This window comes from Rhizobium sp. LjRoot98, from assembly GCF_964252935.1.
GTDB lineage: Bacteria > Pseudomonadota > Alphaproteobacteria > Rhizobiales > Rhizobiaceae > Pararhizobium.
The window spans coordinates 170,367-225,872 of sequence record NZ_CAXUPW020000008.1; the positions used below are offsets into that span (position 1 = coordinate 170,367).

At 59.7% G+C, this 55,506-nt stretch carries 52 protein-coding genes and 1 pseudogene (2 of these 53 running past the window's edge); 26 read left to right on the plus strand and 27 right to left on the minus strand.

Annotated features, from left to right (window positions below; translation table 11 throughout):
• Both ACSQ3J_RS22905 and ACSQ3J_RS22910 read left to right on the plus strand, forming a co-directional pair.
• Positions 1 to 430 carry the 3' portion of an IclR family transcriptional regulator gene (locus ACSQ3J_RS22905; RefSeq protein WP_060502292.1) on the plus strand. 356 nt of this gene lie to the left of the window's left edge, so 430 of the gene's 786 nt are visible here — the last part of the coding sequence; its start codon lies off the left edge, out of view; the stop codon is at positions 428 to 430.
• Positions 431 to 525: 95 nt separating this feature from the next.
• Complete coding sequence (locus ACSQ3J_RS22910; RefSeq protein WP_060502291.1) at positions 526 to 1,362, plus strand: amidohydrolase family protein; 837 nt, start codon at positions 526 to 528, stop codon at positions 1,360 to 1,362.
• Positions 1,363 to 1,396: 34 nt separating this feature from the next.
• Here ACSQ3J_RS22910 and ACSQ3J_RS22915 read toward each other — a convergent pair whose 3' ends face one another.
• The 3 genes from ACSQ3J_RS22915 to ACSQ3J_RS22925 are packed head-to-tail and all read right to left on the minus strand — an operon-like array spanning position 1,397 to position 4,242.
• Positions 1,397 to 2,530: an ABC transporter substrate-binding protein gene (locus ACSQ3J_RS22915; RefSeq protein WP_060502290.1), complete on the minus strand. Its 1,134-nt coding sequence runs from the start codon at positions 2,528 to 2,530 to the stop codon at positions 1,397 to 1,399.
• The gene (locus tag ACSQ3J_RS22920) at positions 2,527 to 3,687 is read right to left on the minus strand and encodes a CaiB/BaiF CoA transferase family protein (RefSeq protein WP_060502289.1); all 1,161 of its coding nucleotides are present in this window, start codon (positions 3,685 to 3,687) and stop codon (positions 2,527 to 2,529) included. The genes ACSQ3J_RS22915 and ACSQ3J_RS22920 overlap by 4 nt, the downstream gene beginning before the upstream one ends.
• A complete protein-coding gene (locus ACSQ3J_RS22925; RefSeq protein WP_060502288.1) occupies positions 3,688 to 4,242 on the minus strand; it encodes a MaoC family dehydratase in 555 nt (184 codons plus the stop codon).
• Positions 4,243 to 4,625: 383 nt separating this feature from the next.
• On the opposite strand from ACSQ3J_RS22925, the gene ACSQ3J_RS22930 reads away from it, so the two are divergent.
• Positions 4,626 to 4,955 (plus strand): DUF6074 family protein, encoded by a 330-nt coding sequence (locus ACSQ3J_RS22930; RefSeq protein WP_244481915.1) that lies wholly within the window; start codon positions 4,626 to 4,628, stop codon positions 4,953 to 4,955.
• A 198-nt stretch (positions 4,956 to 5,153) separates the two neighbouring features.
• Here the strand turns inward: ACSQ3J_RS22930 and derI are convergent, their stop codons facing one another.
• The 3 genes from derI to ACSQ3J_RS22945 are packed head-to-tail and all read right to left on the minus strand — an operon-like array spanning position 5,154 to position 7,167.
• Positions 5,154 to 5,591 carry a D-erythrulose-4-phosphate isomerase gene (gene derI, locus ACSQ3J_RS22935; RefSeq protein ID WP_060502287.1) on the minus strand — a complete coding sequence of 146 codons (438 nt, stop codon included), beginning with the start codon at positions 5,589 to 5,591 and terminating at the stop codon, positions 5,154 to 5,156.
• Positions 5,592 to 5,617: 26 nt separating this feature from the next.
• Positions 5,618 to 6,385 carry a triose-phosphate isomerase gene (locus ACSQ3J_RS22940; RefSeq protein ID WP_060502286.1) on the minus strand — a complete coding sequence of 256 codons (768 nt, stop codon included), beginning with the start codon at positions 6,383 to 6,385 and terminating at the stop codon, positions 5,618 to 5,620.
• Positions 6,382 to 7,167: a DeoR/GlpR family DNA-binding transcription regulator gene (locus tag ACSQ3J_RS22945; protein WP_060502285.1), complete on the minus strand. Its 786-nt coding sequence runs from the start codon at positions 7,165 to 7,167 to the stop codon at positions 6,382 to 6,384. The genes ACSQ3J_RS22940 and ACSQ3J_RS22945 overlap by 4 nt, the downstream gene beginning before the upstream one ends.
• 271 nt (positions 7,168 to 7,438) lie before the next feature.
• Between ACSQ3J_RS22945 and pncB the strand changes: the two genes are divergently transcribed.
• Positions 7,439 to 8,743 (plus strand): nicotinate phosphoribosyltransferase, encoded by a 1,305-nt coding sequence (pncB, locus tag ACSQ3J_RS22950; RefSeq protein ID WP_436040408.1) that lies wholly within the window; start codon positions 7,439 to 7,441, stop codon positions 8,741 to 8,743.
• Between the two features lie 107 nt (positions 8,744 to 8,850).
• On the opposite strand, the gene ACSQ3J_RS22955 is transcribed toward pncB, so the two are convergent.
• Complete coding sequence (locus ACSQ3J_RS22955; RefSeq protein ID WP_037110229.1) at positions 8,851 to 9,114, minus strand: hypothetical protein; 264 nt, start codon at positions 9,112 to 9,114, stop codon at positions 8,851 to 8,853.
• A 126-nt stretch (positions 9,115 to 9,240) separates the two neighbouring features.
• On the opposite strand from ACSQ3J_RS22955, the gene ACSQ3J_RS22960 reads away from it, so the two are divergent.
• From ACSQ3J_RS22960 to ACSQ3J_RS22980, 5 genes are all read left to right on the plus strand, one after another.
• On the plus strand, positions 9,241 to 9,930 hold the full coding sequence (locus ACSQ3J_RS22960; RefSeq protein ID WP_060502283.1) for a TetR/AcrR family transcriptional regulator: 690 nt from the start codon (positions 9,241 to 9,243) through the stop codon (positions 9,928 to 9,930).
• 140 nt (positions 9,931 to 10,070) lie between these two features.
• Positions 10,071 to 10,892: an N-formylglutamate amidohydrolase gene (locus tag ACSQ3J_RS22965; RefSeq protein WP_060502439.1), complete on the plus strand. Its 822-nt coding sequence runs from the start codon at positions 10,071 to 10,073 to the stop codon at positions 10,890 to 10,892.
• Complete coding sequence (locus ACSQ3J_RS22970; protein ID WP_060502282.1) at positions 10,889 to 12,787, plus strand: flavohemoglobin expression-modulating QEGLA motif protein; 1,899 nt, start codon at positions 10,889 to 10,891, stop codon at positions 12,785 to 12,787. The genes ACSQ3J_RS22965 and ACSQ3J_RS22970 overlap by 4 nt, the downstream gene beginning before the upstream one ends.
• Positions 12,788 to 12,795: 8 nt before the next feature.
• Positions 12,796 to 13,842: a glutathione synthetase gene (locus ACSQ3J_RS22975; protein WP_060502281.1), complete on the plus strand. Its 1,047-nt coding sequence runs from the start codon at positions 12,796 to 12,798 to the stop codon at positions 13,840 to 13,842.
• Between the two features lie 89 nt (positions 13,843 to 13,931).
• Positions 13,932 to 14,579 carry a spermidine synthase gene (locus ACSQ3J_RS22980; RefSeq protein ID WP_436040436.1) on the plus strand — a complete coding sequence of 216 codons (648 nt, stop codon included), beginning with the start codon at positions 13,932 to 13,934 and terminating at the stop codon, positions 14,577 to 14,579.
• A gap of 12 nt (positions 14,580 to 14,591) precedes the next feature.
• On the opposite strand, the gene ACSQ3J_RS22985 is transcribed toward ACSQ3J_RS22980, so the two are convergent.
• Positions 14,592 to 14,978, minus strand: coding sequence for a hypothetical protein (locus ACSQ3J_RS22985; RefSeq protein WP_060502279.1), 387 nt, complete (start codon positions 14,976 to 14,978; stop codon positions 14,592 to 14,594).
• 323 nt (positions 14,979 to 15,301) lie between these two features.
• Between ACSQ3J_RS22985 and ACSQ3J_RS22990 the strand changes: the two genes are divergently transcribed.
• From ACSQ3J_RS22990 to ACSQ3J_RS23010, 5 genes are all read left to right on the plus strand, one after another.
• The gene (locus ACSQ3J_RS22990; RefSeq protein ID WP_060502278.1) at positions 15,302 to 15,541 is read left to right on the plus strand and encodes a DUF2934 domain-containing protein; all 240 of its coding nucleotides are present in this window, start codon (positions 15,302 to 15,304) and stop codon (positions 15,539 to 15,541) included.
• 90 nt (positions 15,542 to 15,631) lie between these two features.
• Positions 15,632 to 15,769: a hypothetical protein gene (locus ACSQ3J_RS22995; RefSeq protein WP_156393914.1), complete on the plus strand. Its 138-nt coding sequence runs from the start codon at positions 15,632 to 15,634 to the stop codon at positions 15,767 to 15,769.
• Positions 15,770 to 15,801: 32 nt separating this feature from the next.
• A complete protein-coding gene (glgA, locus tag ACSQ3J_RS23000; protein ID WP_060502438.1) occupies positions 15,802 to 17,280 on the plus strand; it encodes a glycogen synthase GlgA in 1,479 nt (492 codons plus the stop codon).
• Between the two features lie 142 nt (positions 17,281 to 17,422).
• Complete coding sequence (locus ACSQ3J_RS23005; RefSeq protein ID WP_082511973.1) at positions 17,423 to 20,650, plus strand: hybrid sensor histidine kinase/response regulator; 3,228 nt, start codon at positions 17,423 to 17,425, stop codon at positions 20,648 to 20,650.
• A gap of 166 nt (positions 20,651 to 20,816) precedes the next feature.
• Positions 20,817 to 22,967: a mechanosensitive ion channel family protein gene (locus tag ACSQ3J_RS23010; RefSeq protein WP_060502277.1), complete on the plus strand. Its 2,151-nt coding sequence runs from the start codon at positions 20,817 to 20,819 to the stop codon at positions 22,965 to 22,967.
• A 216-nt stretch (positions 22,968 to 23,183) separates the two neighbouring features.
• Here ACSQ3J_RS23010 and ACSQ3J_RS23015 read toward each other — a convergent pair whose 3' ends face one another.
• The 3 genes from ACSQ3J_RS23015 to ACSQ3J_RS23025 all read right to left on the minus strand — a co-directional run bounded on the left by ACSQ3J_RS23015 (position 23,184) and on the right by ACSQ3J_RS23025 (position 24,381).
• The gene (locus tag ACSQ3J_RS23015) at positions 23,184 to 23,564 is read right to left on the minus strand and encodes a DUF6481 family protein (RefSeq protein WP_037110249.1); all 381 of its coding nucleotides are present in this window, start codon (positions 23,562 to 23,564) and stop codon (positions 23,184 to 23,186) included.
• A gap of 214 nt (positions 23,565 to 23,778) precedes the next feature.
• On the minus strand, positions 23,779 to 23,994 hold the full coding sequence (locus ACSQ3J_RS23020) for a hypothetical protein (RefSeq protein WP_037110505.1): 216 nt from the start codon (positions 23,992 to 23,994) through the stop codon (positions 23,779 to 23,781).
• Between the two features lie 177 nt (positions 23,995 to 24,171).
• Positions 24,172 to 24,381, minus strand: coding sequence for a cold-shock protein (locus ACSQ3J_RS23025; RefSeq protein WP_037110252.1), 210 nt, complete (start codon positions 24,379 to 24,381; stop codon positions 24,172 to 24,174).
• 410 nt (positions 24,382 to 24,791) lie between these two features.
• Here ACSQ3J_RS23025 and ACSQ3J_RS23030 point away from each other — a divergent pair, with 410 nt between their 5' ends.
• Both ACSQ3J_RS23030 and ACSQ3J_RS23035 read left to right on the plus strand, forming a co-directional pair.
• Positions 24,792 to 25,724: a VOC family protein gene (locus ACSQ3J_RS23030; RefSeq protein ID WP_060502276.1), complete on the plus strand. Its 933-nt coding sequence runs from the start codon at positions 24,792 to 24,794 to the stop codon at positions 25,722 to 25,724.
• Positions 25,725 to 25,736: 12 nt separating this feature from the next.
• On the plus strand, positions 25,737 to 26,336 hold the full coding sequence (locus ACSQ3J_RS23035; RefSeq protein ID WP_060502275.1) for an alpha/beta hydrolase: 600 nt from the start codon (positions 25,737 to 25,739) through the stop codon (positions 26,334 to 26,336).
• Positions 26,337 to 26,548: 212 nt separating this feature from the next.
• Here the strand turns inward: ACSQ3J_RS23035 and ggt are convergent, their stop codons facing one another.
• The 5 genes from ggt to ACSQ3J_RS23060 form a co-directional block, all read right to left on the minus strand.
• Positions 26,549 to 28,294 carry a gamma-glutamyltransferase gene (gene ggt, locus ACSQ3J_RS23040; RefSeq protein WP_060502274.1) on the minus strand — a complete coding sequence of 582 codons (1,746 nt, stop codon included), beginning with the start codon at positions 28,292 to 28,294 and terminating at the stop codon, positions 26,549 to 26,551.
• 108 nt (positions 28,295 to 28,402) lie between these two features.
• Positions 28,403 to 29,782 carry an FAD-binding oxidoreductase gene (locus tag ACSQ3J_RS23045; protein ID WP_060502273.1) on the minus strand — a complete coding sequence of 460 codons (1,380 nt, stop codon included), beginning with the start codon at positions 29,780 to 29,782 and terminating at the stop codon, positions 28,403 to 28,405.
• Positions 29,779 to 30,954 (minus strand): alpha-hydroxy acid oxidase, encoded by a 1,176-nt coding sequence (locus tag ACSQ3J_RS23050; protein ID WP_082511972.1) that lies wholly within the window; start codon positions 30,952 to 30,954, stop codon positions 29,779 to 29,781. The genes ACSQ3J_RS23045 and ACSQ3J_RS23050 overlap by 4 nt, the downstream gene beginning before the upstream one ends.
• Before the next feature lie 275 nt (positions 30,955 to 31,229).
• Positions 31,230 to 32,147 carry a dimethylarginine dimethylaminohydrolase family protein gene (locus ACSQ3J_RS23055; RefSeq protein WP_060502271.1) on the minus strand — a complete coding sequence of 306 codons (918 nt, stop codon included), beginning with the start codon at positions 32,145 to 32,147 and terminating at the stop codon, positions 31,230 to 31,232.
• Between the two features lies 1 nt (position 32,148).
• Positions 32,149 to 33,735: an amidohydrolase gene (locus ACSQ3J_RS23060; RefSeq protein WP_436040417.1), complete on the minus strand. Its 1,587-nt coding sequence runs from the start codon at positions 33,733 to 33,735 to the stop codon at positions 32,149 to 32,151.
• A 159-nt stretch (positions 33,736 to 33,894) separates the two neighbouring features.
• Between ACSQ3J_RS23060 and ACSQ3J_RS23065 the strand changes: the two genes are divergently transcribed.
• The 8 genes and pseudogenes from ACSQ3J_RS23065 (at position 33,895) to ACSQ3J_RS23100 (ending at position 41,422) form a co-directional block, all read left to right on the plus strand.
• Entirely contained in the window at positions 33,895 to 34,791 is an 897-nt protein-coding gene (locus ACSQ3J_RS23065; protein WP_037110273.1) for a LysR substrate-binding domain-containing protein, read from the plus strand.
• 119 nt (positions 34,792 to 34,910) lie between these two features.
• A complete protein-coding gene (locus ACSQ3J_RS23070) occupies positions 34,911 to 35,984 on the plus strand; it encodes an ABC transporter ATP-binding protein (RefSeq protein ID WP_436040419.1) in 1,074 nt (357 codons plus the stop codon).
• Positions 35,985 to 36,051: 67 nt separating this feature from the next.
• Positions 36,052 to 37,131, plus strand: coding sequence for an ABC transporter substrate-binding protein (locus tag ACSQ3J_RS23075; protein ID WP_060502269.1), 1,080 nt, complete (start codon positions 36,052 to 36,054; stop codon positions 37,129 to 37,131).
• Between the two features lie 171 nt (positions 37,132 to 37,302).
• The gene (locus tag ACSQ3J_RS23080; protein WP_060502268.1) at positions 37,303 to 38,130 is read left to right on the plus strand and encodes an ABC transporter permease; all 828 of its coding nucleotides are present in this window, start codon (positions 37,303 to 37,305) and stop codon (positions 38,128 to 38,130) included.
• A gap of 4 nt (positions 38,131 to 38,134) precedes the next feature.
• Positions 38,135 to 38,941, plus strand: coding sequence for an ABC transporter permease (locus tag ACSQ3J_RS23085; protein WP_060502267.1), 807 nt, complete (start codon positions 38,135 to 38,137; stop codon positions 38,939 to 38,941).
• Positions 38,942 to 39,017: 76 nt separating this feature from the next.
• Complete coding sequence (locus ACSQ3J_RS23090; protein WP_436040422.1) at positions 39,018 to 40,631, plus strand: 5-guanidino-2-oxopentanoate decarboxylase; 1,614 nt, start codon at positions 39,018 to 39,020, stop codon at positions 40,629 to 40,631.
• Between the two features lie 157 nt (positions 40,632 to 40,788).
• Positions 40,789 to 41,022: an AbrB/MazE/SpoVT family DNA-binding domain-containing protein gene (locus ACSQ3J_RS23095; RefSeq protein ID WP_113242576.1), complete on the plus strand. Its 234-nt coding sequence runs from the start codon at positions 40,789 to 40,791 to the stop codon at positions 41,020 to 41,022.
• Positions 41,019 to 41,422: pseudogene (locus tag ACSQ3J_RS23100) on the plus strand (type II toxin-antitoxin system VapC family toxin). The gene ACSQ3J_RS23095 and the pseudogene ACSQ3J_RS23100 overlap by 4 nt, the downstream one beginning before the upstream one ends.
• Before the next feature lie 65 nt (positions 41,423 to 41,487).
• Here ACSQ3J_RS23100 and ACSQ3J_RS23105 read toward each other — a convergent pair.
• From ACSQ3J_RS23105 to ACSQ3J_RS23115, 3 genes are all read right to left on the minus strand, one after another.
• A complete protein-coding gene (locus ACSQ3J_RS23105; RefSeq protein WP_060502263.1) occupies positions 41,488 to 44,661 on the minus strand; it encodes an efflux RND transporter permease subunit in 3,174 nt (1,057 codons plus the stop codon).
• A complete protein-coding gene (locus tag ACSQ3J_RS23110) occupies positions 44,658 to 45,812 on the minus strand; it encodes an efflux RND transporter periplasmic adaptor subunit (RefSeq protein ID WP_060502262.1) in 1,155 nt (384 codons plus the stop codon). The genes ACSQ3J_RS23105 and ACSQ3J_RS23110 overlap by 4 nt, the downstream gene beginning before the upstream one ends.
• 416 nt (positions 45,813 to 46,228) lie before the next feature.
• On the minus strand, positions 46,229 to 46,969 hold the full coding sequence (locus tag ACSQ3J_RS23115; RefSeq protein ID WP_060502261.1) for an SDR family oxidoreductase: 741 nt from the start codon (positions 46,967 to 46,969) through the stop codon (positions 46,229 to 46,231).
• A gap of 122 nt (positions 46,970 to 47,091) precedes the next feature.
• Between ACSQ3J_RS23115 and ACSQ3J_RS23120 the strand changes: the two genes are divergently transcribed.
• Together ACSQ3J_RS23120 and ACSQ3J_RS23125 are read left to right on the plus strand one after the other, a co-directional pair.
• Positions 47,092 to 47,991 carry a LysR family transcriptional regulator gene (locus ACSQ3J_RS23120; protein ID WP_060502260.1) on the plus strand — a complete coding sequence of 300 codons (900 nt, stop codon included), beginning with the start codon at positions 47,092 to 47,094 and terminating at the stop codon, positions 47,989 to 47,991.
• A 186-nt stretch (positions 47,992 to 48,177) separates the two neighbouring features.
• Positions 48,178 to 49,398 (plus strand): adenylate/guanylate cyclase domain-containing protein, encoded by a 1,221-nt coding sequence (locus ACSQ3J_RS23125; RefSeq protein WP_060502436.1) that lies wholly within the window; start codon positions 48,178 to 48,180, stop codon positions 49,396 to 49,398.
• A gap of 1 nt (position 49,399) precedes the next feature.
• Here ACSQ3J_RS23125 and ACSQ3J_RS23130 read toward each other — a convergent pair whose 3' ends face one another.
• The 8 genes from ACSQ3J_RS23130 to ACSQ3J_RS23165 form a co-directional block, all read right to left on the minus strand.
• Positions 49,400 to 50,638, minus strand: a complete 1,239-nt coding sequence (locus ACSQ3J_RS23130; protein ID WP_060502259.1) for an RNA polymerase sigma factor — start codon at positions 50,636 to 50,638, stop codon at positions 49,400 to 49,402.
• Positions 50,638 to 50,988: a YciI family protein gene (locus tag ACSQ3J_RS23135; RefSeq protein ID WP_037110310.1), complete on the minus strand. Its 351-nt coding sequence runs from the start codon at positions 50,986 to 50,988 to the stop codon at positions 50,638 to 50,640. Before ACSQ3J_RS23135 ends, ACSQ3J_RS23130 begins: the two co-directional genes overlap by 1 nt.
• A 38-nt stretch (positions 50,989 to 51,026) precedes the next feature.
• Positions 51,027 to 51,419, minus strand: a complete 393-nt coding sequence (locus ACSQ3J_RS23140) for an MAPEG family protein (protein WP_060502258.1) — start codon at positions 51,417 to 51,419, stop codon at positions 51,027 to 51,029.
• Between the two features lie 124 nt (positions 51,420 to 51,543).
• The gene (locus ACSQ3J_RS23145; RefSeq protein ID WP_060502257.1) at positions 51,544 to 52,125 is read right to left on the minus strand and encodes an isochorismatase family protein; all 582 of its coding nucleotides are present in this window, start codon (positions 52,123 to 52,125) and stop codon (positions 51,544 to 51,546) included.
• Between the two features lie 57 nt (positions 52,126 to 52,182).
• Positions 52,183 to 52,779, minus strand: a complete 597-nt coding sequence (locus ACSQ3J_RS23150; protein WP_060502256.1) for a class I SAM-dependent methyltransferase — start codon at positions 52,777 to 52,779, stop codon at positions 52,183 to 52,185.
• A gap of 104 nt (positions 52,780 to 52,883) precedes the next feature.
• On the minus strand, positions 52,884 to 53,954 hold the full coding sequence (locus tag ACSQ3J_RS23155) for an ABC transporter ATP-binding protein (protein ID WP_060502255.1): 1,071 nt from the start codon (positions 53,952 to 53,954) through the stop codon (positions 52,884 to 52,886).
• A gap of 4 nt (positions 53,955 to 53,958) precedes the next feature.
• Positions 53,959 to 54,792, minus strand: coding sequence for a carbohydrate ABC transporter permease (locus ACSQ3J_RS23160; RefSeq protein ID WP_060502254.1), 834 nt, complete (start codon positions 54,790 to 54,792; stop codon positions 53,959 to 53,961).
• Positions 54,793 to 54,796: 4 nt separating this feature from the next.
• Positions 54,797 to 55,506: the 3' portion of a carbohydrate ABC transporter permease gene (locus tag ACSQ3J_RS23165; RefSeq protein WP_060502253.1), read on the minus strand. Its footprint extends 232 nt past the window's final position; 710 of the gene's 942 nt are visible here — the last part of the coding sequence; its start codon lies beyond the right edge, outside the window; its stop codon occupies positions 54,797 to 54,799.

Consider the following 55,506-nt stretch of genomic DNA (forward strand, 5'->3'; position numbering starts at 1 on the left):
CGCCCAGCAGGAAGCTCCGGATTACTGGGGCATTTCGATCCGCGTCGGCTCGCACATCAGCCTGTTCGACACAGGTTCCGGTCACGTTCTGCTCGCATTCCGGTCTGAGGAAGAGCGGCAGATGATGATTTCCGAACATGTGAAAAGCCAAACCGAGCCACCCTTGTCCGATGATTTCTTCGAGCGGCTCGACCGGATCCGCGAGCGCGGATACGAGATGATGGCCAGCGCCCAGACCGCTGGCGTCTATAACCTGTCGGCGCCGATCCTCGGGCCGGACGGGCGCGGCATCGCCGCATTGACCTGCCCCTATATTGCACTGGTCAACGCTCCGTCCGCCCCTGATATATCCGAAAGCATCGCGCTTTTACAAAAGACGGCTGCCCAGCTTTCGCTGCTCGCCGGATCAGACGTCAGCCATACGGAATAGGCAGGAATTCAGAGCACTTGGGTGATGAACTTCTTATTTGAATGATATCTTCTTGTGTGAAATAGTCGAGAATAACGCCGGGGAGGACACGGACGATGATCATCGATACCCATCTGCATTTGATTGACAGGGCGGCACTTGCCTATCCGTGGCTGTCGAGCGTACCTGCGCTGGATCGGGATTTTCTCTATGAAACTTATGCGACCGAAGCCAGACGCTGCGGCATCGGGGCTGCCCTGCACATGGAGGTTGATGTCGATCCCTCGGAGATCGAGGCCGAGATCGGCTATGTCCAGACGCTGTCGCAACGCCCCGAAAACCTGATTGCCGGCGCAATCGCCGCCTGCCGTCCGGAAGAGGCGGGTTTCGCCGCCCATCTCGAGCGCCAGCAGGCGAACCCGTTCGTCAAGGGTTTCCGCCGTGTGCTGCATGTCGTTCCCGATGACGTCTCGGAAGGTGCATTGTTTCGCGAGAACATCAAACGGCTTGGTGGGACTGGCTTGTCCTTCGACCTTTGTGTTCTGCCGCATCAGATACCGAAAGCCATCGCGCTGGCCGATCTGGCGCCGGACGTCCAGTTTATCCTCGACCATTGCGGCGTTCCCGCCATCGCTTCCGGCGCCGTACAGCCGTGGCGGGACAATATGATTGAGATCGCCAAACGCCCAAACGTCACCGCGAAGATTTCCGGCGTCGTCGCCTATGCCGAAGCGGAAAACTGGTCGGTCGAAACCTTGCGGCCTTATGTCGAGCACACGATCGCGCAATTCGGCTGGGATCGTGTCGTCTGGGGCAGCGATTGGCCGGTCTGCACGCTTGGCGGAGGTCTGTCGACCTGGATGGCGGCGACGCATGCGCTGCTGGCCGGATGTTCGCAAGGTGAGCGCGACAAGCTGCTGTCAGGCAATGCAAAGCGGCTTTGGCGTCTCTAAACAGGTGGCCGGCGTTATCCGCCGGCCGGTCCTTCTATCGGAAGCTTTCAGCGAACAGCTGATTGATATCGGCCACCACTAATTTGGCCGATTGACGCTGCAACAGGCCTTCGTTCAAACGATCCGATGCTGCCTGCTGGAAGCCCATGTAGCCATCGTGGCGGGGCCTGACCCAGGCGGCGTCAAGCGTCGCGTGGGTGGCGCGATAGAAGTCGGCAGTGGCGAGATTGACCGCCGCATCCTCCCACGCGTGCGCATGGCCCGGCTGTCCGCCCGCTGCGGCGTAATCGGTCTTCTGGATATCGCCGCTGGCGATCCAGTAGGCAAAGTCGATGGCGGCATCTGGGTTTTTGGAAAATGCCGAGACGGCAATACCGGTTCCGCCCAGCGCCGAGCCGATCGGGCCGCCGTCGTCCACCGGTGGAATATCGCCGAAACGAATGAGGCCCGGCCGGAAGCCAGCCACGGAATAGCTGACATAACCATAGATCAGTGGTGATACGGCGGCTTTTGCCTCTGGCGCTGCCATCCGTTCCAGAATCGCGATCGGGTCCATTTCAAAGCAGGCTGGATCGACCAGACCGGCGATCTCGCGCAACATCTCGAAAACCTGGATACCGGTTTCCATGCCGATCAGATCGCCCGGCCCCTCGACCGCACAAGGCCGTCCGAGGTTGCCGCAGAGTGTGTAAAAACACATCAATGAATGGGGCGGGCGCAGTGGGATGAGGACTTTTCCAGCTCGTGCCAACTCAAGCATCTCTGGCCAATTGGCAGGTGGCGTGGCCTGCAAATCAGGCCGCCAGGCCTGCACCTGTGTTGCCGCATCGATAGGAAATGCCCATTGGCGGCCCTGCCATGAATAGCTCGGATAGGATCTGCCGACACTGGCGGCGGCCAACGCCGCACGTTCGCCCTCGCGTCCGGCAATATCCAATGGCAGCAGGCATTTCTCATGAGTGATCTGCCCGACATGCGGATGGTCGATGACGATGAGATCGAACTGTCTTGCCAGTTCTCCGACTGGAAATGTCTCGAAATCCTGCAACGAGCGCTTTTCCCACTCGACGGTGACGCCGGTTTCATTGAACCAGCGGCGCGAGCAGGCGACCATCGGATCATAGCCGCGCGGGTGGTTCCAGGTCATGCCCTTGAGTGTGATCGTCATAGGCCGAACTCCTCGCGGATGGCTTGGCTGTGCTCGCCAATGCGCGGTGCTGCACGATCGACCTTGGCGCGCACACCGTTGACGCGGAGTGGCGAGCGCGTTGTCGTGATGGAAATATTGTCCTCGCGGGTGACGGTCTGCAGCATGTCGAGAACCTGAAAGCCTTCGCTCTCCATCAGCTCGTTCCAGTTCAGCACCCGGGCGCACCAGATATCCGCCGGTTCAAGGATCGCCAGCCATTCGTCTGTTGTCTTGGTCGCGATGCGTTTGGCGATCAGCGCCTTGATCTCGTCGCGCGCGGTAAACCAGGTGGCGGAGTTGTCGCGGTAGGGCGCAAGCTCGTCCATGCCGAGCAGATCGGCCAGCTTCGGGATCGGCGTCATGGCGATGGCGAGATAACCGTCGGCGGCCGCATAGACGCCATAAGGTGCCGAGAGATAGGCATGGGCGCTGCGGAAATTTGCGCGTTTCGGCAAGCGCCGCCCATCGTTGAGGTGGGTTGTCAGTACCTCGAACTGAAAATCGACCAATGCTTCGAGCAGGCTGGTCTCGACATGGCTGCCGGTACCCTTGATGCTACGGCGGACGAGCGCTGCGAGAATGCCCTGAGCAAGGGCTGCGCCGGCCAGCATGTCGCCGATTGCCAGGCCGAACGGAACTGGCCCCTGATCCTCATCGCCGTTGAGCCACATCACGCCGGAACGCGATTGCGCCAGAAGGTCCTGGCCCGGCCGCTTGACCCAGGGGCCTTCCTCGCCATAGCCGCTGATCGATGCGTAGACGAGCCGCGGATTGATCTTCCCGACCGTTTCATAATCCAGCCCGAGCCGTTCGATGACGCCGGGCCGGAAGTTCTGGATCAGCACGTCGGCCTTGGTCAGCAACGTTCGCAGCGAGGCCAGATCCTTTTCGTCCTTCAGGTCGATCGACAGGCTTTCCTTCGCCCGGTTGATCGCGTGGAAGATGGTGGAATCGCCGCCGATCTCGGTGTCGCTGAGATAGAGGCGCCGCGACAGGTCGCCGCCATCGGGCCGCTCGATCTTGATGACCCGCGCGCCAAGATCCATCAACCGCAGAGAACAGTAGGGACCGGACAGGAATTGACTGAGATCGACGACGACGAGGCCGGCGAGGGGAAGATCGGTATCCGCTGACATTTATGATTTTTCCGTCTTGCCGGCAAAGTCGGCCGGGTTCTTGTATTTCACGGTTTGCAGATGCTCGCAGTAGAGCACCAGTTCGCCTTCGCCCTTGAACACCTCGTAGCTGGCGCGGATCAGGCCCATGTCCTTGTAGCGCGGGCGCTTATCGAGGTTGGTGCGGATCGTGTAGATGGTGTCGCCGATGAAGACCGGCTTGATGAAGCGCAGCTTGTCGTAACCATAGGAAAAGGCGTTGACGCAATTGGTGGCGACCAGCCCGAGGCCGGCTGAAAACACGAAGGCGCCAGCAATCAGCCGCTTGCCGAAAACGCCCTCCCGCTCGGCAAACATCTGGTCCTGCACGTAAGGGTGAATATCGGTAACCAGCATGTTGAACATGTGGCTGTCACCCTCGGCCATCGTGCGCCGCAATGATCGAATGCGTTGTCCAACCGGCCAATCCTCATAGAGCCAGTTTTCTGCGTTCCAGACCGGAAGCGAAGCATGGTCCGTCGGCATGTCCGAAGGATGCGTGGAGGAAACGCCCACGGTCGGTGCAGCGGCGCTCATGGCATGTACTCCACGCAAAGTGCTGCCGGGTTGTTGATGTCCATGTGCGCCCTCCAGTTTTCTTATGTAAAGAAGATTTTCACATATGGATGATTATTGCAAGCGACATCGTGCGCACTTTCGCGCCGCCCTACCGGATGATGGAGCGGTCCATCCGGCGATCAGGCGGGCATTGGTCAGGGAGATGTGTGAGCAGGCTGTGTCTTGGGGGGGTGCAGAGATAGCTGAGGGTGGGGTTGATCTGCTGCTTGGGTTCTTCAGTTTGGCTTGGGCGTGGCAGCGCATTCTCGCGCTGGAGGCGAGCTTTCGGACGCTGAAACCGGGAAAGCCAGGCTTCGGATACGAAGCGTTAACCATATGCTTTGTAAATCAGAATCACCAACATGGAGAACCGCCTGATGAGTGCTGCGTTGAAGGATGTGCGTTTTTCTGAAACGGAAGAACGGGTCGTGCCATTTCCCTTATCGGGACAGGCAAGCACCATCAGACGCTGCGCCAGCGAGCTGGAAAACGTCCATGGCGAAGAGGCTCTCCAGTACTGGAAAACCGAGTGCCGCGCTTTGGCAAAACGCCTGAGCAGTCTCGGGTGCTCCGAGGATGCCATCCGCAGCCAGGTGATGGCCTTCCAGACAGAAGTTCAGGTGGAAATGATGCGGCGCTATTCGGATCGCTTGGCCGCTGAAGCTCAGGATGGATACACCCTCAATTCCTGAAACGCCGGTACCCTCCGGTTACAGACGCCGAGATTTCGGTGTCCCGCTTAAGGTATATTAGATGTGGTCCCCCTCCGGGTGGGTCCACCGGCGCGGCAAGACCGCTTCAAACGAAAACGCCCGGCATTTTCGCCGGGCGTCGCTCTGCAGGATATGAGGGAGGATCACATATTCTGCTGAAGGGTTTTGATCAGGACGTCACTTGCCTGCATCGAGGCGGTCAATCGCCTCGACATTGCCGGCCGACGAGCCGTTCGGGTCGAATTCGGAGTCCAGCCACTTGTCGACGATGGCCTTGGCCAGTTCCGGCCCGATGACGCGCGCGCCCATGGTAATGATCTGCGCATTGTTGGATTTGGCGGCACGTTCGGCCGAATAGGTGTCGTGGGTGAGCGCCGCGCGGATGCCTGGCACCTTGTTGGCGGCGATCGAGACGCCGATGCCGGTGCCGCAGATCAGGATGCCGCGATCGTTCTGACCATTGACGATGGTTTCGGCCAGCCCCTTGGACAGATCGGCATAAAAGCCGGACTGGCTGAGATTGCTGACTTCGAGGCCGCTTTTGGTGGCGAGATGGGCTTCGATGATGTCGAGAAGCGGCTTGCCTGCGCTGTCGGCGCCGATTGCGATTTTCATGGCTGTATCCTTCCGTTGACTGGGTTTCAAAGCGCCGAGGAGACGCGTGTGAGGATGTCGAGATAGCCCGCCACATCCCAGGCCGAGCGGCCAATGAACAGGCCGTCGATATGCGGCTTGGCGATCAGCTCTTCGCAATTGCCGGGATTGACGCTGCCGCCGTAGAGAACTGGTACGGAAACGCCAAGGCGTGCCCCTGCCCATTCGGCAATCAGGGCGTGGCGTTCGTCGGCATAGTCGGAGGAGGCGGGAATTCCATTGACGCCGATTGCCCAGACCGGCTCGTAGGCAAGCAGGATGGGCTTGCTCTTGTCTGCGCCCTCGATCAGCGCGAGCGCGCCTTCGACCTGACGTCGCAGGACGATATCGGCCTGTCCGGCTTCGCGCTCGGCCAGCGTTTCGCCGATGCAGATCAGCGGGGTCAGGCCATGCCGAACGGCGGCGGCCGTCTTCAGGCCGACCGTGCGATCCGTTTCGCCGAAATGTTCGCGCCGTTCGCTATGGCCGAGTTCGACAATATCAAGATTGCAATCCCTGAGCATGATCGGCGAAATTTCGCCGGTCCAGGCGCCAGCGTCGTCCCAATGCATATTCTGTGCGCCGACCTTGACGCTGGTGGCGGCAAGCCGCTCCTTCACCTGGCGTGTGGCTGTGAATGGCGGAATGACGAAGCGCTGGACGCGGTTGTCGCGCGTCGCGTCGGCTTCTGCCAGACCGTCAGCAAAAGCCATGGCCTCAGTCAGCGTCTTGTTCATTTTCCAGCTGGTTCCAACCCAGACGGATGTCTTTGTCATGCTGTTTCCTCCGCGGTTTTGCCGCTAATTTTCTGAAGTTTGATACCGGCGTCCTTGAGGTCTTGTTCGTAGGCCAGATCGATTTCCGCACCTGTCAGAACCGTGTCGAAGAGATCCAACCCGGTCAGGAAATGCAGGGCGGATTTGCCGAACTTGCCGTGATCGACGAGCAGGACGGTCTGCGCCGCTGACCTGATCATCTGGCGTTTGGTCTGGACGACTTCCTGATCCTGATGAAAGGCGGAGGCGCCGTGGATGGCCGAACTTGACAGGAAGGCCATGTCGGCACGCAGCGAACGGAGGGCTTCCTCGGTGGTGATGCCGAAAAAGCCGTTGAATTTCTTCGAATACTGGCCGCCAAGCGAGATCACATCGATGCCGGGGACCGCCGCCAGTTTGTTGATCACGCCGAGATTGTTGGTGATCACTGTCAGCGGCCGGATATCCTTGAGATAATCGGCCACGCCACCTGCTGTGGAGCCATCGTCGATGATGATGATCTGGCCGGGCTCGATCAGCGTCGCTGCGTGTTGGGCCAGCCGCCGCTTTTCCTCCGCTGCAATCTTCTCGCGGTAACGGAAATCGCTTTCGAACTGCGGGCTGGACTGGATCGAGGCGCCGCCATGAACCTTGCGCAAAAGGCCCGCCTGCTCGAGGTCGTCGAGATCGCGGTGCACGGTCATCTTGCTGACGGCGAACCGGCCGGCGAGATCCTCGACCGAAGCCGAGCCCGTTTCCATCAGGATATCCATGATCGCCTGGCGGCGGTCTTCGGGCTTCATAGGAGTGCTTTCGCGCGGTCTGTATCTGTCCCTGATATAACTGTCGGCGTGAGAATTTCAACCAAAATAGTGATATTTTGTGATATTTGTATGTGATCATGTGATGTTTTCTGCCTATCTTGCTCTTGCAACCCTGTGCGGCGCGAGTTTTGCGGCTTTCGGGCAATTGCTTTGTTGCATCAGCCTGTTGCGGCGAGGCTAAATGCCGTGCCATGACTGGGGGATAACGGATACGTCGCGCCATGCAGTGCTGGAGCGGGAGAGAGCTTTCATGACCAAGACGGACATCGCGCAGCGCGTCTATAACAACGCCTGGAAGCTCGACCCGGTCGTGCGCAGCCTGTTGGATACGGATTTCTACAAGCTTTTGATGCTGCAGATGATCTGGCGGCTCTATCCCGACGTCGACGCAACGTTCTCGGTCATCAACCGTACCAAGACGGTTCTATTGACCGACGAAATCGACGAGCAGGAACTGCGCGAACAGCTGGATTATGTTCGCGGTCTCCGGTTCACCAAGAAAGAAATGATCTGGCTCGCCGGCAACACGTTTTATGGCCGCAAGCAGATCTTCGCACCGGATTTCCTCGCCTGGCTCGCCGATTTCCAGCTTCCGGATTACGAACTGTCCCGCAAGCACGGCCAATACGAATTGACCTTTCCCGGCAAATGGACCCACACGACCATGTGGGAAATTCCGGCACTGGCGATCATCAACGAATTGCGCTCGCGCACGGCCATGAAGGATATGGGGCCATTTGCGCTGGATGTGCTTTATGCGCGTGCAAAGGCCAAGATGTGGTCGAAGGTCGAGCAGCTGAAGACCTATCCGGACCTGCGGATCTCCGATTTCGGCACGCGCCGCCGCCACAGCTTCCTATGGCAGCGCTGGTGCGTCGAGGCACTGAAGGAGGGCATCGGCATGTCCTTTTCCGGCACCAGCAACGTGCTTCTGGCCATGGATACGGATCTCGAAGCGCTGGGCACCAACGCGCACGAACTGCCGATGGTCGCCGCAGCGCTTGCGCGCACCGAACAGGAACTGGGCCTGGCGCCCTACAAGGTTCTGCAGGACTGGAACCAGCTCTATGGTGGCAATCTGTTGATCGTTTTGCCAGATGCCTTCGGTACGGCCGCTTTCCTGCGCAATGCCCCCGATTGGGTTGCCGACTGGACGGGCTTCCGGCCGGATAGTGCCCCGCCCATCGAAGGCGGCGAGAAGATCATCGCCTGGTGGAAGAAGATGGGCCGTGATCCCAAGGAAAAGCTCCTGATCTTCTCGGATGGCCTCGACGTTGAAACAATTCTCGAAACCTACCGGCATTTCCAGGGACGGGTGCGCATGAGCTTCGGCTGGGGGACCAACCTGACGAACGACTTTGCCGGGTGTGCGCCGACCCAGGTCAGTGGACTGAACCCGATTTCGGTCGTCTGCAAAGTCAGCGATGCCAACGGCCATGCTGCCGTCAAGCTGTCGGACAATCCACGCAAGGCGACGGGCGAGCCTTCGGAAGTCGAGCGCTATCTCAAGTTCTTCGGAACGGAGGATTTTGCCGAGCTGGCCGTCAAGGTCTGAGCCAGTTGCGGCAATCATTTTTGCAAACAAAAACCCAGCCGGTGGAGGCATCCGGCTGGGTTTGTTTGCGCATTCTTGGGAGGGATGCGCCGGGAGATTTAAGTTCGTTACGCGCTCATGCGTAGGCAGTCCGAGCGCGAAGCGAGCGGATGGACCATCGACAGCAGGCGGCGCTTGGGAGCCGCCAGCAGGTTGGCCGTATGATTTTTGGCGCTTACGGTTCCCGGCTGCATCTGGCGAAGTGCGCTGGCAGCGGAGTAGAGAAGCGTTTTCATTTCATTGGTCGTGACGCCGTCCGCACGCATTACGGCACGGATCATCGGGTCTGTCAGGACCTCATGGATGGTCAGATCGCTGTTTGCCTGGTGCATTGGGGTATTCCTTCGTTCATCGTCTTTTCCGGCGGGCGGATCCCGTCCGGTGTCTTAACCTTGACATCGTTGCATTGCAGTGTTACCAGTAAGTAACATTCGAATAGTTACCGACCGGTCACACCTATGTCAAGAAGCCTTGTCAATAAAAATTCGAAATCCGTATCGTCTCCGAAACCGGCAGATATAAGGCTGGAAAAAGGTGACTGCGTGCAAGCGCGCCAGGCGCCGCGAGATCGTATTGTTTCAACGGCTTGCGAGCTGTTCCGGCAGCACGGGATTCGCGGTATCGGCGTCGATGCGATTGCCGAAGCGGCAGAAACCAACAAGATGACGCTCTACCGTCATTTCGGCTCGAAAGATGACCTGATCTGCGAAGCATTGCGGTTCACATCCGAAAAAGCCGCCGCTTTCTGGGATCAGCTCGAAGCATCCCATCCAAACGATCCGATGGCCCAGCTCCACAGCTGGGTAAAAGCCCGTGCACAGTGTCTGGCCGACAATCAATATGGGTGCGATCTGGCCAATGCGGCCGTTGAGCTCAAGGAGCAGGGCCATCCCGCCCATGCCGTCATTGAAAACTTCAAGATCACCCAGCAGCGCCGTCTCGAAAAACTCTGTCGCGATGCCGGCGTGAGCGAACCGGAGTTGCTATCCGACACTCTTTCGATGTTGATGGAGGGTGCCCAGGTGAGCAAGCTCGCAACCGGCAGTGAAGGCCCCTCCATGCGCTTCATGCGTGCCTGCGAGGCGGCCATTGCCTCGTTTTGCCAACCGGCAAAAAATGTCGCTGAAATGGCCGGCTCCGAAGTCTGAAGTTCTGCCTGCACGATATTGCCTGCATAGGCTGATGACGGGTTCCATCGAAGCTTTCGATGGAACAAACGCGTTTCGCGTTCATTTACTCGTTGATTGTAAAGCGCAGCCCCGTGCTGCCCGCCAACGAGAAGGACAGCATGTCCCCCTTCCAGGAATTTATTGTCAATCCGGACCTTTCCGACTGGTGGTCGGCGCATCGCGGTGCCTCGCCGATTGTCGGAACGGCCATTCATAACGGCCATCATATTCGTAGCGACCTGCAGGGCTTCCTCGGTCTTAGCGCCGATGAACGGTTACGCGAGGAGGATCCGTTCACCGAGTTTTTCATCCGCGATCTACCCAACCGCATCGTCTTCCATCGGTCCCGCTTCGAGATCGATATCAACCGTGCCCGTGACGGCGCGATTTACCTGACGCCGGAGCAGGCCTGGGGGCTGAAGGTCTGGGCGCGGCAATTGCCGGACGGAGCCATCAAAGCCTCGCTCGGCGTGCACGATGCCTACTATGCCATGCTGGAGTCCTATCTGCGCGGCATCGAGCAACAATACGGTGCCTTCGTCCTTCTCGACATCCACAGTTACAATCATCGCCGGGAAGGTGCGTACGGTCCCGAAATGCCGTTTGAAAAAGCGCCGCAGATCAATATCGGTACGTCCTCCATGGATCGGAAGCATTGGGCGCCGTTGCTTGATGTGTTCGTTGAACAGCTACGCAGCTTTGAATTTCGTGGCCAGCGCATGGATGTCCGGGAAAATGTCGCCTTTCAGGGAAAAGGTGAGCAGACCCGTTTCGTCCACGAACGGTTCCCGCAGACTGGGTGCGCCATCGCTATCGAGTTCAAGAAAATCTTTATGGACGAGTGGACCGGTCAGCCGGACCCCGAGACGCTAAAGGCGATGCGGGAAATGATCCGCCTATCGCTGCCCGCGCTGCATGAGATGTTGCGGGCGCGGTCATGACCAGCCCGCGGCGCAAACATCAAAATGCCGATGCGACCTATCCGGGATGGCTGGAAGAAATTCTTGACTGTCTCCGCACGGACAAATCCGTCCGCAAGGACTTTGACAACGGCGGCCGCCTTCACATTGACCGGCCGTTGCCATTCCTGTCGGTTCATATCGGCAAGGGCAGGGAGGATCTTGCGGCCCGAGACATCGTTGCTGCCAATGCGTCCTATCTGGTGGTCGATGACATCAAGGAAGCGCTGCCGATCCTGGAGGCGGTCGGGGCGGTTTTGGGTGAGCGTTTCGGCGCGTTCCTGCTTTTGGACATCGACGAGCTGGATCACGATACGCTGATAACAGATGATGCGCCCTATCTTCCGCCTTTCGAGATCAGGATTGCCTCGACGGATGATGTGGCGGCTCGAAAAGCTGCAACCGCGCTCGCCGAAGGCACCGATATCCGGCAGGTGAAGTTCCGCACGCCACGCATCAACCGTTTCGCAATCAAGGCGGATTCCCAGGCCGCCTTGATTGCCGGGCAAACCGGGTTTCCCCTGGTTGCCGTCCGCTTCGCGCCGATCTACCGGCAGCCGGAATCACGCAGTACCTATCCAGATCTGCGCGAACGCCTTGTCGCCAATATTTTTGACGCCGGCCTGAAGGCTTTTGCGGCGTTTATCGATGCAACCCAAAGCCTGAAGCTGACGACGCACCGGGCGCTGGGCCGCAAGGCCTTCGTCGATGCCGTCAGCCGCGCCGATCGCAGCATCGATGATGTCGCTTCGAGCTTTGATTTCCTGCTGGCCGTTACGCCGATCAATACCGATGCCGCCTGGCAGGCATTCAAGGCAGACAAATTCAAACAAGAACCGCGATTCCTCTATCGGCCATTGTCGGTGCAGGTCGAAGCCGAAAAACGGAAACTGTTTTCCGTGGCCTTCGATCGCTTCGAGGATCCGGCCCTCTACCATCTCTACCGTGAGAAGCAGCAGGAACTGGATCTGCAGCTGTCGCTGATTTCGGCGAGAGAAACCGGCCGTTTCGTCGAATATGGGCGTGCCCTTTATGGCCCGGTGGAGCCGTCGCTCTACCGGGTGGCTATTGATATCCTTAAGAAAACAGCGGCACTCGCCGGCGATGGCGATGATGTTGAAAGCGATCCGCAGACGGCAAATTGTTCTGAGGTCGAAGCTGCGGCCCACGTTATGATTGCTGATTATCAACGGCAATATCAGGGCTTTGCAGCCGAGATCGAGCTGCGCGACGACTTGCCATCCGGGATGCTGGTCTCCGGTGAGCGCCTGCTGATCTCCCGCCAGACGCTGATGCCGAGGGGCCGGGTGCATGCTCTTTTGAGCCACGAGATCGGCGTGCATCTTCTCACCTATTTTAACGGGTCGGCGCAGGGGCTTCGCCTCTTTCGATCCGGCCTTGCCGGCTACGAAGGCATGCAGGAAGGCCTTGCCGTGTTTTCCGAATACATGGCCGGTGGCATGACCGTCGGGAGGCTACGGTTGATCGCAGCCCGCGTCGTCGCCTGCTCGGCGATGCTGGAAGGGCGGCCGTTTGCCGAAACCTACGGCATGCTTGTTGGCGAGCACAGGTTCGGCCCCGTCGCTGCCTTCCATCTGGCCATGCGGCTCTATCGTGGCGGCGGGCTTGCCAAGGACGCCATCTATCTGCGTGGCCTGCTGGAACTGCTCAGCCATCTGAAATCGGGCGGCGCGCTCGATCCGTTCTGGATGGGCAAGATTTCCGCCTCACATTTTGAGGTGATGCAGGAGTTGAGCCTGCGCGGCCTACTCAAGGCGCCTGTCATCCGGCCTGCCTTTCTCACCCATTCGCAAGCACAGGCCCGCCTCGACAAGGCGCGGGCGGGACTGAACCCGTTGGATATGATCATCAGTTAGGAGCCACCATGCGCGTCGCATTCTTCGTCAATTCGATCGAGAGCGAGGAACCTCATTTTACCACCACCGCACTGGCCATGGCGGCACTCGCCCGTGGCCATGACGTCTGCTACATCGCGCCAGGTGATTTCGTCCTGCGGCCTGACGATAGTCTGATGGTACGGGCAACCACTGTTGCCCCTGGGAAATACAAGAACGCCCAGACATTCCACGATGGTTTCCAGGGCAAGGATACCAAGGTTCAGACGATTGACGTCCGTGAAGTTGATGTCATCTTCCTGCGCAACGATCCATCGCTTGATTCCGACGACCGGCCATGGGCTGCCCATATCGGCGCCATGTTCGGCCGGCTTGCCAGCGAGCGGGGATCGATCGTTGTTAACGATCCCGCCGGTTTGGCGCTCGCCCAGAACAAGCTCTATTTTCAGGGTTTTCCGGAGGCGGTCCGCCCCGAAACACTGATCTCAAAGAGCATCGAGGAAATCCGCGCCTTTATCGCCGATCACCGCAAAGGCGTCATCCTGAAGCCGTTACAGGGGTCAGGCGGCAAGAACGTCTTCAAGATTGCGACGCCCGACGATGCCAATCTCAACCAGATCTTCGAAGCCGTCAGCGGCGAGGGCTACCTGATTGCTCAAGGTTATCTGCCGGAGGCCAAGGCCGGCGACATCCGTTTCTTCCTGATGAATGGCAAACCGCTTGAACGTAACGGCGCCTACGCGGCCTTCCGCCGGGTTCCGGCCAAGGGAGAGGTCCGCTCCAACATGCACGCGGCCGGAACCGCCGAGGCCGTCAAGATTACGGATGACATTCTCGCCGTCGCCGAGATGGTGCGTCCCAAGCTGATCGAGGATGGCATGTTTCTCGTCGGCCTCGATATTGTCGGCGACAAGATTCTTGAGATCAACGTGTTTACGCCGGGGGGGCTTCCGGATATCGCCGCCATGCACAAGGTCGATTTTTCCGAAGACATTATCGTGTCGCTGGAAAAGAAGGCTGCGATCCGCAAAGCCTATGGGGGCGCCATGTCCAACCGGGCATTGGCGACGCTTTAGGCTGTTTTCGCGGTCCATCTGTGCTATCGCGGGCGCCTCAACGATTGGAAGTGCCCGTGATACCCTGGACCCTGATTGATACAGCGACAATGCCTGACGGTGGCGGCGAGCTGCGCCTGAAACAGCGCGGCACTGAGTTCTCCATCATGCTCGGCACGATCGAACTGATGAACAGCCGGTTAAGCGGTTCGGAGGAGGCCCTTGCGCGTCTGTCCTATGAGCGCGTCCGCCGTCACCCGCGTCCGCATATGCTGATCGGTGGGCTCGGAATGGGCTTTACGCTACGTGCAGCCCTGGCCGAACTTCCCTCGGATGCACGCATAACGGTCGGCGAACTTGTTCCCGCGGTCGTCGCCTGGGCGCGCGGACCAATGGCGGATGTGTTCGCAGGCTGTCTGGACGATCGCAGGGTCACCATTCGAGAAGGCGATGTTGGCCGTCTCATCCAGTCTGCTGTGAGCGAATACGACGCGATCCTGCTTGACGTCGACAATGGGCCGGAAGGACTGACCCGCCGGGCAAACGATGACCTTTACAGCGTTTCCGGACTTCGCGCCGCGCGCAAGGCATTGAAGGCAAACGGCGTTCTCTCGGTGTGGTCCTCAGCACCGGATACGGGCTTCACCCGTCGGCTGAAAGAGGCCGGTTTTGTGGTCGAGGAACTGTCAGTTCGCGCCAGTACCAAAGGCCGCGGCGCCCGTCACGTCATCTGGATGGCTACCAAAACAGGACGCTAGGCTGAGTCTTCGTTAAAGACCTTCGCGTTCCAGTAAGATGCGCACCTCGTCGAACCGGCGCTTGTTTTCGTCGTTCTTTTCATCCGCGGAGTAGCAGGTGCTGGCGAGGCAAAATCGTTTCAGCCCGTAGGGGGCTGTGGCGTTGTCGAACTGGCATTCGAACGTATCGACCATGTCCTTCTTCTCGACGCCGTCGCGCGTTGAATAGGTCATGCGCGCACCCGGGGGCGTGAGTTCCGGAAATGACTGGACGACGCCGGTATGGAATGTTTCCGTCATCAGCAGATGCTTTGCCACTTTCACGCAGAGGTCTTCGATCTTCATCGGCTGGGCAGTGGCGGGCGACCCGGCCACGACAGGCGAAGCGGCCAGCAAGAGAGCGAGCAAGGTTTTTCTCATGGCAAACTCCTGAAGCGCCGGTCCCCAACGCCGGTGCGATGTGCATAACGGCGCTCACCGTCTTTAGTTCCAAACAAGACGGTGCAAAACGCCTTCCCTGGTTGTGAAAACCATCGACGGCACATGATTTGAGCGTAGGATCATGGGGCGAATTGTTTTGCCGCGTCCATTTCGTAATCTTGGGAACGTGTAGTTCCAGTATGAATTCCTGTTTTGCAGCCCGGATATTCTACGGGAAAAATCTCGCGTGGCCGGTTAAAGGCGGAACCAGGCGCTCTCGTCGCAGTTTCTATTTGGCCACTTTGACAAGGGGAGAGAAGCAGATGACGGATATCAGCGAAGACGACATCAGGCTACGGGCTTACGCTCTTTGGGAAGCTGACGGCCGCCCGGATGGCAGTCATGACGTGCATTGGCTGCAGGCATTGCGGGAGTTGACGGAGGAGGCCAATGCGGCGGCAGGAGAAATGCCGCAGGTGCCGGTAAAGACCTCTAAACTTTCCGTCGTAAAGAACGAAAGCTCAATCGAACCTATTCCGCGTAAACGCAGCAAGACCGCCTGATTTTTGACATTCCATGGGGTGCCGGGATCGGCGCTCCACGTCTCGACGCCATGATGTCATCGCTACCACAGTTCCGGCGTGCATGAGTCGATGGAAATTCTGCTGTTCCCGGCGCGTGATTTTGCGGTGCAAAATTTTTTTGCGCTCGCGATGCGCTTTTATGCGGACATCGACTGCGCTTTGCAACATCATGGGTTATCCGTCGCGGCGCGTGCAACTGCGTCGTGATGATAACCGGTGGTACAAGGAACGTGACCTGCGTGAAGATACTTTCGGTGACGTCGGAAATTTTTCCCTTGATCAAGACCGGCGGGCTTGCGGATGTGACAGGCTCGTTGCCGAAGGCCCTTGAGGGCTACAGTTGCTACACGCGTACGCTGGTGCCCGGTTATCCGCCGTTGTTTGCAAAGCTTCCCGGTGCCCGGCAGATCCATTTCTTCCCAGACCTGTTCGGCGCCCCGGCTTCGCTGCTCGAAGCTCGCTATGAGCAGCTTGATCTGCTGATCCTTGATGCGCCAGCCCTCTATAATCGCCCGGGAGGTCCCTATCTCGACGAGACAGGTCATGATCATCCGGACAATTGGAAACGGTTTGCCGTCTTGTCCTATGTGGCGTCAGCCGTTGCGGGTGGATTGCTGAAGGATTGGTTGCCGGATGTCGTTCATACGCATGATTGGCAGACCGCACTGACCTCCGTCTACATGCGGTATTCGAGCAATGCCAAAGCGGTTCCGAGCGTCCTGACGATCCATAATCTGGCATTCCAAGGGCAGTTCCCAACCTCCGTTGTCAGCCAGATCGGCTTGCCGCCGGAGGCCATCTCACTCGATTGCCTGGAGTACTACGGGGACATCAGCTATTTGAAAGGCGGTATCCGCACGGCCAGCGCCATCACGACGGTGAGTCCAACCTATGCGCGTGAAGTCATCGGGCCGGAACTTGGCATGGGCATGGCCGGTGCACTGAGTTCGCGTCCGAACACGCTGACCGGTATCGTCAACGGCATCGACATGGATATCTGGAACCCGGCCACGGATTCCTACCTGCCGGTCAACTACGATCACAAGCGGATCAGGCTACGGGGGCAGAATCGCGCTAAACTGCTGGAGACCTTCCGGCTGAACGATCGCCCCGGCCCGGTCTTTGCTGCCGTGACCCGGCTGACCTGGCAAAAAGGCGGCGACATGCTGGCCGATGTCGCTGAGGAGGTCGCGTCCCTCGGTGGCCGGCTGATTGTGCTCGGCAAGGGTGAGGAACATATCGAGACGGCGCTTCTGGCCATTGCCGGACGGCACCCCGATCGTATCGGCGTCCGCATTGGTTATGACGAAGCGACAGCCCATCTCATCCATGGCGGATCGGATGTCATCATACAGCCATCCCGTTTCGAGCCCTGCGGCCTCACGCAGCTCTATGCCCTGCGTTATGGAGCGGTGCCGGTGGTGTCGCGGACCGGCGGCCTGTCGGAAACAATCATCGATGCCAATGATGCGGCGATTTCCGCCCGGGTAGCAACCGGCTTCCAGTTTCATCCGCCTACGGCCGAAAATCTGCGGCTCTCTATCCACCGCGCCTTCGCGGCCTATCGGGAGCCAAAGAAATGGGCTCGTCTCCAGAACCAGGGCATGAAGGCCAATTTTTCCTGGGAGCGGAGCGCCGAACAATATGCGGCGCTTTACGCCCAGCTTGTTCCTGGCCGCAGGGCTCGGCCGGTCCAACGCGCAAAGGCTGCGGAGTAACGGCGCCGTCTGAGTTCCGCCGCGTTCGGAAAATGGCGAAAATTTGTCGGTACCCGATTGATGTCGCGATGAAGCGCGCTAATTAGGGCCTTCTGCCGATTGGTTTTGTTGCTCGGCGCTCCTCTGTTCATTTCAGGTTTTCATGCAAGCGCCTGCGTCCGACACGCGATACCCGTTCCTCGCAGAAGGTGGCGAGATCGCATCACTGATCCATCATTTCGATTGGGCAAAAACCTCAATCGGCCCACTTCCGAGCTGGCCTGAGAACCTCAAGTCCATCGTCTCTATTGTCCTTCGCGCCAAGGTCCCGATGATCTTGCTGTGGGGCGAGGATGGCGTGATGATTTACAATGAAGGCTACGCCGCCTTTGCCGGCCAGCGGCACCCAATCTCGCTCGGTTCGAATGTCAGGGACCATTGGCCTGAAGTGGCGGAGTTCAATGCCAACGTGCTCAAGGTCGTGCTGGGTGGCGGGACGCTTGGCTATCGGGACCAGCACTTGGTCATCGAACGCAATGGTTCACCGGAGGATGTCTGGCTCAATCTCGACTATAGCCCGGTGCCAGACGAAACTGGCGTACCGGCCGGTGTCATGGCAATCATCAAAGATACGACGCAACGGGTTCGCACCGAGCAGCGGTTGCGTATCGCCCAGGAAGCAGGCGGTATCGGCACATTCGAATGGTATCCGCAGACCGGCATGCTGGAGGTCTCGGATGAATATCGCCGGATCTGGGGCCTTGCCCCAGATGTTTTGGTAACGGACAAGCTTCTGGTTGGTCTTCTGCATCCGGATGACCGCGCCAACACAGGCCCAGCAAAGCTTAGCCAGAGCAATCCGCTCGATTATGTCGAATATCGCCGTATCGATCCCAAAACGGGAGAGGTCCGTTGGATCGCGCGGCGGGGTGAGGTCGTTTCCAGCCCGGAAAGCGGTCAAAGACGGTTTATCGGCATTGCCTTCGATATTACGGATCGCAAATGCGCCGAGGCTGCGGTTCGCGAAGGCGAGGCGCGCTGGCGCGGGCTGTTCGAGCAGATGCAGGAAGGCTTCTTTGTCGGCGAAGTCATTCGCGACGATCAGGGTTTGATCCACGATTTTCAGTTTGTTGAAGTTAACCCGGCTTTCGAAAGGCATTCCGGGGTGCCGGCCGACAGTGCGCTGGGGCGCAGTGTCCGCGAGGTTATTCCTGCAATTTCCGATGACGTTTTCGAAGCTTACGCCGAGGTCGTCAACACAGGGATCTCTAAGGTCTTCGAGGTTCAGGTGGCGGCCCTGGACGGCCGCTGGTTTGAGGTCCGTGCGCGCAGGACTGAGCCGGACAGATTTGCGGCGCTGTTTGTCGATATCTCCAGTCGCAAGCTTGCTGAAAAGGCGGTTGCAGAGAGCGAGGCAAGGTTCCGCATTCTTGCGCAGTCCATGCCCAATCATGTTTGGACCGCCTTGCCTAATGGCCAACTCGATTGGTTCAACGATCGCGTTTACCGGTATAGCGGAGTACCTGCAGGCACGCTTCATGGCGACGGCTGGGGAGCGATCGTGCACCCTGACGATTTCAACGCAGCGGCCGAAGCCTGGGCTGCAGCGCGTCATATTGGCGAGCAGTACGAAACCGAGTTCCGGCTTCGCCGCCATGACGGCTCCTATCGCTGGCATATTGTTCGCGCTGTTTCGCTCCGGGACCGCTCCGGTAAAATCGAAAAATGGATCGGCACGAATACCGATATCCAGGACCAGAAGATCGCCGAAGCCGCCTTGGCGGAGTTGGCTGCTACGCTCGAACAACGGGTCGAAGCGCGCACGTCTGAATTGCTTCAGACTCAGGACGCCCTGCGTCAGAGCCAGAAGATGGAATCGATTGGCAACCTGACCGGCGGCGTCGCTCATGATTTCAACAATCTTCTGCAGGTGATCAGTGGCAATCTTCAGCTGCTGGCCAATGAAATTCCGGCCAACGAGCGGGCTGAACAGCGCATCCAAAACGCCATGGCCGGTGTTGCGCGCGGATCGAAACTCGCCTCGCAATTGCTGGCATTTGGCCGCCGCCAGCCACTTGCGCCGAAAGTCGTCAACATCGGCCGGCTGGTTCGCAATCTCGATGATATTCTGCGCCGGTCGCTTGGCGAGGCGATCGAAATCGAGACGATCGTCGCTGGCGGCCTTTGGAATACCCATATCGATCCGGGCAATGTCGAGAACGCCATCCTCAACCTCGCCATCAATGCGCGCGACGCGATGAACGGTAGCGGCAAGCTGACGATCGAGGCGGGCAATGCCTATCTTGATGCCAAATATACCGAAGCGTATGCGGATGTTCCGCCCGGGCAATATGTCCTGCTTGCGGTCACCGATATGGGAACGGGCATGTCGCCGGAAACATTGGAGAAGGTTTTTGAACCATTCTTCACCACCAAGCCCGAAGGCCGCGGGACAGGGCTTGGCCTGTCCATGGTCTACGGGTTTGTCAAGCAGTCCGGCGGTCATATCAAGATCTATAGCGAACTGGGCCATGGCACGACGATCAAGCTCTATCTGCCACGCTCGACGCAGTCCGAAGACGTGCTCATCGAGCGAGATTCAGGCCCAATCACCGGCGGCAGTGAAACCATCCTGGTGGCGGAGGACGACGAGGCCGTGCGCGAAACAGTCGTCGCCATTCTTACCGACCTCGGCTATCGGGTTTTGAAGGCCAAGGATGCGCAAAGCGCATTGACGGTCATCGAAAGTGGTGTCTCCATCGACTTGCTTTTCACTGACGTCGTTATGCCGGGGACCTTGAAAAGCCCGGAGCTGGCACGCAAGGCACGGGAGCGGTTGCCGCAATTGGGCGTGCTGTTTACCTCCGGTTACACTGAAAACTCGATCGTTCATTCCGGGCGGCTCGACGAAGGGGTCGAGCTGTTAAGTAAGCCTTATACCCGTGAGGCGCTTGCCCGCCGGATTCGCCATGTCCTGGCAAAAGTACCGGCTACAGAACAGCCGGTGAAACCGGCCAGAGATGACCGATCGTCGGATAATAAGCAGACGATCCTGATTTGCGAGGATGACTGGCTGATCCGCGCAAGCACGGTCGACATGCTGGAAGATCAGGGACACACGGTTTTCGAAGCAGCCGACGCCAAGACGGCACTGGCCGTGCTTTCCGAACGGTCGATTGACGTGCTTGTCACGGATGTCGGCCTTCCGGACATGTCCGGAGTGATGCTGGCGGAGCGTGCCAAGACGCTGGTGGCCGGGTTGCCGGTGATTTTCGCCACCGGCCATAGCGATGTCGAGGGCGTGACGCCGGGGCCGAACGTGCAACTGGTGGTCAAACCCTTTTCCGGCGAGGCTCTGGCCGCCGCGATCGCTTTTGTGACGAAGGGTTGAACGCCGGGGGATGTCGAAAACCCCATAACCCACCGGAATGGCACAAAATACCATGCCTTTTGCTTCATCGCGCGGTTGCAGGTGACAAAGCTCCCGGTGAATGCTCTAACTCTCTGAAATGCACGAAAGTGCAATCGGGGTGAGATGAGCTGAAGGGGGTCGGCGCATGAGAAAGACTGGTAATATCAGACTGTTGGCGTTGCGGTTTTGGTTTTTTATGGTTCTGGCTTTTGCTGCCGGAACTGCCACCGTCCAGCCAGCCTTTGCGCAGGCTGCAAGTCCGCCGGTTTCTTCGGACAAGGTCGATCAGCTGATCAAACTGCTGGACGATCCCGAGATTCGCGCGCTGCTCAACAAACAGACGGCCGCACCGGCTGCCGAGCCTGACGCGAGCATGTCCGCGACCGAATTCAACGCCTGGGGAGACAGGATTCGGGATCATCTTCGTCATATCGTGCAGGCTATTCCCTTGGTTCCCTCGGAATTCATGCGGGCAGGCGGGACGATCGCGGCCGATATCAATGGTCATGGACCTTTCGGCGTGTTCGTCCTGTTCCTGACGCTGGTGCTGATCGGCCTTGGTGCGGAATGGCTGTTCCACCGCATCGCACGCCGCAGCCGCTTGCATGCAGCCTTGGCCCATGCGGACGGCGCGCACGAAAACCCCTTGTATGCCGCTGGCCGCCATCTGTTTGCCCTGCTGGCACCGCTTGTGGCTTTCAGCCTGGCAAGTCTCGGCTTGTTCATGGCCATGACATGGCCGCCGTTGCTTGACGCGCTGATGCTGCCCCTGCTTCTGGGCGTCATCGCCTGCCGTTTCGTGATCCGTATCGCCCGGCTGTTGCTGGTTGGGGTCGATACGGCCAAAGGGGTTGACGGCGCAACCGGGCTGGCCTCGGCCGATCAGGTATCCGGGGCCTTCTGGTATAGGCGCATCTTCTGGTTTGCTTGTATCCTGTTTGCCGGCTGGGCTTTTGTCGGCGTGATGGCGGCTTTGAACATCACACCTGCCGTAAGGGGCGTGGTCGTTTATGCGCTTGGCCTGGGACTGCTGCTGGTTGGCATTGAAACCGTCTGGAACCGGCCTGCAGCGATCGCCCGGCCACATGGCCGTGGGGCTACGGAATGGGCGTTGACATTCTACCTCTGCCTGCTCTGGGCGCTCTGGGTCGCAGGCCTCGTCATCGTTCTGTGGCTGGGCATCTATGCGCTGATTCTGCCTGGCCTCCTGAAAGCGACGACAGCGATGGCGAGAAGCGCTTTTGCGGGCCAGCCGGACATGCCCGGCAGTGGCAACCCGGTCATTGAAGTTCTGGTGGAGCGGGGTGCGCGGGCGCTTATCATCGCGCTCGCGGTGCTCTGGCTCGCATTCATTGTCAGCAAACGCTCGTCGATGTTTACCGGCGACGCGATGGCCGACCGGCTCGTCCAGGGTGTTTTGGCCGGCGCGGTTATTCTGCTTGTCGCTGATATCCTGTGGCAGATCGTCAAGGCTTTGATCAACCGGACGCTGGAGCACGCACGGTCTTCGGTCACAGGAGACTCCGCCCACGCGGCGCGAAACGGGCGGCTGCTGACACTGCTACCGTTGCTGCGGACCGTACTGGCCGTCCTCATTGCGGTCATCGCGGTATTGATGGTTCTCTCCGGCCTTGGGGTCCAGATTGGTCCGTTGATCGCCGGTGCCGGTATCTTTGGTGTGGCGATCGGCTTTGGTTCGCAAACCCTCGTCAAGGATGTGATCAGTGGCGTCTTCTACATGATGGACGACGCTTTCCGGGTCGGGGAATACATCCAGAGCGGCAGCTACAAGGGAACCGTGGAATCCTTCAGCATCCGTTCGGTGCGGCTGCGTCATCATCGCGGCCCGGTCTTCACCGTGCCCTTCGGTACGCTCGGCGCCGTCCAGAACATGAGCCGCGACTGGGTGATCGACAAGTTCACGATCTCGGTAGGCTATGGCACCGATATCAACAAGGTGCGCAAGATGGTCAAGGCTGTCGGCGCGTCCCTGCTTCAGGACGAGGAGTACGGGGCGATGATCCTGGAGACGCTGAAGATGAAAGGCGTCGAACAATTTGGGGATTACGGCATCAATCTGAGTTTTGCGATGATGACGAAGCCAGGCTATCAGACGACGATCCGCCGGAAGGCTTACATGATGATCCGCGAGGCATTCATCCAGAATGGCGTCGTCTTTGCTTCGCCAACCGTTCAGGTTGCCAGCAACGATCCGTCATCGGCCGCCGCTGCCGCTGCGACGGTCAAGGCGGCAATGGACCAGAAGAAACTGGCGGAAGGCGGGGAGGGCGCCTGACGGCGCTTTCCCGCAAAAAACCTGACATACGCCATCGTCTGCCGGGCGCGAAATGGCTGCGATAGATTGAGCGAATTTTCCGGTTTCAGAACACGGCTTTCCGTCCGCTGAATTCGTGTCATTCAGGCGGGTTGTAGCGGATTTAAACAGGCTGCAGAATTTTTGCCTGCGGATTGAGGAGGAGGCCGGATGGGTGATCCGGCCCTCATTCTCAAATCAGCGCTGGCGGGCTTTGCGCGCTGCGTAGCGGCGGTCGCGCTCGGCCTTGCGTTCAGCTTCGTCGGCGACAACGCGGGAGATGCGGTCACGTTCGGCCTGTTCGCGTGCTGTTGCTTCAGCCCGTGCTTCGGCATCGGCTGCTGCGGTCCGGGCGGCGGCTTCCGCGAGCTGACGCTCGTTTTCTTCCTGCTTCAGGCGATCGCGTTCGGCGCGGCGGGCTTCGCGCGCAGCCGTGTTGGCCTGACGTTCGGCAAGCTTGGCTGCCAGTTCCGGATCGTCAGCCTTCGGCGCCGATGCGAACTTCTTCAGAAGCTGCTGCTTGGCTTCGGCTGCGGCTTTGCGCCGATCGGCAAAGCCATTATCGGATGCGTGTCTCAATCTTCTTTGTCCTTGTCTGTTGTATTATCTGGGTCGGGAATGGCCGGGACAAATGGTCGCCTTGCCGTCGACATATGTGTCGTTTCGCATTTTGTGCCTTCCCAAGATAGAGTGGAAGCGCCAAAAAAATAGATAGGCTGCCGTCTTTTCCGTCCTATTTCACCAAGACTGAATAATAACAGCCATATGGTGGCTGGGAAATCACGCTAAACAGTCAGCGTTTTGCAGGTTTCCGTTCTGCGGCGGCCTTGGCGGTTGCCGCAGCTTCCTTTTCCAGCCGCAATTCGCGCAGCCGCTGTGTCTTTGCATCACGCTCGGCCGCAACGGCATCGATCTCTGAAATTGTCCGGTTGCGGGCCATGAACTGGGTCTGTGTACGGCTGAATGCCGTTTCCGCCTGGTCGCGGGCCTTGGTCGAATTCTCGGTCAAAATGATATCCTGGTGCTGTCGCACCGGCGTCTCGTCCAGATCGTTCTGTCGAATGCGGTGCGCAAATTGGCCGTTTGGCCAAGAAAAAAGGCCAGGCGCATTGCCTGACCTTCCATTGGATTTTGCCTCGTCAATGGTGCCAGTACATCCGTGGTCACCGGAGAGGGGCAATCCGATTTAAGCAGCCTGAAGCTGGCAAGCGGACATTTTGCCCGACTTGTTATCGCGTTCCATCTCGTAGCCGATCTTCTGGCCTTCGACGATTTCGCGCATGCCAGCCCGCTCGACAGCGGAGATGTGGACGAAAACGTCCGGACCGCCGTTGTCAGGCTGAATGAAGCCGAAGCCTTTGGTGGAATTGAACCATTTAACTGTGCCAGTGGTCATAACGAACCCTTTCAATAGCAACATGTATCCATCACCGTACGACGCACGGCGATCAGTAGTCTCGATTTTTGAAGGGGGAAGTTCGTCAGAGACGCGGCAAACGCGGGCAGAAACAAATATCAGTCAAACAACTATCGATGAACGTTGATATAGGTCGTCCTTTCCTGATTGTCAACTTTTAGTTTTTCTTGTTACTTTCGATAATCCATTAGGTTGTATTTCTTTCTTCTTCCCGCACTTTCGATAATTGCACGCGCCATCTGGCGACTCGCTTTCCTTGAACAGTGATTTTCCACTGTTCAACAGTTGGAGACAATGCGTCCAGACCTGCGCGTCTATCGCTGCTGGCGAAATAGGCACATCTATGTCTGCGAGACGAAGCCCCAACGCGGGCAGAAAGGGATCAGATCATGCTTACCCAGATCAAGGGACTGCACCACGTCACCTCGATGGCGGCAGACGCCCGGACCAACAACCAGTTTTTCACCGATACGCTCGGCCTGCGCCGCGTCAAGAAGACCGTCAACTTCGATTCGCCGGATGTCTATCATCTCTATTACGGCGACGAGACCGGCGCACCCGGATCGGTGATGACCTATTTCCCGTTCCCGGACATGGGGCCGGGCCGTCCCGGAACCGGCGAAGTGGGTACCACTGTGTTTTCCGTCCCTGAAGGCTCGCTTGGCTTTTGGAGCGACCGGCTGTCTCAGCGCGGCGTTTCAGGGCTCAAGACAGAAGAGATCTTTGGTGAAAAGCGCCTGAACTTTGCCGGTCCGGATGGCGACGGTTTTGCGCTCGTGGAGGTCCGCGACGACAACCGCCCGGTCTGGACTGCCAACGGTGTTTCCGAAGATCATGCGATCCGCGGTTTTCACTCGGTTGCCATGCGCCTTCGTGACGAAGGAGCGACAGCAGAACTGCTGAAGTTCATGGGTTACGAGACGCTGGATGCCAAAGATGGCGTCACCCGACTGATTGTGCCTGGCGGCAATGGAGCTGGTTTCATCGATCTCGAAACCATGCCGAACATTCAACGCGGCCTGCAGGGCGCAGGCTCGGTGCACCATGTCGCCTTTTCGGTCGAGAATCGGGAAAAGCAGTTGGAAGTGCGCAAGGCGCTGATGGATACGGGCTATCATGTCACGCCGGTGATCGACCGCGACTATTTCTGGGCGATCTATTTCCGCACGCCGGGTGGTGTTCTGTTCGAGATCGCCACCAATGAACCCGGTTTCAACCGCGACGAGGATACTGCGCATCTGGGCGAAGCATTGAAGTTGCCGCAGCAACACAAGCACTTGCGGCCGATCCTCGAGCAGCATTTGCAGAAGCTGGAAGGCTAACGGAGAGATATCATGACCGATTATGGCTATGTACACCGGCTAAAGAGCGGTGCACCCGGGAAACCGATCTTCTTCGTCTTCCACGGAACCGGTGGCGACGAGCGGCAGTTTTTCGACTTCGGCGGCGACCTGCTGCCGGATGCGACGATCGTCTCGCCACGTGGCGACGTATCCGAACACGGGGCGGCTCGCTTCTTTCGCCGCACCGGCGAAGGTGTCTACGACATGGACGATCTTTCCAGGGCGACCGGGAAGATGGCGGGGTTTGTCAGCGCGTTGGCGCAGGAGCACCAGGCCTCCGAGATCATCGGCCTTGGCTTTTCCAACGGCGCCAACATCCTCGCCAACCTGCTGATCGAGACGAACCTGTTTGACAAGGCGATCCTGCTGCATCCGCTCATTCCCTTCAAGCCGAAGGACAATGCGGCGCTGGCCGGCAAGAAGATCCTGATCACTGCCGGCCAGCGTGATCCGATCTGCCCGGCCCCATTGACCCAGGCCCTTGCCGACTATTTCGCGGCTCAGAAAGCGATCGTGGAAACCGAATGGCACACCGGCGGCCACGACATCCGCTCGAACGAGGTCGAGGCAATCAAGCGGTTTTTGGAGTGAAAGCGATTGGTCCTCTTCTCCTCGCTGGGGAGAAGCAACGCCGGATGAGGGGGACGCAGGAATGTTCATGGAGCTCCGGCTTCGCCGAAGCCCCCTCATCGCCTCGTTTCACTCGGCACTTCTCCCGGCTGGGGAGAAGAGGAAGTGCATACTGGATCACCCCAACCCGGCACTGTGTGCCGACCCTCCCCGCAAGGGGAGGGTGAAACTCCTCAATATCCCCGCGCCGCCCCCGAGGCCGCACGGCTGTCCATGGCGCCATTGTAGCGGGCGCCGCCGCCTTCCTCGATCTCGGCCAGATTCTTACCCCCGACGAGGATGCCGGCTGCCTGGCCCCAGATGGTCCAACTTGGATCGATAGCGACATCATGGCCCATCTCGGTCAGGAGCTTCAGCGTATCGGACGACAGCGCGAAGGGCTCCATGTAGACTTTGTCGGGCAGCCATTGGTGATGGATGCGCGGTGCGTCGATGGCTTCCTGAATGCTCATGCCATGGTCGATGACGTTGATGATCGCTTCCAGCGTGATGGTGATGATGCGCGCCCCGCCGGGGCTGCCGATGATCATGAACGGCTTGCCATCCTTGGAAATGACCGTCGGGCTCATCGACGAGAGCGGCGTTTTCTTCGGCGCGATCGCATTGGCTTCACCCTGGACCAGGCCGTAGAGATTGGGCGATCCCGGCTTGGAGGTGAAGTCGTCCATCTCGTTGTTCAGCAGGATGCCGGTTCCGGGCGCCACGACGCCGGCGCCAAACGAGCCGTTCAACGTATAGGTGACCGCAACCGCGTTGCCGTCATGGTCGATGATCGAATAATGCGTCGTCTCGGTGCTTTCGCCCATGCCCTTCGGCATCAGGTTCTTTGAAATTCCGGCCTTGAACGGATTGATCTTGGCGCGGATTTCCTTGGCATAGGCCTTGTCGGTGAGTTTTTCGACGGGGTTTTCGACAAAGTCCGGATCGCCGAGTGCCGAGTTGCGATCGACATAGGCGTGACGCATCGCCTCGACCATGGCATGCACGGTCTCGGCGGAACCATAGCCGAGATAGGATAGCGGGTAGCCTTCCAGCACATTGAGGATTTCGCAGATGATGACGCCGCCGGAACTTGGCGGTGGCGAGGAGGCGATCTCGTAACCGCGATAATTGCAGGTCACCGGTTTGAGTTCGCGCACCGTATATTGCTCGAAATCAGTTTTTGCGAGAATGCCGCCGGACGCAGCGCTCGCCTTGACGATATTGTCGGCAATCGCGCCCTTGTAGAAGGCATCCGTGCCCTTTTCCGAAATGCTGGTCAGGCTTGCGGCCAGTTCCGGCTGGACCAGGGTTTCGCCGATCGAAAAGGTCTTTCCATCCGGCTTGAGGAAGATCGCGGCCGCCGCCTTGTCCTTGGAGAGTTTCTTGGCGCCATTTTGCAGCGAGGCGACATCGCCCTGATCGAGCACAAAGCCATCCTTGGCAAAGCGGATGGCAGGCGCCAGCAGGTCCTGCCGTGCCAGCGTGCCGTATTTTTCACGGGCCGTCTCAAAGCCCATGACCGAGCCGGGAACGCCGACTGCCAGATAGCCTGCGGTGCTGGCGCCTTTGACGATCTCGCCCTTGTCATCGAGATACATGGTCTTGGTGGACGCCAGCGGCGCGCGTTCGCGGAAGTCGAGGAACGTGGTCTTGCCGTCCTTCAGCCGGATGGTCATGAAGCCGCCGCCGCCGATATTACCGGCGGTGGGATAGACGACGGCCAGCGCATAACCGACGGCAACCGCCGCATCGACGGCGTTACCGCCTTTCTTCAACACCTCGACGCCGACTTCGGAGGCGAGATGCTGGGCGGTGACAACCATGCCATGCTCGGCCTTGACAGGCTCGGGCGCGGCGGCGAGCACCGGCGACAGCGGCAAGAGGGCGATGGAAACGATAAGCGCGGCAATCGCGCCGGTACGGGGGTGAGGCAGCATGGTGTTCTCCCGGTCCGGTTTTCGGATCGGCCATCTTCGCCGAGATCAGCCGGTAATGCCAGCTTTTGCTATGCTGCAAGGCCACATATCGCCGGATCTGTCTCCCTGCTATCGTGGTGGCGGGATGACCTTGCCGGGATTCATGATGCCGTTGGGATCGAGCGCGGCCTTGATCCGGCGCATGACGCCGATCTCTTCTTCGCTGCGCGAATGGTCGAGGAAATCGCGCTTCAGCGTGCCGATACCGTGTTCGGCGGAGATCGAGCCTTTGTATGTGCGGACGAGATCATAGGCGATGGCGTCGATTTCGTGCAGGTCGTGTTCGCTTGGGGTCTCGACGCCGATGGCTACGTGCAGATTGCTGTCACCGACATGGCCGAAGAACGACACATGGGCGGCCGGAAAGCGGGCAAGCAGGGCTTTTTCGCAATCGCCGGCGAAAGCATCGAGCTGGCCGACCGGCAGGCTGACGTCGAGATTGATCAGGCCGGGCAGGAGTTGATCCATCATGTGCCCCTCGCGCACCGACCAGAAAGCGCGGGCTTCCTTTTCCGACTGGGCGACCAGCGCATCGGTGACGAGGCCATTCTCAAAGGCCTGACCGAGGAAGGTTTCGAAACGCTCCTTGTCTTCGTCGCTGCCATCGACATCCTGCTCGATGATGACAAAAAACGGATAGGCCCTGTCGAAGAACGTCAGGTTGAGTGCTTCGGCATTGAAGCGGAAATAGCTTTGCCACATCGCCTCGAAGGCTGACAGGCCGGGCAACCCGCGTTGCGCGGATTTCAGCAACGTGACGACTTGGTCGTAATTTTCGATGGCGCACAGTGCCGTCAGGCGGGCAGCGGGAAGGGGCCGTAGCCGCAGCACGGCGCGGGTAACGATCCCCAAAGTGCCTTCCGAACCGATGAACAGCTGGCGCAGATCGTAGCCTGTATTGTTCTTGGTCATCCGGTTGAGCGACGACAGCACGGTGCCATCAGCCAGCACGGCCTCAACGCCGAGCACGTTGTCGCGGGTGACGCCATGGCGGATGACGCGGATGCCGCCGGCATTGGTGGAGATATTGCCGCCGATCTGGCAGGAGCCGCGGGCGCCGAGATCGATCGGCAACAGGAACCCGGCGGTTTCGGCGACCAGTTGCGCCACTTCCAAAGGTGTGCCGGCCAGAACCGTCATGGTGCCGGCAGCCGTATCGATATCCTCGACACCGGACATGCGTTCCAGTGAAATCGCGATATCGCCCGAGCGTGCATTGGCACCGCCGGCAAGACCGGTCAGGCCGCCCTGCGGCACGACAGGCTGGTGGTGGCGATCGCAGATGGCGAGCGCTGCTGCGACCTGCTCGGTGCTTGCTGGACGCAGTACGGCGAGCGGCAGGAACTTGCCGGTGCCACTGGCATCGCTGCGGTAGCGGCCGCCAATGGCATCGCCGGTGAGCACCACATCCGTGCCAAGAGCTTCGATCAGGTTATCGATGACGGTCATGGCTGGTGTCTTCCATAATTCTGGGTGGGAGCATGGAGGAAGGACGACAACTCCGCAACCGTCCGGCAGCCGAGCTGGGCCATCGTGCTGGAGAGTTCGGCCTTGAGGATATCAATCAGATGATCGCCACCCGGAGCGCCCATTGCGGCGCTGGCATAGACGAACGGGCGGCCGATCAGGACGAAATCGGCGCCGAGCGCCAGCAGGCGGGCGACATCGAGACCGGAGCGGATACCGCCATCGGCGGCGATCAAAGCATCGGGGCCCAACGCACGGCGGATAGTGGGCAGAACGGAGACGGCGGTGGGGGCGGCATCGAGCTGACGGCCACCGTGATTGGAGACGATCAGACCGTCGGCACCCATCTCCAGATAGGCCTGCGCTTCCGAAACATCGAGCACGCCCTTGATCAGGAGCTTGCCTTTCCAAGCATCGCGGATGCTGCGGACACGCTCTGCACCCAGGTGGCCGGTCATGACACGGCCGACGAATTCCGCCGACTGCTTCAACGACGAACCCTTCGGATAATAGGGCGACAGGTTTTCGAAGTCGGGAATGCCGTGGCGCAGCACATGGCTTGCCCAATGCGGATGCGTGGCGATCTGGAACATCGTCTTCAGATCGAGGATAGGCGGCACGGACATGCCGTTGCGGATGTCGCGCTCACGGCGGGTGGGGGCGGGGATGTCGACGGTGAGTACCAACGTCTGATAGCCGGACCGCGCCGCCCGGGCGATCATGTCGGCTTCCATCGCGAGATCGTTTGGCGGATAGAACTGGAACCAGCCATTGTCGCCGGTAATAGGGCCGATGGTTTCCATGGAACGGTTGGCAAATGTAGAGAGCACATGCGGGATATTATGGGCCTTGGCCGCTTCAGCCAGCGGCACTTCGCAGCCGGGCCAGAGCAGGCCAGCGAGCCCCAGCGGAGCGACGCCGAATGGCGCGTCGAAACGTTTTCCGAACAGGGTGACGCCCAGATCCGGCGAAGGGGCTTCCGAGAGATAGCGCGGCATCAACTCGATGGTGTCGAAGCTTTCGACGTTGCGCCGGACGTTGCTTTCCCGGCCAAGGCCGCCGATCAGATAGTCATGCACGAACCCCGGCATGCGTCGCGCTGCGGCCTTCTCCATATCGGGAATGCAGGGAAAACGTCTGTTCAGGTCTGTCATGCTTGGGTCCGGATGCTCCTCGAATCGCCGGGAACCTTAGCGGGTTTGGTGGGGCTGGAGAAAGCCCTGCAACTCCATTGTCAGTCGGTTAGAAGAGCAATTCCGCCTGGCATTTTGGCCGGTTCGGACCTCTTCTCCTTCTCCTCAGCGGGGGGGAGTGCCGAACGGAGTGAGGCGATGAGGGGGCGGTTCGGCAAACTCGTCAATGAATGGCTTCGCCCCCTCATCCGTCCCTTCGGCCCCCCTTCTCCCCGATGGGGAGACGAGCGACGGTTTTACGCCGCTTCCCTCACCAGAGCCTGCGCCATGCAGTGAATGCCGCCACCGGTTTTGGAGATTTCACTCATGTCGATGGCAGCGACCTCGAAGCCGCGGGCGCGCAGTTTTTCGATCAGGGTTTTCGATGACGTCGGTGCGATAACGCGGTCGCGGCCCAGCGACATGAAATTGCAGCCGAGCGCCATCGTATCCTGGAAGGGAACGTCGATGATCTCGTGGCCCTTGGCCTTCAGCCAGTCGATGATGCCTGGTTCCGTGCAGGCAAGGCACACGGCCGTCAGTTTCGGCGCGATGGGCACGACCATCAGGTCGATATGGACGTAGTATTCGTCGATGAAGGCAAGGCGCGTTTCCCAGCCTTCCTTCTTGAACCAGTCTTCAACTTGGCGGGCGCCTTCCTCCTGGGTGCGGGCGCCGCCGCAACCGATCAACACGCAACCATCCTCGATGACGTTGAAGTCGCCACCTTCGAAGGTGCCGGCCGTCACCATGTCGTAGATCGGGATGCCGAGTTTTTCATAGGTGCGGATGGCCGCATAGTTTTCGCCGCGCCGCCACCAGTTGGCCATGGCGGTGATGATGGCCCCATAGGGGGTCATGACGCTCGAATCGCGTGAATAGACCTGCATCGGCAGTTCCGGCGTCGGCTCGTGCCAGTGAATTTTCACGCCGAAATGCTCATAGGCTGACACCAGTTCCTTGTGCTGCGATTGCGCCACCTGGATGTTGCAGGGTGCCTCGCGCAGGTGTTTGCGCGACAGCGAGCTGGTGGAGAGATGCCGCAGATGCGCCGGCGATCCGAGCAGCACGTCGGTCAACGGATCGGTTTCGTTCTTGAAGCCCCAGCGGGTGAGGGGCGCGGTTCCACCCTTCGGGTTACGGCGCTGAAGCGAAAAGGGTTCGTTGAACTGCATGTCATGCCTCCGGGGTTGCGGGTTTGGGGATCCACCAGTCGCGGCCGCGGGCGGTGGTCACATATTCGGGCCAGCGGAAATGGATGGGGGGTGCGTAGTCACAAAGGGGCGGGATCCATTTCGATCCGCCAATGCCGCCGCCAGTGCGCTCATTGAACTCGGTCTTGGCAGCGGCGCGAACCGTCTCGTCTTCCAGAAGCCGGATGGCCGACAGGGAAAGGGTCTTGGCCGCGCAAAGGACCGTCGGGTCGATCGTGGCGGGAATGCCGCCGAGCGCATTGGAGACCCAGACGGGATAGGTGTAGCCGGATGGCGCTTTCAGCGCCGGGCGTGCGATGTAGAAGCGGGCGGTCGGGGCGTGCCAGCTCATATCGGTGTAATCGTCGGAGGTGGAATTCAGCTGCGAAGGGGCGAGGTCGCGGCGCAGGATGGCTTCGGCGTCCTGCGGTGAAATCAGTTTTTCCATTTCGTCGATGAACGGCTGGGCCATCGCTTCGACGCCAAGATTGGCCTGGATTTCGCGGCCGACGGTCCTTGCTGCCTCATCCCAACGTGGCGGACCGGCGGTTTGCAAGGCATCCCAAACGAGATTGGCCATAGCGTGGTTTGCAAGACCAGGCCGGGATTTCGAGACCCAGTGGCGTTCATACCGGCAGCCGGTCATGGCGGCGGCCGCAGCCGCATTGCGGTCCAGGACCGACGTCACCTGTTCGGCCATGGCGATGGTCGGCACGCGGATCATGTACTGGATCTCGGCAAGGCCGGCAGGGAGATTGTCGGCGGTCGCCTGGCCTGCCGTCAGGATTGCCTCGCTGATCGACCAGCCGCCCTGATGGGTGAGCATTGAATCGCGCAGGGCCTTGGAAGCCATATACATCGTCATTAGCGCATCGTTGGCGCCGGGTGCACGCACGGCGGAATGGGACTGCGGGATTGGCGCATCGTCGCTGCGGCCCCAGGCTTCCGGTTGGTCGCAGATGAAGCGGTAGATCATCGAATAGGCGGCGCCGCAGTGCGTGTCCCAACGCACGGTATTGCACATTGGCAGCATATAGAACGGATGGAAGGAAAACATGCCGTCCAGGCCGTCATAGTAGCCCTTGGCCGCGTGGATCGGCTTGGAACCGCGCACTTTTTCCGCGGGTTCACCGGTGAAGCGTAGCGTACCCTTGATGCCGTGCCGTTGCATCGCCGCCTTGGTGGCGAGCAGGCCGCCGAGCGAACCGATGCCGAGCGCCGAATGCGGATCGGTATGGCCGCCAGCCTCGAAGCTCAGGCCGCCGCGTGGCTCTTTTTTGGTCGTCGCGGCCTGGCAATTGCCGGGGACAGCGTCGTATTCCGCATACATGCCGATCATGGGACCGGGACCGTTGCTCCATTCGGCACAAAAGGCCGTCGGCATTCCGGCTGAACCTTCCTCGACGGAAAAGCCCTGTTTGCGCAGCAGATCGACATACCAGTCGGCGGATTCATATTCGCGCCAGGCGGTTTCACCAAACGAGAAGATTTGGGCAGTCCAATCTGACAATTCGGCCCGGATGGTCTCGAGATAGGTCAACGCAAATGACTGGGCGGCAGATATCGGCACAGCGGCTTCGTTTCGCTGGAGGGATCGGCTGAGGTACTACGGTGAGTTAAGCGCCGATCCGACTTTTGAAAAAGTGAAATGTTTTCCCGCCTTCGACAAATTAAGTTCGCCAATGCTCAAAAACCGGACTAGCTTTTCACTCTGATCAGGAGGACGCCGATGCAGAGAATTCCATCGACACAGGCTTTGCGTGCGCTCGAAAGCTTCGCGCGGCACGGCACTGTGTGGAAAGCGGCCGACGAGCTGAACCTGACGCGCAGCGCCATCAGCCACCAGCTGCGCTTGCTGGAGCGTGAGCTGGGCTTTCAGATTTTCAACCGGGTCGGCACGCGTATCGAACTGACGGAGCAGGGGCTCGGCTATGCCGCCGATATCAGGCAGGCGCTGAACGCCATTGCGGGGTCTGCTTCACGCCACGCCAGTCGCGGCGTCAGTGGTTCGATCACTGTCAGTTGTCCACCGGGTTTCGCCTCTAACTGGTTGTGCAATTACATTTCCCACTTTCGCGATGCCTATCCCGATGTGCGGATTTCCATCGTTACACCGCGCCGGCTGGACGATATCAGCAATCCCGATGTCGATGTGTTCATCGCGTTCGGCACGGGAAACTGGCCGTCGATGCAGGTGGAGCTGATCATCGAAGTGGAGTTTGCGCCGCTCTGCAGTCCGGCTTTGCTGAACAAGATCGGTGGTCTCAATGGCCCGAACGACATCAAGAAGATGTGCCTGCTGCACCTCACGGATTACGAGGATTGGGAGACCTGGCTGGCGCTGGCGGGGGTCGATCAGAGCTATGCGTCGACCGGCATTGTCTTCTCCGACATGAACCTGGTTTTCGCCGCGACACTGTCGGGGCAGGGCGTTGCGGTCGGCGACCGTTTTACCTGCCGCCACGCGATGAACAGTGGCCAATTGGTGCAGCCATTCGATATCAGCATCAATTCCAGCCGCTCCTATTATCTGGTCACATCGGAGGCCAAGGCCGACAATCAGGCCGTCGTGGCGTTCAGTTCGTGGCTGCGCTCCGAGATGCTTAAAAATGACGCAGATGCCTAGGTCTCCGCCCATGGATCAGGCGGCTTTTGGCAAATTATATTTGTCCAAGCGGGGAAAAGATTTCGTTTGTCCTGTTGCTAAAACGCCCATACGATTTCGGTGTTGGAAAAGGAGCGTCTATGCAAAGCGGACACGAGGCGGCCGAAATCACAGCGAACGGGATAGGCAAGGCCTATGGTGATTTCCATGCCTTGCGCGATATTTCGCTGACCATCGGCTCCGGTGAATTCCTCACGCTCCTTGGCCCCTCCGGCTCCGGCAAGAGCACCTTCCTGATGATCCTGGCCGGCTTCGAGACGCCGACATCCGGAACCCTGCGCAAGAACGGCGCCGATATCACAGCCGTACCAGCCGAGAAGCGTGCCTTCGGCATGGTCTTCCAGGGGTACGCGCTGTTTCCGCACATGACGGTCGAACAGAACATCGCCTTTCCGTTGCAGGTGCAGCGCCGGGCCGACGCCGATATCAAGCGCAGCGTCGATCGGATCATCGATCGCGTCGGCCTTCGCGGGCATGAGAAGAAGCGGCCGGCGGGCCTGTCCGGCGGCCAGCAGCAGCGTGTTGCCCTGGCGCGCGCCCTGGTATTCGAACCCTCCGTGCTTCTGCTCGATGAGCCGTTTTCGGCACTCGACAAGAACCTGCGCTCCTCGATGCAGGAAGAAGTCCGGCGGCTGCATCAAGAGACGGGTACCACCTTCGTGTTCGTTACCCATGACCAGTCTGAGGCCTTGGCGCTCTCGACTCGTATTGGCATTTTCAATCAGGGACAGCTGCAGCAGATCGGCACGCCGAAGGATGTTTATGAACGTCCGGCCAACCGGTTTGTCGCGGAGTTTCTCGGTGACGTGAATTTCCTGTCGCTATCCTCGGTCAAGCCAACGTCTGATGGTGCAGAGGGACTGTTTGAGGGGCATCCGATGCGGATCTGTGCGCCCGGCCAGTCTGTCAGCGAACATTTCGCCATCCGGCCAGAGCATATGGTGATGTTCGAGCAGGCTCCGGCAGAAGGAAACATGCTGAAGGCGGAGATTGGCGAGATCACCTATCTCGGCGCCGAAACCCGCTTTGGCCTGAAGACGCCGGGTGGCATCGATCTCGTTTTGCAAATGCCGACGCGGGAGGTGAAGAGCGCTTTCCAGCCGGGACGGCAGGTCTGGGCCGGTTGGCCAACCAATCAGGGTTTCTTTCTGTAAGTGCTTTGTAGTGCGTGACACGAGCGACGCCGATAAAGGCGCGCCGCAAAAACCAGAGGAGAACGGCATGAGCGAAATATTGGCCAATGGCGGCATGTCCCGCCGCAGATTCACCCAGCTGGCGGCGTTGTTTCTATCGGTCAGCCCGATCGCGCTTGGCGCAACGCGCGGCTGGGCAGCGGAAGGCGAACTGGTCTTCGTCAACTGGGGCGGCGATGCAGGCCCCGCCTATGACAAGGCCTATGGCGCGCCCTTCAAGGAAGAAGCCGGCATCACGGTGAAGCAGGACGGCTCCGGCCCGACGGAAGGTGCTGTCGCGGCGCAATTCTCAAGCGGCAAGCCTGCCTGGGATATCGTCGATATCGACCCCTTCTCAGCAGAGGCGCTCGGCAAAAAGGGCATGATGGAGCCGATCGACTATGCGATCGTCGATAAGACGAAGATGCGTGAGGGCTTTGGCTGGGAATACTCCGCCTCGTCCTATTTCTTCTCCTATATCATCGCCTATGACGCTTCGAAATTCGGTGACAAGGTGCCGACCGGCATGGCCGACTTCTTCGATGTCGAAAAGTTCCCCGGCAAGCGTTCGCTCTATAAATGGGGGGCGGGCATGTGGGAAGCAGCGCTTCTCGCGGATGGTGTCGAGCCAGCAAAACTCTATCCTCTGGACCTCGAACGCGCCCACAAGAAGCTTGCTGCCTTCAAGGACAATGTCGTTTCCTATTGGGGCGGCGGCGCCGAAAGCCAGTCGGTGCTTCTGAATGGGGAAGCCTCAATGGCGCTGATCTGGTCGACCCGCGCCGGGCTGATCGAAAAGGATTCCGGTGGTTCGATCAAGTTTGTCTGGGATCAAGGACTGATTTCGCCCGGCGCCATGGGCGTGATCAAGGGCAATCCCGGCGGCAAGGACAACGCCATGAAGTTCATCGCTTCGGCGCAGGACCCGAAGAAGCAGGTGATCATGTTCGAGATGCTTGGCCAGGGCCCGGCAAACCCGGCGGCCGACAGCCTGCTCTCGCCGGAACAGGCGCGTCTCAGCCCCGTCGATCCGGCCAACATGTCCAAGCAGATCGCACTCGATATGAGCTGGTACGAGACCCATTACGGCCCGGCGCTGGATGAATATACGAAGATCATTTCGGCGTAGTTCGGACAGCTCCCTCCCCCTTGTGGGGAGGGTTGGGGAGGGGATTCCTTTTCAGCGGCAAAACCCCTCCCGGCCCTGCGGGCCACCCTCCCCACAAGGGGGAGGGATCGCTCCGAACCCGCTGTAACCTTTTGCCGGAAACATTTGATCGCGCACCGGAAAGGAGCCGCCATGAAATCCGATAGACTGAAACCGGCGCTCCTGCTTGGCCCCCTCGTTTTGTTTCTCGGCTTTGCCTATCTCGTGCCCTTTCTCGGCGTCATGCAGTGGAGCGTCACGCTGCCAGAGCCTGGCTTCGGGCAATATGGCAAGGCGGTGACCGATCCGCTGATCCAGTCCGTGTTTTTCCGGACCTTCCGCATCTGCCTGATCGTCACCATCTGCGCCGTCGCGGCCGCCTATGCGATTGCCTATGTCTGGGTGCGTGGCACGCCAGCGCAACGGCTGGTGACGGAACTCTGTATCCTCATTCCTTTCTGGATTTCGGTGCTGACCCGCGCATTCGGCTGGGTGGCGCTTCTGTCCAATCGCGGGCTGATCAATACCTGGCTGCAAGCGACCGGCATCATTTCCGAGCCGCTGACCATGGTGCGTAATGAATTCGGCGTCGTGCTCGGCATGATGCATTTCCTTATTCCATTTGCGGTCTTTCCGATCGCCTCGGCGATGCGCAGCCTTGATGAGCGCGTCTTTCTAGCGGCCCGCGGTATGGGCGCATCGCGGCTGCGCATTTTCTGGTCGATCTTCGTGCCGATGACAATGCCGGGCATTCTCGGGGCCGGGCTGATGGTTTTCGTCTTTGCGCTCGGTTTTTTCATCACTCCGGCGATCCTCGGTGGTGGCCGCAGCGTCATGATCGCTGAGCTGATCTATCTGCGCCTGTTCCAGAGCCCGGACTGGGGCCTGGGAGCCGCCATCAGCGTCATCCTGATGTTGATTGTCGGAGCGCTCCTGATCCTGATGCTGCGGCTGGTGCGGCCCAATAAGATGCTGGGTTGAGCCGATGTCGATGAGACCCACGCCGATTGCCATTTTCTTCGCCTTTGTGGTGGCTCTGTTCCTGCTTCTGCCGCTGATCGCCGTCGTGCCGGTGTCATTCACCCCGGCGCGCTTCCTGTCGATGCCGACTAATGTCTGGTCGCTCAGGCACTATCAGGCCCTCCTCGACAACCCGGCCTGGCTGCAGAGCATCTGGCTCAGCCTGCGTATCGGCATCCTCAGTTCGGTAATCGCGACGCTTTTGGCGCTGATGTTCAGCCTCGGCATCTGGATGTTCCGGCCGTGGTTCGGCAGCCTGCTGTTCGGCTTCGTGCTTTTGCCGATGGTCGCGCCGCCGGTCGTTTCGGCCATCACGCTGTATTTCTTCCTGACGACGCTTTCCAAGGTCAACGATATCGTTGCCTATGACACGTGGGTTGGCGTCGCCGTCGCCCATGCGGTGATGATTGCACCGTTCGCGGTGGTAATGATCACCGTGGCATTGGCACAGGTGGACCGGCGGATCGATCTAGCGGCGCGGGGTTTTGGCGCTTCCGTCAGCCAGCGGGTGTTCAAGGTCATCCTGCCGAACATCAAGTTTGGCATCTTCACCGCCTTCTTCCTGTCCTTCGTGCTTTCCTGGGAAGAAATCGGCGTAACGCTGTTCATCACCAGCGTCGATGCGGTCACCCTGCCGCGGATGATGTGGATGGGGTTGCGCGACAATATCGATCCGGCCATCGCGGCGATTTCGGTGATCCTGATTGTCATCGTCATCGCGGTCATTCTGGCGAAGACCGCCTTCACCCATAAGTTTTCCCGGAAGACCTGAGGCTGATCATTCCCGGATGGTAGGCACCGATGAATTATACAATCGTATAACAGTAGATGAGACGAGGAATACCCGCATGATCAGCACCGGCATGTACCTGACGAAACTGCTGACATCCTATGGCGTCGATACCGTCTTCGGCATTCCGGGGGTGCACACGGTCGAGCTATATCGCGGGCTGGCGGGCAGCGAGATTCGGCATGTGACCCCGCGCCACGAGCAGGGGGCGGGTTTCATGGCCGATGGCTATGCGCGGGCGACAGGCAAGCCGGGTGTGTGCTTCATCATTACCGGGCCGGGCATGACCAACATCGTCACTGCGATGGGGCAGGCCTATGGCGACAGCATTCCGATGCTGGTGATTTCGACCGTCAACGCCCATGGCCGGATGGGCTCGGGCGAGGGGTGGCTGCATGAACTGCCGAACCAGCAAGCGCTGGTGAGCGGTGTTTCTGCCTTCAGTTGCACCGTCAACCGGCCGGAGGATCTAGCTCCAGCCTTGGCGCGGGCCTTCGCCATCTTCGACAGTGCCCGGCCGCGGCCGGTGCATATCGAACTGCCAATCAATGTCATGCTGGCTCCGGCGGATCATTTAGCCGTGCCGGAAAAGCCTGTTCGCTTGGCGCGACCGGCTGGAGACGCAAATGCGTTGAACGCGGCAGCGGCGCTGCTGAATAGGGCCAAGGCTCCGGTCATTCTGGTGGGCGGCGGGGCCATCGGTGCGGCGGCACAGATCCGGGCGCTCTCGGAAAAGCTCGATGCGCCTGTCGTGATGACCACCAATGGCCGGGGCATCCTGCCACCGGGGCATACACTGGCGGTCAATCTTTCGGCCAGCCTGCCGGCCACCCGGGCGCTGATCGAGAGTGCCGATGTGGTGTTCGGCATAGGTACCGAACTCGGACCGACCGATTACGATTTTTATGAGGACGGATTCTTTTCCATTCCTGGTACCTTCGTTCGTGTCGATATAGATCCGGCCCAGTTGATGCGGACACGGGCGCCCGAGGTCGGCATTGTCGGAGATGCGGCGGCATGCGCGGCGACCTTGTTGGATCTGGTCTCGGCGGGGTCGCGGGAGGGGGCTGCTCGGGCTGCGGAGGTCGAAACGCTTGTTCATCGCGATGTTCCCGCCGCCATGCTTGATGATCTGATCATTCTTGAGACGGTCCGCGATACCTTGCCGGACGTGCTGATCGCCGGGGATTCGACGCAGCTCGTCTATGCCGGAAACACCGCTTATGAGGCAGCCTCGCCTGGCTCTTACTTTAATTCTGCAACCGGTTACGGCACACTTGGCTATGGCCTTCCAGCGGGCATCGGCGCCAAGATCGGTCAGCCGGAACGTCCCGTTGTGGTGCTGGCGGGAGATGGCGGGCTGCAATTTTCACTGGCCGAGCTTGCCTCGGCAATGGAGGCAAAGGCGCCCGTCATCCTGATGCTGCACGACAATGGCGGCTACGGCGAGATCAAGTCCTATATGGTCGCCAAGAACATTCCGCCGCTCGGGGTTGATCTGCATACGCCGGATTTCATCGCCATTGGCCGCGCCTATGGCTGGCACGCGGAGCGATTAGACAGCTTCGAAGCCTTGAAACCGGCGCTGGAGGCGGCGCAGGCGCGCAGTATTCCGACGATGCTGGTCTTTGGCGATGCCGTTCGAGCTCAGGCGGCAAGTGGCAGACGCTGATTAGCCGATAGGTGCTGCGGCCGGACGTAGGACCGTGGCTCTCGACCGTCGGCCACGCGTCGCCTGTGCTTGGTCGTGATGACGTTGCGCGCCAGCTATCTTGAAGTCGGCCGGCCGATGTAATACCTTTGTAAAAATATTCCTTACCGAGGTTGAGATGAGCGCGACAGTGACGACGAAGGGGCAGGTGACCATTCCGAAGCCGGTGCGGGATTTTCTCGGTATCGTGCCGGGAACGCGGGTGGATTTTCAGCGCGCTGCCGATGGCAGTGTGGTTTTGACCCGCGCCGACGAAAAGCGTCCCGCAAGCCGTTTCAGCAAGCTGCGTGGCCATGCCGGCAAGGGCTTGAGCACCGATGCCATCATGGCGCTGACGCGCGGTGACGAGTGACGCTGGTCGATACCAATGTCCTGCTTGATGTGGTGACCGACGATCCGAACTGGTCGGACTGGTCGATCGAACAGCTGGAAGCCGCCGCCTTGCGCGGCCCGCTCCTCATCAACGACGTCGTCTACGCCGAACTGGCGGTGCGCTATGAACGGATCGAGCGGTTGGAGGCATTTCTTGCCGAGGCCGGATCGAGATGGCCGCCATGCCGCGCGCGGGCTTGTTTCTGGCAGGCAAGGTCTTTCAGAAATACCGCAAGGCTGGTGGGTCGCGCGCCGGTGTGCTGCCGGATTTCTTCATCGGCGCGCATGCGGCTGTCGAGAAGCTGGGTCTTCTGACCAGGGATACGGCGCGGTACCGGACGTATTTCCCGACTGTAACGTTGATCGCACCGGACCGGTAGGCGCGACGCTACGCCATCCCGCCAAAGACGAAAGGGCCGGACATTCCTGCCCGGCTCCTTAGTCGTCAAATCATTCCTGATTCCGGCGGGATCGGTTTTTCCTTTGGCTTGTACCCAAAGGACCTGAGCGCGACGTAAAAGACCGGAGTCAGGAACAGGCCGAGGAATGTTACCCCGAGCATGCCGGAGAACACGGCGGTGCCGAGCGATTGGCGCATTTCGGCACCCGGGCCGGTGGCGATCATCAGCGGCACGACACCGAGGATGAAGGCGAAGGCGGTCATCAGGATTGGCCGCAGGCGCAGGCGGCTGGCCTCAATGGCGGCATTGACCGGGTTCATGCCATCATCCTGCGCTTGCCGGGCGAACTCGACGATCAGGATGGCGTTCTTCGCCGCAAGGCCGATGAGAACAATCAGTCCGATCTGGGTCAGGATGTTGTTGTCCTGCCCTCTGAGATGCACCCCGATCAGTGCGGCGAGCACCGCCATCGGCACGACGAGGATGATCGCCAAGGGCAGAATCCAGCTTTCATACTGAGCCGACAGCGCCAGGAACACGAAGATCACCGAAAGCGCGAAGATGAAGATCGCGGTATTGCCGGTATTGCGTTCCTGGAAGGCAAGGTCCGTCCATTCGAACGAGGTACCCGGCGGCAGGATCTTTGCCGCGAGGTCTTCCATCTTGTCGAGCGCGGTGCCGGTCGAGACGCCGGGAGCGGGATTACCCTGGATCGGGACCGACACGTACATGTTGTAGCGCTGGACGAGCGAGGGGCCGGTGGTGTCGCGGATATCGACCAACGTTCCAAGCGGCACCAGTGCGCCGGTGGCGGAACGTACCTTCAGATCGAGAATATCTTCCCGCTCCAGGCGGTACTGCTGGTCGGCCTGCGCCCGTACTTGGTAGACGCGGCCGAAGGCATTGAAGTCGTTGACGTAGGATGTGCCGAGGTTGATCGACAGCGTTTCGAAGATATTGGGGATAGGTACACTCAGTGCCCGCGCCTTGTCGCGGTCGATTGCCAGGAAATATTGCGGGCTGGAGGCGGAGAAGGTGGTGAAGACGCCGGTCAGGCCCTCCGTCTGGTTGGCGGCGCCCATCATCTGATAAGCAAGACCCAAAGCCCGGCGCATGTCGGAGCTTTCCCGGTCGACGATCTGCATCTTGAAGCCGCCGGAATTGCCGATGCCGCGGATTGACGGTGGCGGCACGGCAATGATGAAGGCCTCCTGGATCTCCTGCATCGTGCCGTAGAGCTGGCCGATGATCTGGTTGGCGCTTTGGCCATGCTTCAGACGCTCCTCGAAAGGCGCGAACGGTGTGAAAATGACGCCGGAATTCGAGGCATTGGTAAACGTCGCCCCGTTGAAACCGGCAAAAGAGACGGCGCCGCTGATGCCTGGCACCTTGCGGATCAGCTCGGTTGCCTTTTGGACGACGGCGTCAGTGCGTGAAAGCGAGGCGCCATCGGGCAACTGCACGACGACGATTGCATAGCCCTGGTCCATGGTCGGCACGAAGCCGCGCGGCACGATCTGCGCCATATACCATGTGCCTGCCAGCAGGCCGAAGAAAACCAGCAGGCTGGCTCCAAGCGCCACCTTGGTCGACACCAGATGATGCACGACCCAGGAGTAGCCGTGAGTCATCTTGTCGAAGCCGCTGTTGAAGCCGTTGGCAAGGCCCCTTGCAACGCGCGTAAATGGATTGCGGGTCTCGTGGTGCTCCTGGTGCGGGCGCAGGATCAGGGCCGCGAGCGCGGGTGACAAAGTCAGGGAGTTCAGCGCCGAAATTGCCGTCGCCACGGAGATCGTCACGGCGAACTGCAAGTAGAACTGGCCGGAAATGCCAGGGATGAAGGCTGTCGGCACGAAGACGGCGATCAACACCAACGAGATAGCGATAACAGCCGTACCGACCTCGTCCATCGTCACATGTGCCGCCTGTTTCGGCGTCATGCCCTTGGCCAGATTTCGTTCGACGTTCTCGACCACGACGATCGCATCATCGACCACGATGCCGATCGCCAGAACCAGCCCGAACAGGGTCAGCATATTCAACGAGAAGCCAAAGGCGAGCAGGAAGGCAAAGCAGCCAATCAGCGACACCGGAATGGCGATAATCGGGATCAGTGCGGTGCGCCAGGATTGCAGGAAGACAAGCACCACGATCGCAACCAGTATGGCTGCTTCGAGGATGGTCTTGTAGACCTCGTTGATGGATTCCGAGATAAATTCCGTCGGGTTGTAGACGATGGTGTATTCAAGCCCAGGCGGGAAATCCTTCTTCAGGTTTTCCATTGTGGCCTTGATCTGTTCTGCGGCTTCAAGAGCATTGGTGCCAGGCCGCGAAAAGATACCCATAGCCACAGCGGCCTTGCCGTTGAGATAACTATTGGTGACATAGTCCTTGGCGCCGAGTTCGATACGGGCAACGTCCTGCAGTGTAACAAGCCGTCCATTTGCCGTCGATTTGACGATGACGTAGCGGAATTGGCGGGGGTCGTTGAAACGGCCCTGGGTCGTCACGGTGTACTGGAAGGCGTTGGTCCCCGCGTTCGGTGGTCCGCCGATCGAGCCGCCGGAGACCTGGACGTTCTGGTCGCGCAACGATTGCACCACATCGCCTGACGTCATGCCGTAGGAGGCAAGTTTTTCAGGGTCGAGCCAGATGCGCAGCGCATATTCGCGCTCGCCGAACAGGATGACGTCACCGACCCCCTCCAGCCGGACCAGCTGATCGCGGGCGCGGCTGCGGGCGTAGTTGGAGACGTAAAGTTGATCGTAGCGATCGTTCGGTGAGAGCAGGTGGACGACCATCATCAGGTCGGGCGAACTCTTCGCTGTTGTGATGCCGATGCGGCGAACCTCCTCCGGCAGGCGAGGTTCGGCGATCGACACGCGATTCTGGACGAGCACTTGAGCCTTGTCGAGGTCTGTGCCGAGTTTGAACGTTACGGTCAGCGCCATCGATCCATCGGCGGTGGAATAGGAAGACATATAGAGCATGTCCTCGACGCCGTTGATTTCCTGTTCAAGCGGCGTGGACACCGTATCGGCGATGGTCTCGGCATCGGCGCCCGGATAAGCGGTGCGGATGACGATGGTTGGCGGGGCGATCTCCGGATATTGGGCGATCGGCAGCTGGAAATAGGCAATGCCACCGACAATCAGGAGCACAATCGACAGGACCGATGCGAAGATCGGCCTGTCCACGAAGAAATGGGCAAATCTCATTGACCGTTCTCCGTCGTCGCGGCGGCTTCGGGCGGCAACACAACCAGCTTGGGATCGACGATAACGCCGGGACGCAGCCGTGTCAGGCCGTTGACGACCAGTGTTTCATCGCCCGTCAGGCCTTCGCGAATGACGCGATAACCATAGAGCCTTGGCCCAAGGCGAACCGGTTTGGTCGTGAAGCTGCCATCCTCGGCAACCACATAGACGACGCGCTGGTCCTGATCGGCGCCGATTGCCTCGTCGGGGACGAGAATGCCCTTGTAGGTATTGGAAGCACTCACCTGGACGCGGCCGAACAGGCCGGGCTGCAGGACGAAATTCGGATTGTCGAAGCGGGCGCGCACGCGCATCGTGCCAGTTTCCTGGTCAACACGGTTTTCCGCGAAATCAAGTTTGCCCTTGAAGGGTTTCTCGGTGCTATCGGCGATGGTCACGAGGACATCCAGCGAGCCGCCGCCCTCCTGCAGGTTGCTTCCGTGTTCGCGCGCCTGCCGCGCATAATTGAGCACCCGCCGCTCGTCGACATCGAAGTAGAAGTCAATGGGGTCGAGCGAAACGATCGTCGTCAGCGCGGTTTGGTCAGCCTGCACCAAGTTGCCGATCGAGATCAGCCGGCGGTCGATCCGGCCGCTGAGCGGCGCGACGATGGTCGTGTACTCCATATCGAGCTTGGCGCGTGCAAGGCTCGCCTCTGCGCCACGCAGATTGGCTTGTCCGGACTGCAATTCCCGGCGGCGGTCGTCAAGGGTCGATATCGACAGAGTGCCTTTCTGGACCAGCCCTTCGGTTCGGGTGAATTCAGCCTCTGCGAAAGTGAGGGTGGATTTCGCGACCTCCAGCGAGGAGTTTGCGACGTCCAGCGCTGTCTGGAAGGGGCGTTGGTCGATGACAAAGAGCGGATCACCCTTCTTCACCATCGCGCCATCCTTGAAATTCACCTGATCGAGATAACCGCCGACCCGCGAGCGTAGCGTCACTTCATCGACGGCCTCGAAGCGGCCGATGAACTCGTCGCTGTCGACGACATCGCGGACAACGGGCTTGGCTACGGTGACTGCGGCTTTAGGTTGTTCTTGTGCCAGTGAAGGGACGGTATAGAGAGCTGAAGAGACGGTGAGTATCGCCGGAACAAGCCAGTGTCGTAGCATGTGTAAGTCCCTCTGAAGCGCATGAAACACATTATTCCGCGCGGTTGCGCGGGGCAGTTATTGGCGTTTTTCAGTGGTCTGTCTTGCCGGACTTCACGTGATTTCGGGCAGTCTGGGCACGGGCATGACCAAGTCGCGGTTCGTTCAAAATCAGCAGATATTTCAAGTCGGTAGATGCTTCTTCCGCTCGCCGCCGCCAGCTTTTGAAGCCGCGGCTATATCAAACAGGCAATGCCATCTTCATCCTCAACTTACATCATTCGGATATCGTGTCACCACGGAAATGGCCTGATCCGGTCTGCGCATGGCATTTAAGAATTTCCTTCAGTTCGCCAGCATGATTTATCGCCGGGCAGGCTCATAACCAAGCTGGTGAAAGGCTGGATGCCGGGTAGAAGATTGCCGGCCATGACGACTCAGATCATGCCGCCATTGGCGCGCAGCACCTGACCGTTGATCCAGGAGCCGTCCGGGCCGGCGAGGAAGGCGACGGCGGAGGCGATGTCTTGTGGCGTGCCGAGGCGCTCAAGCGGGTTCATCCTGGCCATACGGGCGATCAATTCATTGCTCTTGCCGTTGAGGAAGAGGTCTGTGGCCGTTGGGCCGGGTGCCACTGCGTTGACGGTGATGGAGCGGCCACGCAGTTCTTTCGACAGGATTGCGGTCAGCGTTTCGACGGCGGCCTTGGTGGCAGCGTAGATGCCGTAGTTTTCGAGCTTCAGGCCGACGACGCTGGTCGAGAAATTGACGATCCTGCCACCGTCGCGCAGGCGCCTTGCAGCTTCTCTCAGCGTGTTGAAGGTACCCCTCAGGTTGACGGCGATCTGGCGGTCGAACAGAGCGTCGGTGCTTTCCGCGAGCGACGAGAGCATCATGATACCGGCGTTGTTGACGAGGATGTCGATGCCACCGAAGGCGGCTTCCGCCGCGTCGAACATTTGACGCACGGCGTCCGTGTTACTGACATCGGCTTTTGCGGTGAGCGCGCGGCCGCCTTTGTCTTCAATTTTCCGGGCGAGCGCCTCGGCCGGAGTGGTTTCCCCGGAGTAGTTGATGACGATCTTAAAACCGTCCCTGGCAAGTCGCTCGGCAATAGCGGCGCCGATGCCGCGCGAAGCACCGGTGACAATGGCCACTTTGTTGCTGTTGTCTGACATTTTCTTCGTCCTTGATTAACCACGCCGCAGCGCGATTTCGATGAGGAGAAGATGCAGCTTTTCATTCGGCGGATAATTAGCCATCATTCGGTATCACTATTCGAAAATGGCGAACAATCCCGATGGATAGATTTGAAGCGATGCGGGTGTTTTCGCGCGTGGTGGAGAGGCGCAGTTTTACGCTGGCCGCAGAAGACACGGGCCTTCCCCGCTCCACGGTGACGGATGCGGTGAAGCAGCTGGAAGCTCGGTTGGGTGTGCGCCTGCTCCAGCGCACGACCCGGCATGTCAGCCCGACGCTCGATGGCGAGGCCTATTATCGTCGTTGCCTGACCATTCTGTCCGATATTGAGGATGCTGAAAGTGCCTTTGCCGGGGCAAAGCCGAAGGGGCTGTTGCGTGTCGATGTGCACGGCAAGCTGGCGCGGCATTTCGTTTTGCCTGGATTGCCGGCCTTCCTGAAGGAATATCCCGATATCCAGATGTATATGAGCGAAGGCGACAGGCTGGTCGATCTGATCCGCGAAGGGATCGACTGCGTGCTGCGTGTCGGCGATTTGCAGGATAGCGACATGATTGCCCGGCGCGTCGCGCTTCTGGAAGAGGTGACCTGTGCCTCACCGGATTATATTGCACGCTTTGGCCTGCCGCAAAATATTGACGATCTCGGCGGGCACCAGATGATCGGCTTCTGGTCGACAGCCATCGGCGGCTTGCTGCCGCTGGAGTTCACGGTAGCGGGTGGAATCCGCAGCGTTTCCTTGCCGACGGTGGTATCCGTCAATGGTGCCGATACGCTGGCGGCGGCGGCGCGGCTGGGGCTCGGCATCATGCAGGCCCCGCGCTATTCCCTGGAGGAGGACCTGAGAAACGGCACGCTCGTTGCCATCCTGCCGGACAATCCGCCATCCCGCACGCCGGTTTCGCTACTCTACCCTCGCAGCCGCCAGCTGTCACCGCGGGTGCGTGTCTTCATTGACTGGCTGTCTCGCGAATTTGTCACACGGCAGGACGAAATTTAAAAAGGCTGCGGTTGAACCTTGCCTTTTGGTTGGGGCTTACCCACATCCGCGGCAACTTCAGAGGCCTTCCCTCGCACGTCTTCCCCGCATGGCCGATCGACCCGGCCGGCCGTTCCTTATATCGATTCCGGATCGATAGGTTATGCGCTAGACGTGTGAATGTCCGCCGGAACCAAGGAAATCGACATGAACGCAGACGATATCAGCGAGATTTCCGCCTGGTTGACGACGCAGGGCCTGAAGGGCGTCGACGAAATGGACATCGTCAACGGCTTCTGCCAGCGCGCCCGTGCCGCCGGAATGCGACTTGATCGCGGCCTTGCCCTGATCGATACGCTGCATCCGGTCTATGAGGGGCGGGCCTTCCAGTGGGACAGCAAAGAGCCCGTGAAAGCGGCTTTCGAATACGGGCCGACGAACGAGGGTGTTTCGGCTGAAAATTGGGAGCGCTCGGCGTTCTTTCACCTGCGCGAAAAAAATCAGAACGAGATCCGAAGGCGCCTCGGTTTCGGCGACCCGACCGATTTCTACATGTTGGATGTCATGTTGGCGGCTGGACACAAGGACTATGTCGCGATGATCCATCGCTTCGCCCAGGACAGCCATATCGGTGACATGGACTGTTTTTACTCGCATTGGACGACAATGGACGAGGAGGGTTTTCGCGAGGAAGATCTGGCAGCCCTTCGGCAATTGGTTCCGGTGCTGGCGCTGGCGATCAAGTCGGGATCGCTGACGCGTATTTCACGGACCATTGCCGAGGTCTATCTCGGCGAGGACGCCGCCAAGCAGGTGCTTGAAGGCCGCATATCGCGTGGCAAGGCCGAGCGGATTTCGGCGGTTCTGTGGTTCTCCGATCTGCAGAATTATACCCGTATCTCCGACAACCTGCCGCCGGACGAGATCATTCCGTTTCTCAATGATTATGCCGATGCGGTGATTTCCTCCATTCACGAGGCCGGCGGCAATGTCTTGAAGCTGATCGGCGATGGCACGTTGGCGATCTTCAAGGCCGAGGAACGCGAAGACGCCTGTGGGCGGGCGCTGCTGGCGGAACAGAACTTGCGCGCGAAGCTGAAGGGGCTGAACGAGTTGCGCATGCTCGAAGGGCGCCCAGTAACCGAGGTTTATCTCGGGCTGCATATTGGTGATGTCTTCTATGGTAATATCGGTTCGAGCGACCGGCTGGATTTCACCGTCATCGGGCCAGCCGTTAACGAAGTCAGCCGCATCGCCTCGATGTGCCGCTTCGTCGATCGCAGCGTGATCATGTCATCGCAGTTCGTTGCCGCAGCACCTCCTCTGCGCAATTCCGAAGTCGTTTCGATCGGGCGTTATGCCCTGCGTGGCGTCAAGCGCGCCCAGGAATTGTTCACGCTGATGCCGTTGGAAAAGGCTGCCGAATAGGTCAAAGGCTTTCGGTGGACTGAGTGCGGCGATGCCTCAAAAAGGCTGCGTCCGACGGATTGCTTGTAAGGTCGATGGCGCGGTCGTAGGCCGCAAGTGCGGCACTGGTCCGGCCGCACCGCGACAAAAGTTCTGCGTTGGCCGCATGAAATGGCTGATAGGCATCGAGCACCGACGCCAGAGATTCCAGAACGCGCAGACCGGCCTCCGGTGCACCGGCCTCGGCCAGGGCCACGGCGCGGTTCAATTGCACCACCGGGGTCGGCTCCATGCGCAGCAGGCTGTCGTAAAGCAGAACGATCTGGCTCCAGTCCGGCGGTTCGGACTGGACATGCAGGGCGGCGATTGCCGCCTTGATCTGGAAGGGGCCGGCAGCGCGGCGGGCCATCGCCCGGTCGAGCAAAGAAAGGCCGTCGGCAATCCGCCCATCGTTCCAGAGCTTGCGGTCCTGCGAGGCAATGGGAATGCTTGTCCCATCGGCGTCCAGCCGTGCCGCCCGGCGGGCTTCGGTAATCAGCATCAGGGCCAAAAGCCCCTCGATCTCGGCCTCGCCCGGCCGCAGGCTGTCGAGCATGTGCCCGAGATAGATTGCCTCCTCGCCGAGCTGCCGCACCCGGTCCCCCGCGGCACAGGAGTAGCCCTGATTGAAGATCAAGTAGACGACGGTCAGCACGGATTGCAGCCGTTCCGCCCAGGCTTCCGGACCGGGCACCACATACGGGATGCCGGCAGCAAGGATTTTTGCGCGTGCCCTGGTCAATCGCTGGCCCATGGTTGTCTCGTTGTCGAGAAAGGCGCTGGCGACCTCGGGCGTGCTCAAGCCGCCAAGCGTGCGCAGGGTGAGTGCCACTTGGGTCTTCGATTCCAGCGCGGGATGGCAACAGGTGAAGATCAGCCGCAGGCGTTCGTCGGGAATGTCGTCTGTCGTATTCTCGTGAGCCTCGTCCACGGAGAGGCGGGCGATCTCGGCGGTCTTGCGATCTTCCCGGGCATCCTTGCGCAGCAGGTCGATTGCCTTGCGCAGCGCAACCTTCAGCAACCAACCTTGCGGTGAGGCGGGAACCCCCGTTCGTCCCCAATGCACGACGGCGGAAGCCAGTGCGTCCTGCAGCGCATCTTCGGCCAACTGGAAGTTTTTGAGCCGGGCGATCAGTGCCGACAACAGCCGCCCCCGGTCCGTGCGCGCCAGGGCATCAATGGCCCGGGATACGGCTTGAGGATCGGGGGCAGCTGAGTGCATCAGCTATAGTCCATTACCGGCCGGACTTCGACGGTGCCGTAGGTGGCGGAAGGGATCATCGCGGCATAGCGAAGTGCCGTATCCAGATCGGGAACATCCAAGATGTAATACCCGCCCAACTGCTCCTTGGTTTCGGCAAAGGGTCCGTCCATCGTTTCGACCTTGCCGCCCCGAACGCGCACGCTCGTGGCTGTTTCGACACCTTGCAGGCCTTCGCCCGAGACATAGGCGTTGGCGGCCTTCAGCATTTCACTAAAGGCGGCATAACCTTGCATCATTGTCTCGAATTCAGGTGTGCCATAGGCCGGTTCCACGGATGGATCCCCATAAATCAGCGCCATATATTGCATAGAAGGTCTCCTGTGTTTGGAATATTCACGGTTTCAGTTCAAAGGGCAAAGGCCGAAAGGGTGAGAGCGACAGCGAGGACAACCATCGCGAGGATGCAGGCGGTGTTGCCGATGATCCGCAGCGGATGGGCCGGTGCATTGGCGCGCAGTCCGAACGGGTGCAAGATCCGACCGGCCACCGTCAGTGCGCCTGCCGCATGCAGCCAGAGCGGGCCTGCACCCTGTCCCTCGGCCAGCACCATCAGGATCAGGATCATCGGCACCCATTCGACGAAATTGCCGTGCCGGCGGATACGTTCATGCAGATCGACATTGCCGGCGTCGCCGATGGACAGGCTAAGCGCCGAACGGGTTTTGCTGACATTGATCCATAGGAGCAGGAAAATGACGGTCAGAGCGACCGCGTAAAGCGAGGTAATCGGAAAATTCATTGCTGTTACTCTTTGTGTTTCTGTCTCTACACCCCAAGAACGTTGCTCGTTTTGGGATTTCGACATGGCGTGAAAATTATTTCGTATTTTTTTGATGCCGCCGCTGGGGCAGCGAGACTGGATGCTATTTTTCCGTGGATTTGGAAAAACGGATATCCGCAAGCGATGCTGCGATGGTGATCTCGTCCCCGAGCGACCATTCCGCTGCCCGCGCCGCCATGCTGGCTGGAACCATTGGCGATCCGCCGGGACCTGGAGGCACGTCATAGGTCGCATGAGCGTCATGCGGCAGGATGACGTGATAGCCGCGCTGGATGGCGGCCCGTGCCGTCGCTGCCACGCACATTTCGGACAGCACACCGCAGAGGGCAACGGTTTGCACGGCGGATGCCGCGAGCAGCCTGTGCAAGGGCGTACCGTCGAAACCGTCATCTGTGGTTTTCCGCACGACGCTCTCATCGGCAAGTGGCGGAAAGTGAAGTGCCCAACCGGGCCGATGCGGCTCATCGACCGTTCCGGGCTCTCCGTCGTTTTGCAGGAAAATAACCGGCACCTTTGCTGTACGCGCCGCGGTCATCAAAGCCTCGATTGCCGCCAGCAACGTGGAATGGTCCGGAACAGCCTCGATTCCGGTGACGAATGCCACCTGCACATCGACAACGATCAGGGCATCCGCTGTCGCCTCAACGCTTTCTGATCGCTCCATCAAAACCTACCTCGTTGGCTTTCGTAACGTCGGAAGAAGTGGGATGCCGTATGGAGGTCAAGGCCGTTTCGTCGCCATGACGTGGAGCCATTCGGTCGGCTTGTTATCATAGCCGCCCCCTGCTTTGGCTTCGATCGAGACCGATGCCCAGGCAAGCTGCGCGTAGACGTTTCTCAGCCAGCTTTCGGAGGGATAGTTGTAATACCGGTCGAACTCGTCGCGGCCTTCAGCTTCCCCGGCCTTGAAGCTGGCGTAAAACACCCCGCCGGGTTTCAACGCGGCATGGATGCGGGCGAGGATGTCCGGCAGGCCGGCTCTGGGGATGTGGAGAAGACACGCATTGGCCCAGACGCCGTCATACATGGCCTGCTCATTCAGATCACCGAACAGCAATGTGGCAACCGGGATCCGGAGGCGTTTTTCCGCTTCGTGGGCAATTTCGGGAGTGCCATCCGTCGGGCGGACGTCGAAGCCCCGTGCGAGCATGAATTCGCTATCCTGACCACCGCCGCACCCGAGTTCAAGAATGCTTGCGCCGGGCTGCAATTGCGACAGAAAGTTCGCGATCCGGCTCTCGCTCGGCTCCTGGCCTCTGGATGTGTATTTGGCGGCTTCCATTTCGTAGAAGCGCAAGGTGTCGCGATCGTGAGACATCGCTCTTTCAGAGTTTTCTCATAAACTATTGTTTATATTGAAAATACTGAAAGTCACTCGCAATGTCAAAACCGGACGTTGAGCCCGTCTTCCGGATCAGAATGTCAGACCTTCTGTCCGGCCTCGTTAAAGAAATGCAGGTTTTTGACCGGAAGCCTAACATTCACTTCACCGTGCATGCCCAGGAACCGCCGGTCGAGCGTAAAGGCCTTGAAGGCGACCGGGCCGAGCTTGAGGTGAACGATGATGCCGAAGCCGGTCGGCTCGACCAGATCGACGGTGGCCTTCAGGACGTCGGGACCTTCGGCCCCCAGAACCACATGTTCCGGCCGGATGCCGAGCGTGGCGCGGCTGCCGTCGATAAGATTGGCGGTGCCACTGAGCGGCAGCGTGACGCCGCCGGTGAGCGCAAAGCTGGCGCTGTCGCCGGTCACCATGTAGCGGCCTTCGAAGAAGTTCATGCCGGGTGAACCGATGAAACCGGCGACGAAGAGGTTCGCCGGATTGTCGTAAAGTTCGAGGGGGCTGCCGACCTGCTGGATGACGCCGCCGTGCATGGCGACAATCCGGTCGGCCAGTGTCATCGCTTCGATCTGGTCGTGCGTGACATAGATCGAGGTGGCGCCAAGATCCTGATGCATCTTCTTGATTTCGGCGCGCATCTGTTCGCGCAGGCGGGCATCGAGGTTGGACAGCGGTTCGTCGAACAGGAAGGCCTTCGGTTCACGCACGATGGCGCGGCCCATGGCAACGCGCTGGCGCTGGCCGCCGGAGAGAGCCTTCGGGCGGCGTTCCATCAGCGGGTCGAGTCCGAGCTTGCTGGCGGCACCGGCAACAACCGAAGCGATTTTTTCCTTCGGCGTTTTCCTGAGCCGCAGGCTGTAGCTCATGTTCTTGGCGACGCTCATATGCGGATAAAGCGCGTAGGACTGGAAGACCATGGCGATGTCGCGGTCCTTCGGGGCAAGATCGTTGACGCGCTTGCCGTCGATGCGGATTTCACCCGATGTGACGGCCTCCAGGCCGGCAATCATCCGCAGCAACGTGGACTTGCCGCAGCCGGATGGGCCGACCAGGACAACGAACTCGCCATCCTTGATCTCAAGGTCGACACCATGCAGCACCGGATGGATGCCGTAGGATTTGCGGATGGCGGCGATATCGATGGATGCCATGGGATCAGCCTTTCACGGCGCCGGCCGTCAGGCCCTGCACGAGGTAACGTTGGATCAACAGGAAGAACAGGCAGGCGGGGATAAGCGCCATGACGCCCGCCGCCATCATCTGTCCGAAATCGACCGAGAATTTCGAGACGAAGGAAAGCAGCCCGACCGGGAAAGTCGCGGAGTCGTTGCCGGAGATCAGCATCAGCGAGAACAGCAGCTCGCTCCATGCGGCCGTAAAGACGAAGCCAAGGGTGGCTGCGATACCCGGCAGCGTCAGCGGCAGGATGATCTGACGGAAGGCGACGAACTGGGTGGCGCCGTCGATCATCGCGGCTTCCTCGAGATCCTTCGGGATACCGTCGAAGAAAGACTGCATCAGGAAGGTGGCGAACGGCACGTTGAAGGCGGTGTAGACGATGACGAGGCCGGTGAGGCTGTTGGTCAGCCCGAGTGGCGACAGCATCTTGAAGATCGGCGCCACCAGCATGACCAGCGGAAACATCTGGGTCAGCAGCATCAGCGTCACGATCCAGTATTTGCCACGGAAGGTGAAGCGCGACATTGCATAGCCCGCCAAGGAGGCGAGCACGGTGACGATGATCGCCGTCGAGCCGGAAACGATCAGGCTGTTCTTGAAGAAGGTCGGGAATTCGCTGTGTTTCAAGACGAAGTCGAAATGCTCGAAACTGGTCTGCGACGGCCACATCCTGATGCCCTCGGAATAGAGCAGCTTGTTGGGAGTGACCGAGACTTTCAACAACCAGTAGAGCGGGAACAGCGCGAAGACGACATAGGCGAGAATGGCTAGACGGTGCGCGAGAATGGAGGCGATGCGTTTGCCGGTCATGATCTCAATCCTTGCTCAACAGCCACTGACGTAGGATCACGATCAGCATCGAATAGGTGATCAAAAGCGCCAGCAGCACCAGTGCGATGGCTGAGGCATAGCCGAAATCCAGCCGCTTGAAGGCCTGGGTGAAGATGTAGCTGGCGACGATCTGGCTGCGGTCGGCCGGTCCGCCATTGGTCATGACGATGATCAGGTCGGCGAAGTTTGAAATCCACACTGTCCGCAGCAGCACCGTGATGGCAATGGTCGGGGCGAGGAAGGGCAGGGTGATCGAGATGAATCGCTGCACTGGCCCGGCGCCATCGATGCTGGCTGCCTCGTAGAGATCACGCGGGATCGCTTGAAGGGCCGCCAGGAGCGTGATGGCGAAGAACGGGATGCCCCACCAGACATTGGCGATGATCGGCCCCCACATGGAAAGCTGCGGATCGGACAAGATATTGTAGGGCTCGCTCATCAAGCCGAGCGAAAACAGCCAGTGCGGAATGGGGCCGACGACGGGGTTGAACAGCCAGGCCCAGTTGAGGCCGGCAAGAAAACTTGGAACTGCCCATGGCAGGAAGACCAGCGCCTGCACGATGGCGCGTCCGGCAAACGGCTTGTCGAGCAACAGCGCGAGGATCAGTCCGAGAACGAACTGCAGCAGCACGGACCAGCCTGTCCACCACAGCGTGTTCTTCAAGGCCCGATAGAAATTCTGGTCTTGCGACA

What these genes read in the sequence shown, in the direction of transcription:
- ACSQ3J_RS23055 (WP_060502271.1), bottom strand. Translation starts at nt 32,147, where the DNA reads ATGCAGTTCAACGAACCCTTTTCGCTTCAGCGCCGTAACCCGAAGGGT.
- ACSQ3J_RS23085 (WP_060502267.1), top strand. Translation starts at nt 38,135, where the DNA reads ATGTCGATGAGACCCACGCCGATTGCCATTTTCTTCGCCTTTGTGGTG.
- ACSQ3J_RS23105 (WP_060502263.1), bottom strand. Translation starts at nt 44,661, where the DNA reads ATGAGATTTGCCCATTTCTTCGTGGACAGGCCGATCTTCGCATCGGTC.
- ACSQ3J_RS23070 (WP_436040419.1), top strand. Translation starts at nt 34,911, where the DNA reads ATGCAAAGCGGACACGAGGCGGCCGAAATCACAGCGAACGGGATAGGC.
- ACSQ3J_RS23065 (WP_037110273.1), top strand. Translation starts at nt 33,895, where the DNA reads ATGCAGAGAATTCCATCGACACAGGCTTTGCGTGCGCTCGAAAGCTTC.
- ggt (WP_060502274.1), bottom strand. Translation starts at nt 28,294, where the DNA reads ATGCTGCCTCACCCCCGTACCGGCGCGATTGCCGCGCTTATCGTTTCC.
- ACSQ3J_RS23135 (WP_037110310.1), bottom strand. Translation starts at nt 50,988, where the DNA reads ATGCAATATATGGCGCTGATTTATGGGGATCCATCCGTGGAACCGGCC.
- ACSQ3J_RS22945 (WP_060502285.1), bottom strand. Translation starts at nt 7,167, where the DNA reads ATGAAGCCCGAAGACCGCCGCCAGGCGATCATGGATATCCTGATGGAA.
- ACSQ3J_RS22980 (WP_436040436.1), top strand. Translation starts at nt 13,932, where the DNA reads ATGCCTGACGGTGGCGGCGAGCTGCGCCTGAAACAGCGCGGCACTGAG.
- ACSQ3J_RS22920 (WP_060502289.1), bottom strand. Translation starts at nt 3,687, where the DNA reads ATGTCAGCGGATACCGATCTTCCCCTCGCCGGCCTCGTCGTCGTCGAT.
- ACSQ3J_RS22990 (WP_060502278.1), top strand. Translation starts at nt 15,302, where the DNA reads ATGACGGATATCAGCGAAGACGACATCAGGCTACGGGCTTACGCTCTT.
- ACSQ3J_RS23010 (WP_060502277.1), top strand. Translation starts at nt 20,817, where the DNA reads ATGAGAAAGACTGGTAATATCAGACTGTTGGCGTTGCGGTTTTGGTTT.
- ACSQ3J_RS22985 (WP_060502279.1), bottom strand. Translation starts at nt 14,978, where the DNA reads ATGAGAAAAACCTTGCTCGCTCTCTTGCTGGCCGCTTCGCCTGTCGTG.
- ACSQ3J_RS23150 (WP_060502256.1), bottom strand. Translation starts at nt 52,779, where the DNA reads ATGTCTCACGATCGCGACACCTTGCGCTTCTACGAAATGGAAGCCGCC.
- ACSQ3J_RS23120 (WP_060502260.1), top strand. Translation starts at nt 47,092, where the DNA reads ATGGATAGATTTGAAGCGATGCGGGTGTTTTCGCGCGTGGTGGAGAGG.
- ACSQ3J_RS23110 (WP_060502262.1), bottom strand. Translation starts at nt 45,812, where the DNA reads ATGCTACGACACTGGCTTGTTCCGGCGATACTCACCGTCTCTTCAGCT.
- ACSQ3J_RS22910 (WP_060502291.1), top strand. Translation starts at nt 526, where the DNA reads ATGATCATCGATACCCATCTGCATTTGATTGACAGGGCGGCACTTGCC.
- ACSQ3J_RS22915 (WP_060502290.1), bottom strand. Translation starts at nt 2,530, where the DNA reads ATGACGATCACACTCAAGGGCATGACCTGGAACCACCCGCGCGGCTAT.
- ACSQ3J_RS23050 (WP_082511972.1), bottom strand. Translation starts at nt 30,954, where the DNA reads ATGACAGACCTGAACAGACGTTTTCCCTGCATTCCCGATATGGAGAAG.
- ACSQ3J_RS22940 (WP_060502286.1), bottom strand. Translation starts at nt 6,385, where the DNA reads ATGACAAAGACATCCGTCTGGGTTGGAACCAGCTGGAAAATGAACAAG.
- ACSQ3J_RS22970 (WP_060502282.1), top strand. Translation starts at nt 10,889, where the DNA reads ATGACCAGCCCGCGGCGCAAACATCAAAATGCCGATGCGACCTATCCG.
- ACSQ3J_RS23140 (WP_060502258.1), bottom strand. Translation starts at nt 51,419, where the DNA reads ATGAATTTTCCGATTACCTCGCTTTACGCGGTCGCTCTGACCGTCATT.
- ACSQ3J_RS23025 (WP_037110252.1), bottom strand. Translation starts at nt 24,381, where the DNA reads ATGACCACTGGCACAGTTAAATGGTTCAATTCCACCAAAGGCTTCGGC.
- ACSQ3J_RS23145 (WP_060502257.1), bottom strand. Translation starts at nt 52,125, where the DNA reads ATGGAGCGATCAGAAAGCGTTGAGGCGACAGCGGATGCCCTGATCGTT.
- ACSQ3J_RS23030 (WP_060502276.1), top strand. Translation starts at nt 24,792, where the DNA reads ATGCTTACCCAGATCAAGGGACTGCACCACGTCACCTCGATGGCGGCA.
- ACSQ3J_RS22960 (WP_060502283.1), top strand. Translation starts at nt 9,241, where the DNA reads ATGTCAAGAAGCCTTGTCAATAAAAATTCGAAATCCGTATCGTCTCCG.
- pncB (WP_436040408.1), top strand. Translation starts at nt 7,439, where the DNA reads ATGACCAAGACGGACATCGCGCAGCGCGTCTATAACAACGCCTGGAAG.
- ACSQ3J_RS22995 (WP_156393914.1), top strand. Translation starts at nt 15,632, where the DNA reads ATGGAAATTCTGCTGTTCCCGGCGCGTGATTTTGCGGTGCAAAATTTT.
- ACSQ3J_RS23160 (WP_060502254.1), bottom strand. Translation starts at nt 54,792, where the DNA reads ATGACCGGCAAACGCATCGCCTCCATTCTCGCGCACCGTCTAGCCATT.
- ACSQ3J_RS22965 (WP_060502439.1), top strand. Translation starts at nt 10,071, where the DNA reads ATGTCCCCCTTCCAGGAATTTATTGTCAATCCGGACCTTTCCGACTGG.
- ACSQ3J_RS23130 (WP_060502259.1), bottom strand. Translation starts at nt 50,638, where the DNA reads ATGCACTCAGCTGCCCCCGATCCTCAAGCCGTATCCCGGGCCATTGAT.
- ACSQ3J_RS23115 (WP_060502261.1), bottom strand. Translation starts at nt 46,969, where the DNA reads ATGTCAGACAACAGCAACAAAGTGGCCATTGTCACCGGTGCTTCGCGC.
- ACSQ3J_RS22955 (WP_037110229.1), bottom strand. Translation starts at nt 9,114, where the DNA reads ATGCACCAGGCAAACAGCGATCTGACCATCCATGAGGTCCTGACAGAC.
- ACSQ3J_RS23080 (WP_060502268.1), top strand. Translation starts at nt 37,303, where the DNA reads ATGAAATCCGATAGACTGAAACCGGCGCTCCTGCTTGGCCCCCTCGTT.
- derI (WP_060502287.1), bottom strand. Translation starts at nt 5,591, where the DNA reads ATGAAAATCGCAATCGGCGCCGACAGCGCAGGCAAGCCGCTTCTCGAC.
- ACSQ3J_RS23155 (WP_060502255.1), bottom strand. Translation starts at nt 53,954, where the DNA reads ATGGCATCCATCGATATCGCCGCCATCCGCAAATCCTACGGCATCCAT.
- ACSQ3J_RS22925 (WP_060502288.1), bottom strand. Translation starts at nt 4,242, where the DNA reads ATGAGCGCCGCTGCACCGACCGTGGGCGTTTCCTCCACGCATCCTTCG.
- ACSQ3J_RS23095 (WP_113242576.1), top strand. Translation starts at nt 40,789, where the DNA reads ATGAGCGCGACAGTGACGACGAAGGGGCAGGTGACCATTCCGAAGCCG.
- ACSQ3J_RS23090 (WP_436040422.1), top strand. Translation starts at nt 39,018, where the DNA reads ATGATCAGCACCGGCATGTACCTGACGAAACTGCTGACATCCTATGGC.
- ACSQ3J_RS23075 (WP_060502269.1), top strand. Translation starts at nt 36,052, where the DNA reads ATGAGCGAAATATTGGCCAATGGCGGCATGTCCCGCCGCAGATTCACC.
- ACSQ3J_RS22930 (WP_244481915.1), top strand. Translation starts at nt 4,626, where the DNA reads ATGGAGAACCGCCTGATGAGTGCTGCGTTGAAGGATGTGCGTTTTTCT.
- ACSQ3J_RS23125 (WP_060502436.1), top strand. Translation starts at nt 48,178, where the DNA reads ATGAACGCAGACGATATCAGCGAGATTTCCGCCTGGTTGACGACGCAG.
- ACSQ3J_RS22975 (WP_060502281.1), top strand. Translation starts at nt 12,796, where the DNA reads ATGCGCGTCGCATTCTTCGTCAATTCGATCGAGAGCGAGGAACCTCAT.
- ACSQ3J_RS23045 (WP_060502273.1), bottom strand. Translation starts at nt 29,782, where the DNA reads ATGACCGTCATCGATAACCTGATCGAAGCTCTTGGCACGGATGTGGTG.
- ACSQ3J_RS23035 (WP_060502275.1), top strand. Translation starts at nt 25,737, where the DNA reads ATGACCGATTATGGCTATGTACACCGGCTAAAGAGCGGTGCACCCGGG.
- ACSQ3J_RS23005 (WP_082511973.1), top strand. Translation starts at nt 17,423, where the DNA reads ATGCAAGCGCCTGCGTCCGACACGCGATACCCGTTCCTCGCAGAAGGT.